General features: G+C 64.6%; 56 protein-coding genes (2 of these 56 running past the window's edge). 26 read left to right on the plus strand and 30 right to left on the minus strand.

What is annotated here, in order from left to right; translation table 11 throughout:
* The 3 genes from thrS to AB7532_RS22715 all read left to right on the plus strand — a co-directional run.
* A protein-coding gene (thrS, locus tag AB7532_RS22705) for a threonine--tRNA ligase (RefSeq protein ID WP_441236931.1) crosses the window boundary here: on the plus strand, positions 1-1377 show its 3' portion. The gene continues 666 nt to the left of window position 1, outside the view; the window shows 1377 of its 2043 coding nt (coding positions 667-2043); the start codon falls outside the window, past its left edge; its stop codon occupies positions 1375-1377.
* Between the two features lie 93 nt (positions 1378-1470).
* Positions 1471-2034, plus strand: coding sequence for a nitroreductase family protein (locus AB7532_RS22710; RefSeq protein WP_441236932.1), 564 nt, complete (start codon positions 1471-1473; stop codon positions 2032-2034).
* 63 nt (positions 2035-2097) lie between these two features.
* A complete protein-coding gene (locus AB7532_RS22715) occupies positions 2098-3366 on the plus strand; it encodes a serine hydrolase domain-containing protein (protein WP_441236933.1) in 1269 nt (422 codons plus the stop codon).
* Here the strand turns inward: AB7532_RS22715 and AB7532_RS22720 are convergent.
* Positions 3352-5814, minus strand: a complete 2463-nt coding sequence (locus AB7532_RS22720; protein ID WP_441236934.1) for a putative bifunctional diguanylate cyclase/phosphodiesterase — start codon at positions 5812-5814, stop codon at positions 3352-3354. The genes AB7532_RS22715 and AB7532_RS22720 overlap by 15 nt on opposite strands.
* Before the next feature lie 1189 nt (positions 5815-7003).
* Positions 7004-7864 carry a LysR family transcriptional regulator gene (locus AB7532_RS22725; protein ID WP_441236935.1) on the minus strand — a complete coding sequence of 287 codons (861 nt, stop codon included), beginning with the start codon at positions 7862-7864 and terminating at the stop codon, positions 7004-7006.
* Positions 7865-7968: 104 nt separating this feature from the next.
* On the opposite strand from AB7532_RS22725, the gene AB7532_RS22730 reads away from it, so the two are divergent.
* Positions 7969-8961, plus strand: a complete 993-nt coding sequence (locus AB7532_RS22730; RefSeq protein WP_441236936.1) for a zinc-dependent alcohol dehydrogenase family protein — start codon at positions 7969-7971, stop codon at positions 8959-8961.
* Positions 8962-9071: 110 nt separating this feature from the next.
* On the opposite strand, the gene AB7532_RS22735 is transcribed toward AB7532_RS22730, so the two are convergent.
* Both AB7532_RS22735 and AB7532_RS22740 read right to left on the minus strand, forming a co-directional pair.
* On the minus strand, positions 9072-9266 hold the full coding sequence (locus tag AB7532_RS22735) for a hypothetical protein (RefSeq protein ID WP_441236937.1): 195 nt from the start codon (positions 9264-9266) through the stop codon (positions 9072-9074).
* A gap of 304 nt (positions 9267-9570) precedes the next feature.
* Entirely contained in the window at positions 9571-10554 is a 984-nt protein-coding gene (locus AB7532_RS22740) for an aldo/keto reductase (protein WP_441236938.1), read from the minus strand.
* Between the two features lie 103 nt (positions 10555-10657).
* Here AB7532_RS22740 and AB7532_RS22745 point away from each other — a divergent pair, with 103 nt between their 5' ends.
* Positions 10658-11551 carry a LysR family transcriptional regulator gene (locus AB7532_RS22745; RefSeq protein ID WP_441236939.1) on the plus strand — a complete coding sequence of 298 codons (894 nt, stop codon included), beginning with the start codon at positions 10658-10660 and terminating at the stop codon, positions 11549-11551.
* Positions 11552-11736: 185 nt separating this feature from the next.
* On the opposite strand, the gene AB7532_RS22750 is transcribed toward AB7532_RS22745, so the two are convergent.
* Entirely contained in the window at positions 11737-12810 is a 1074-nt protein-coding gene (locus AB7532_RS22750) for a hypothetical protein (protein WP_441236940.1), read from the minus strand.
* 240 nt (positions 12811-13050) lie between these two features.
* Here AB7532_RS22750 and AB7532_RS22755 point away from each other — a divergent pair, with 240 nt between their 5' ends.
* The gene (locus AB7532_RS22755) at positions 13051-14121 is read left to right on the plus strand and encodes a patatin-like phospholipase family protein (protein ID WP_441236941.1); all 1071 of its coding nucleotides are present in this window, start codon (positions 13051-13053) and stop codon (positions 14119-14121) included.
* Between the two features lie 21 nt (positions 14122-14142).
* Here AB7532_RS22755 and AB7532_RS22760 read toward each other — a convergent pair whose 3' ends face one another.
* On the minus strand, positions 14143-14571 hold the full coding sequence (locus AB7532_RS22760) for a CBS domain-containing protein (protein ID WP_441236942.1): 429 nt from the start codon (positions 14569-14571) through the stop codon (positions 14143-14145).
* A 189-nt stretch (positions 14572-14760) separates the two neighbouring features.
* Positions 14761-15576 (minus strand): rhomboid family intramembrane serine protease, encoded by an 816-nt coding sequence (locus AB7532_RS22765; protein WP_441236943.1) that lies wholly within the window; start codon positions 15574-15576, stop codon positions 14761-14763.
* Positions 15577-16028: 452 nt separating this feature from the next.
* Between AB7532_RS22765 and AB7532_RS22770 the strand changes: the two genes are divergently transcribed.
* The gene (locus tag AB7532_RS22770; protein ID WP_441236944.1) at positions 16029-16583 is read left to right on the plus strand and encodes a PAS domain-containing protein; all 555 of its coding nucleotides are present in this window, start codon (positions 16029-16031) and stop codon (positions 16581-16583) included.
* A 180-nt stretch (positions 16584-16763) separates the two neighbouring features.
* Here the strand turns inward: AB7532_RS22770 and AB7532_RS22775 are convergent, their stop codons facing one another.
* Complete coding sequence (locus tag AB7532_RS22775; protein ID WP_441236945.1) at positions 16764-17150, minus strand: COG4315 family predicted lipoprotein; 387 nt, start codon at positions 17148-17150, stop codon at positions 16764-16766.
* A 143-nt stretch (positions 17151-17293) separates the two neighbouring features.
* On the opposite strand from AB7532_RS22775, the gene AB7532_RS22780 reads away from it, so the two are divergent.
* Together AB7532_RS22780 and AB7532_RS22785 are read left to right on the plus strand one after the other, a co-directional pair.
* Complete coding sequence (locus tag AB7532_RS22780; protein WP_441239337.1) at positions 17294-17800, plus strand: GNAT family N-acetyltransferase; 507 nt, start codon at positions 17294-17296, stop codon at positions 17798-17800.
* Positions 17801-17924: 124 nt separating this feature from the next.
* On the plus strand, positions 17925-18221 hold the full coding sequence (locus AB7532_RS22785; RefSeq protein WP_441236946.1) for a hypothetical protein: 297 nt from the start codon (positions 17925-17927) through the stop codon (positions 18219-18221).
* A 70-nt stretch (positions 18222-18291) separates the two neighbouring features.
* On the opposite strand, the gene AB7532_RS22790 is transcribed toward AB7532_RS22785, so the two are convergent.
* Positions 18292-20265 (minus strand): DEAD/DEAH box helicase, encoded by a 1974-nt coding sequence (locus AB7532_RS22790; protein ID WP_441236947.1) that lies wholly within the window; start codon positions 20263-20265, stop codon positions 18292-18294.
* A 336-nt stretch (positions 20266-20601) separates the two neighbouring features.
* On the opposite strand from AB7532_RS22790, the gene AB7532_RS22795 reads away from it, so the two are divergent.
* Positions 20602-20955 (plus strand): cupin domain-containing protein, encoded by a 354-nt coding sequence (locus AB7532_RS22795; protein ID WP_441236948.1) that lies wholly within the window; start codon positions 20602-20604, stop codon positions 20953-20955.
* Positions 20956-20972: 17 nt separating this feature from the next.
* On the opposite strand, the gene AB7532_RS22800 is transcribed toward AB7532_RS22795, so the two are convergent.
* The 4 genes from AB7532_RS22800 to AB7532_RS22815 all read right to left on the minus strand — a co-directional run bounded on the left by AB7532_RS22800 (position 20973) and on the right by AB7532_RS22815 (position 23760).
* Positions 20973-21488 carry a hypothetical protein gene (locus tag AB7532_RS22800; RefSeq protein ID WP_441236949.1) on the minus strand — a complete coding sequence of 172 codons (516 nt, stop codon included), beginning with the start codon at positions 21486-21488 and terminating at the stop codon, positions 20973-20975.
* 111 nt (positions 21489-21599) lie between these two features.
* On the minus strand, positions 21600-22016 hold the full coding sequence (locus AB7532_RS22805) for a VOC family protein (RefSeq protein WP_441236950.1): 417 nt from the start codon (positions 22014-22016) through the stop codon (positions 21600-21602).
* A gap of 109 nt (positions 22017-22125) precedes the next feature.
* Positions 22126-22605 (minus strand): DUF5680 domain-containing protein, encoded by a 480-nt coding sequence (locus tag AB7532_RS22810; protein WP_441236951.1) that lies wholly within the window; start codon positions 22603-22605, stop codon positions 22126-22128.
* Between the two features lie 3 nt (positions 22606-22608).
* Complete coding sequence (locus AB7532_RS22815; protein ID WP_441236952.1) at positions 22609-23760, minus strand: zinc-binding dehydrogenase; 1152 nt, start codon at positions 23758-23760, stop codon at positions 22609-22611.
* Positions 23761-23919: 159 nt separating this feature from the next.
* Here AB7532_RS22815 and AB7532_RS22820 point away from each other — a divergent pair, with 159 nt between their 5' ends.
* From AB7532_RS22820 to AB7532_RS22840, 5 genes are all read left to right on the plus strand, one after another.
* Complete coding sequence (locus AB7532_RS22820) at positions 23920-24441, plus strand: AAA family ATPase (RefSeq protein WP_441236953.1); 522 nt, start codon at positions 23920-23922, stop codon at positions 24439-24441.
* A 326-nt stretch (positions 24442-24767) separates the two neighbouring features.
* Positions 24768-25991, plus strand: a complete 1224-nt coding sequence (locus AB7532_RS22825) for an MFS transporter (RefSeq protein WP_441236954.1) — start codon at positions 24768-24770, stop codon at positions 25989-25991.
* A 51-nt stretch (positions 25992-26042) separates the two neighbouring features.
* Positions 26043-27206 (plus strand): MFS transporter, encoded by a 1164-nt coding sequence (locus AB7532_RS22830; protein WP_441236955.1) that lies wholly within the window; start codon positions 26043-26045, stop codon positions 27204-27206.
* Positions 27207-27274: 68 nt separating this feature from the next.
* Positions 27275-27886, plus strand: a complete 612-nt coding sequence (locus tag AB7532_RS22835; protein WP_247984434.1) for a PilZ domain-containing protein — start codon at positions 27275-27277, stop codon at positions 27884-27886.
* Between the two features lie 331 nt (positions 27887-28217).
* Entirely contained in the window at positions 28218-28841 is a 624-nt protein-coding gene (locus AB7532_RS22840) for a transglutaminase-like cysteine peptidase (RefSeq protein ID WP_441236956.1), read from the plus strand.
* Between the two features lie 121 nt (positions 28842-28962).
* Here AB7532_RS22840 and AB7532_RS22845 read toward each other — a convergent pair whose 3' ends face one another.
* Complete coding sequence (locus tag AB7532_RS22845; RefSeq protein WP_441236957.1) at positions 28963-30456, minus strand: CYTH and CHAD domain-containing protein; 1494 nt, start codon at positions 30454-30456, stop codon at positions 28963-28965.
* On the opposite strand from AB7532_RS22845, the gene AB7532_RS22850 reads away from it, so the two are divergent.
* Positions 30448-30660, plus strand: coding sequence for a hypothetical protein (locus AB7532_RS22850; RefSeq protein WP_441236958.1), 213 nt, complete (start codon positions 30448-30450; stop codon positions 30658-30660). The genes AB7532_RS22845 and AB7532_RS22850 overlap by 9 nt on opposite strands.
* A gap of 510 nt (positions 30661-31170) precedes the next feature.
* On the opposite strand, the gene AB7532_RS22855 is transcribed toward AB7532_RS22850, so the two are convergent.
* The 4 genes from AB7532_RS22855 to glsA form a co-directional block, all read right to left on the minus strand.
* The gene (locus AB7532_RS22855; RefSeq protein ID WP_441239338.1) at positions 31171-32487 is read right to left on the minus strand and encodes an amidohydrolase family protein; all 1317 of its coding nucleotides are present in this window, start codon (positions 32485-32487) and stop codon (positions 31171-31173) included.
* Positions 32488-32546: 59 nt separating this feature from the next.
* Positions 32547-33110 carry an HdeD family acid-resistance protein gene (locus tag AB7532_RS22860; RefSeq protein WP_441236959.1) on the minus strand — a complete coding sequence of 188 codons (564 nt, stop codon included), beginning with the start codon at positions 33108-33110 and terminating at the stop codon, positions 32547-32549.
* Positions 33111-33488: 378 nt separating this feature from the next.
* A complete protein-coding gene (locus AB7532_RS22865; protein ID WP_441236960.1) occupies positions 33489-35129 on the minus strand; it encodes an MFS transporter in 1641 nt (546 codons plus the stop codon).
* Between the two features lie 69 nt (positions 35130-35198).
* Positions 35199-36194 carry a glutaminase A gene (glsA, locus tag AB7532_RS22870; protein WP_441236961.1) on the minus strand — a complete coding sequence of 332 codons (996 nt, stop codon included), beginning with the start codon at positions 36192-36194 and terminating at the stop codon, positions 35199-35201.
* Between the two features lie 373 nt (positions 36195-36567).
* Here glsA and AB7532_RS22875 point away from each other — a divergent pair, with 373 nt between their 5' ends.
* Entirely contained in the window at positions 36568-36777 is a 210-nt protein-coding gene (locus tag AB7532_RS22875; protein ID WP_441236962.1) for a hypothetical protein, read from the plus strand.
* Positions 36778-36795: 18 nt separating this feature from the next.
* On the opposite strand, the gene AB7532_RS22880 is transcribed toward AB7532_RS22875, so the two are convergent.
* Positions 36796-37503 (minus strand): GntR family transcriptional regulator, encoded by a 708-nt coding sequence (locus tag AB7532_RS22880; protein ID WP_441236963.1) that lies wholly within the window; start codon positions 37501-37503, stop codon positions 36796-36798.
* A 270-nt stretch (positions 37504-37773) separates the two neighbouring features.
* Between AB7532_RS22880 and AB7532_RS22885 the strand changes: the two genes are divergently transcribed.
* The 6 genes from AB7532_RS22885 to AB7532_RS22910 all read left to right on the plus strand — a co-directional run bounded on the left by AB7532_RS22885 (position 37774) and on the right by AB7532_RS22910 (position 43337).
* Positions 37774-38760 (plus strand): ABC transporter ATP-binding protein, encoded by a 987-nt coding sequence (locus AB7532_RS22885; protein WP_441236964.1) that lies wholly within the window; start codon positions 37774-37776, stop codon positions 38758-38760.
* 42 nt (positions 38761-38802) lie between these two features.
* Positions 38803-40092, plus strand: coding sequence for an ABC transporter substrate-binding protein (locus AB7532_RS22890; RefSeq protein WP_441236965.1), 1290 nt, complete (start codon positions 38803-38805; stop codon positions 40090-40092).
* A 4-nt stretch (positions 40093-40096) separates the two neighbouring features.
* Positions 40097-41056, plus strand: coding sequence for an ABC transporter permease (locus AB7532_RS22895; protein WP_441236966.1), 960 nt, complete (start codon positions 40097-40099; stop codon positions 41054-41056).
* Positions 41057-41059: 3 nt separating this feature from the next.
* On the plus strand, positions 41060-41938 hold the full coding sequence (locus tag AB7532_RS22900; RefSeq protein WP_441236967.1) for an ABC transporter permease: 879 nt from the start codon (positions 41060-41062) through the stop codon (positions 41936-41938).
* A gap of 5 nt (positions 41939-41943) precedes the next feature.
* Positions 41944-42675 carry an aspartate/glutamate racemase family protein gene (locus AB7532_RS22905; RefSeq protein ID WP_441236968.1) on the plus strand — a complete coding sequence of 244 codons (732 nt, stop codon included), beginning with the start codon at positions 41944-41946 and terminating at the stop codon, positions 42673-42675.
* A gap of 170 nt (positions 42676-42845) precedes the next feature.
* Positions 42846-43337: a hypothetical protein gene (locus tag AB7532_RS22910; protein ID WP_441236969.1), complete on the plus strand. Its 492-nt coding sequence runs from the start codon at positions 42846-42848 to the stop codon at positions 43335-43337.
* 237 nt (positions 43338-43574) lie between these two features.
* Here AB7532_RS22910 and AB7532_RS22915 read toward each other — a convergent pair whose 3' ends face one another.
* Together AB7532_RS22915 and AB7532_RS22920 are read right to left on the minus strand one after the other, a co-directional pair.
* A complete protein-coding gene (locus AB7532_RS22915) occupies positions 43575-43955 on the minus strand; it encodes a hypothetical protein (protein ID WP_441236970.1) in 381 nt (126 codons plus the stop codon).
* A gap of 103 nt (positions 43956-44058) precedes the next feature.
* On the minus strand, positions 44059-44364 hold the full coding sequence (locus AB7532_RS22920) for a hypothetical protein (RefSeq protein WP_441236971.1): 306 nt from the start codon (positions 44362-44364) through the stop codon (positions 44059-44061).
* Positions 44365-44460: 96 nt separating this feature from the next.
* Between AB7532_RS22920 and AB7532_RS22925 the strand changes: the two genes are divergently transcribed.
* Together AB7532_RS22925 and AB7532_RS22930 are read left to right on the plus strand one after the other, a co-directional pair.
* Positions 44461-44691 (plus strand): hypothetical protein, encoded by a 231-nt coding sequence (locus AB7532_RS22925; protein WP_441236972.1) that lies wholly within the window; start codon positions 44461-44463, stop codon positions 44689-44691.
* The gene (locus AB7532_RS22930) at positions 44688-44852 is read left to right on the plus strand and encodes a hypothetical protein (protein ID WP_441236973.1); all 165 of its coding nucleotides are present in this window, start codon (positions 44688-44690) and stop codon (positions 44850-44852) included. Before AB7532_RS22925 ends, AB7532_RS22930 begins: the two co-directional genes overlap by 4 nt.
* Positions 44853-44874: 22 nt before the next feature.
* Here AB7532_RS22930 and AB7532_RS22935 read toward each other — a convergent pair whose 3' ends face one another.
* The 3 genes from AB7532_RS22935 to AB7532_RS22945 form a co-directional block, all read right to left on the minus strand.
* Positions 44875-46515 (minus strand): PAS-domain containing protein, encoded by a 1641-nt coding sequence (locus tag AB7532_RS22935; RefSeq protein ID WP_441236974.1) that lies wholly within the window; start codon positions 46513-46515, stop codon positions 44875-44877.
* A 178-nt stretch (positions 46516-46693) separates the two neighbouring features.
* Positions 46694-47224, minus strand: a complete 531-nt coding sequence (locus AB7532_RS22940; RefSeq protein WP_441236975.1) for a gamma carbonic anhydrase family protein — start codon at positions 47222-47224, stop codon at positions 46694-46696.
* 86 nt (positions 47225-47310) lie between these two features.
* Positions 47311-47640: a DUF6949 family protein gene (locus AB7532_RS22945; protein ID WP_441236976.1), complete on the minus strand. Its 330-nt coding sequence runs from the start codon at positions 47638-47640 to the stop codon at positions 47311-47313.
* A 222-nt stretch (positions 47641-47862) separates the two neighbouring features.
* On the opposite strand from AB7532_RS22945, the gene AB7532_RS22950 reads away from it, so the two are divergent.
* Entirely contained in the window at positions 47863-48570 is a 708-nt protein-coding gene (locus AB7532_RS22950; RefSeq protein WP_441236977.1) for a hypothetical protein, read from the plus strand.
* 189 nt (positions 48571-48759) lie between these two features.
* On the opposite strand, the gene AB7532_RS22955 is transcribed toward AB7532_RS22950, so the two are convergent.
* The 6 genes in view from AB7532_RS22955 to AB7532_RS22980 are tightly spaced (at most 55 nt apart) and all read right to left on the minus strand, a layout consistent with a single transcriptional unit that may run on beyond the window.
* Positions 48760-49929, minus strand: coding sequence for an aminotransferase class V-fold PLP-dependent enzyme (locus AB7532_RS22955; protein ID WP_441236978.1), 1170 nt, complete (start codon positions 49927-49929; stop codon positions 48760-48762).
* A 24-nt stretch (positions 49930-49953) separates the two neighbouring features.
* Complete coding sequence (gene glyA / locus AB7532_RS22960) at positions 49954-51255, minus strand: serine hydroxymethyltransferase (protein WP_441236979.1); 1302 nt, start codon at positions 51253-51255, stop codon at positions 49954-49956.
* A 55-nt stretch (positions 51256-51310) separates the two neighbouring features.
* Entirely contained in the window at positions 51311-52105 is a 795-nt protein-coding gene (locus AB7532_RS22965; protein WP_441236980.1) for an amino acid ABC transporter ATP-binding protein, read from the minus strand.
* Positions 52102-53235 carry an amino acid ABC transporter permease gene (locus AB7532_RS22970; RefSeq protein WP_441236981.1) on the minus strand — a complete coding sequence of 378 codons (1134 nt, stop codon included), beginning with the start codon at positions 53233-53235 and terminating at the stop codon, positions 52102-52104. The genes AB7532_RS22965 and AB7532_RS22970 overlap by 4 nt, the downstream gene beginning before the upstream one ends.
* Entirely contained in the window at positions 53232-54425 is a 1194-nt protein-coding gene (locus tag AB7532_RS22975; RefSeq protein WP_441236982.1) for an ABC transporter permease subunit, read from the minus strand. The genes AB7532_RS22970 and AB7532_RS22975 overlap by 4 nt, the downstream gene beginning before the upstream one ends.
* A gap of 49 nt (positions 54426-54474) precedes the next feature.
* Positions 54475-55382: the 3' portion of a transporter substrate-binding domain-containing protein gene (locus AB7532_RS22980; protein WP_441236983.1), read on the minus strand. Its footprint extends 121 nt past the window's final position; the window shows 908 of its 1029 coding nt (coding positions 122-1029); its start codon lies beyond the right edge, outside the window — the gene reads right to left on this strand; it ends in the stop codon at positions 54475-54477.

The raw sequence follows: 55382 nt of genomic DNA on the forward strand, positions 1-55382 counted from the left end.
CTGATGAAGGTGGCCGGCGCCTATTGGCGCGGCGACAGCAACAACCCGATGCTGACCCGCATCTACGGCACGGCGTTCGCCAAGCAGGATGACCTCGACGCTTATCTCAAGCAGATCGAGGAAGCCGAGAAGCGCGACCATCGCAAGCTCGGCCGCGAGCTCGACCTCTTCCATTTCCAGGAAGAAGGCCCGGGCGTCGTGTTCTGGCACCCCAAGGGCTGGACCATCTTCCAGCAGCTGATCGCCTATATGCGGCGACGCCTCGCCGGCGATTACAACGAGGTCAACGCCCCGCAGATCCTCGACAAGGCGCTGTGGGAGACCTCGGGCCATTGGGGCTGGTATCGCGAGAACATGTTCGCGGCGCAGTCCGCCGGCGACGAGGCCGAGGACAAGCGCTGGTTTGCGCTCAAGCCTATGAACTGCCCGGGTCACGTGCAGATCTTCAAGCACGGCCTGAAGAGCTATCGCGACCTGCCGTTGCGCCTCGCCGAGTTCGGCATTGTGCACCGCTACGAGCCGTCGGGCGCCATGCACGGCTTGATGCGCGTGCGCGGCTTCACCCAGGACGACGCGCACGTCTTCTGCATGGAGGACCAGCTCGCCGACGAGTGCCTGAAGATCAACGACCTGATCCTGTCGACCTATGCCGATTTCGGCTTCACCGGCGACCTCACGGTGAAGCTCTCGACCCGGCCGGAAAAGCGCGTCGGCACCGATGCGATGTGGGATCACGCCGAGCGCGTGATGGCGACCGTGCTGAGCCAGATCCAGGCGCAGAACAACCACATCAAGACCGAGATCAATCCGGGCGAAGGCGCCTTCTACGGGCCGAAGTTCGAGTACGTGCTGCGCGACGCCATCGGCCGCGACTGGCAGTGCGGCACCACGCAGGTCGACTTCAACCTGCCGGAGCGGTTCGGCGCGTTCTACATCGACCATGACAGCGGCAAGAAGGCGCCGGTGATGGTGCACCGTGCGATCTGCGGCTCGATGGAACGCTTCATCGGCATCCTGATCGAGCACTATGCCGGCAGCTTCCCGCTCTGGCTCTCGCCGGTGCAGGTGGTGGTCACCACCATCACCTCTGAAGCCGACGAATATGCCAAGCAGGTGCTGGCGCAAGTCCGCCGCGCCGGGCTTCGGGCCGAGATCGATCTTCGCAACGAGAAGATCAACTACAAGGTTCGCGAGCACTCGCTGGCCAAGATTCCAGCGCTGCTCGTCTGCGGCAAGAAGGAGGCCGAGACACAATCGGTCTCCATCCGCCGGCTCGGCAGCGACGGCCAGAAGGTGATGACGACGGCGGAGGCGATCGCCGCCCTCGTCGACGAAGCGACCCCGCCGGACGTCCGGCGGGCGCGCGACGCGGCCTGATCCCTGAAATCGATCTAAACTCGCTTTCGGTTGCGGGCGTGCATGCTTATCTCGGCATGGCACGCCCGACGACCAGCCGAAGAGGATATTCCGGTGCCCGATGCCATTGAACTCCTGAAGACCCGCCGCTCGGTCAAGCCGCGCGAGATGACCGGGCCCGGCCCCTCCGCGGCCGAGCTCGAGACCATCCTCACCATCGGCGCGCGCGTGCCCGACCACGGCAAGCTCGTGCCCTGGCGCTTCATCATTTTCGAGGGCGATGCTCGGAGCCGCGCCGGCGAGGTGATCGCCAAGGTGTTTGCGCGCAAGAATCCCGGCGCGCCTGCGGCCGACGTCGAGATCGAGCGCAAGCGACTCATGGACGCACCGCTGGTGATCGGCATCGTCAGCTTCACCAAGCCGCATCCGAAAGTGCCTGCCTCCGAGCAGGAATTGTCGGCCGGCGCCAGCGCCATGAACATCGTCACGGCTGCGACCGCGCTCGGCTACGGCGCCTGCTGGCTGACAAGCTGGTTCTCCTTCGATCGCGACGTGCTGGACGGCCTTGGTCTGAAGCCCGACGAAAAGCTCGCCGGCTTCATCCACATCGGCACCCCGACCAAGCCGAGCGAGGATCGCCCGCGGCCGTTCCTTTCGGAAATCGTGACGCGATTTTAATCGAAGTCTTGTTGACGCCCCTGACGTCTTGCGGCTTTGTTCCCGGCCAGGGAGGAAGCCCGGATGAAACGCCGCGAATTTCTGGTCGGGGCCGCGCTCTTGGCCGGCACGATGGCGCGAGGCCGCGCCGCCGACATCCCCGCCCCGTCGGCCGCCGGCCTCGATCGCATCACCGCGTATTTTGACAACGAGGTGAAGCTCGGCCGCCTGCCGGGCGCCGTGGTGCTGGTGCAGCAGCACGGCAAGCCGGTCTATCAGAAGGCCTTCGGCGTGCGCGACACCAGGACGGGTCTCACCATGGCGCCCGACACGATCTTCGCCATTCATTCCATGACCAAGCCGATCACGTGCCTTGGGGCGATGATGCTGATCGACGAGGGCAAGCTCGCGCTGACCGACCCCGTGTCGAAATACATCCCGCTGTTCGCCGACACCAAGGTCGGCATCGAGACCACCAAGCCCGGCGGCCCGACGACGATCGAACTCGAGCCGCCGGTGCGTCCGGTCAACATCGAGGATCTGCTGCGGCATACCTCGGGCATCAGCTACGACTATATCGGCGCTCCATGGGTCATGGAGGTCTATCTGGCCGCCAAGATTTTCGACGGCCCCTTCGACAACAGGCAATTCGCCGACCGTATCGCCGAGCTGCCGTTGACGCGTCAGCCCGGGACGCTGTGGCGCTATGGGCATTCGACCGACGTGCTCGGCAGCGTCATCGAGATCATCTCGGGACAAACGCTGTATGAATTCCTGAAAGCACGCATCTTCGATCCGCTCGGCATGAACAGCACCAAATTCGTGCTCAAGACTCCGGAGGAGCGCGCGCGGATGGCACGGCCGCTGCCGAGCGACACGGTCCTGCTCGCCGGCGAGCGCGATCGCCTCGACCATCCCGAATGGGAATCCGGCGGCGGCGGTCTGCTCTCGACCATCACCGACTATCAGCGCTTCTCGCAGATGCTGCTCAACGGCGGCGAGTTCGAGGGCAAGCGTTACCTCAGCCCTGCCGCCTTCAAGGCCATGACCACCGATCACATCGGTCCCGGCTCAGGCGTCGGCCGCGACTACTTCTATTTCCCGGGCGACGGCTTCGGCTATGGCTACGGCATCGGCGTGCGCACCGATCCCGGCAACGCCAAGCCGCCCCCGCCCGGCTCGATCGGCGAGCTGAAATGGGACTCAGGCAGCGGCACCTATTTCGGCGTCGATCCCAAGCTCGACATGGTCTACCTCCTGATGCAGCAGACCCAGAACGAGCGCAGCCGCATCACGCCCGCCTTCAAGGAACTTGTCTACGACTGCTACCCGGAAGGATTACGCCGCCCGTGAGGTGCGCTGGCCGAACTCGGCCAGCAGCTTTGCGATCTCCGCGGCGGGCCGTGCCGCGCTGAACAGAAAACCCTGGACCTCGTTGCAGCCTTCGGCGCGCAACCAGTCGAGTTGATCCTCGGTCTCGACGCCCTCCGCGGTCGTGGTGATGTTGAGGCTGCGGCCGAGGCCGGAGATCGCGCGCACGATCGCGCCGCAATCGGGCCGCTGCGCCAGATCCTTGACGAAGGAGCGATCGATCTTGATCTTGTCGAACGGGAAACTTCGAAGATAGCTCAGGCTGGAATAGCCGGTGCCGAAATCATCCATGGAGATGCTGACGCCGAGCTCGCGAAGCTGATGCAGGATCGCAAGGTTGGCATCGGTCTCGGCGAGGAAGATCGACTCGGTAATCTCCAGCTCGAGCCGCGTCGGCGACAGGCCGGATTGCGCCAGCGCCGAGATCACGACCTGGACCAGATTGCGGCTGCGGAATTGCGCCGGCGACAGATTGACCGCGACCTTGACGTCAACGGGCCATTTCACCGCTTCCGCGCAGGCCTCGCGCAACACCCACTCGCCAAGCTGGGTGATGAGGCCGATGTCTTCTGCGACCGGAATGAATTCCGCCGGTGAGACCATGCCCTTCTCGGGATGGTGCCAGCGCAGTAGCGATTCAAAGCCGGAGATGCGGTCGGAGGCGATCGATACCAGCGGCTGGTAATGCAGCTCGAACTCGCCATTGGCAAAGGCCCGACGCAAATCGAGCTCCATGTCGCGGCGCTTCTGCGCCTGAAGGTCCATCTCGCGCTCGAAGAAATGGTGCACGCTGCCGCCGTCGGCCTTCGCGCGGTACAGCGCCATGTCGGCATTGCGCATCAGTTCCTCTGGCGTCGTGCCGTCACCCGGCGACAGCGCGATGCCGATGCTGGCGCCGATCACCATCTTCTGGCCGTCGAGATCATAGGACGTCTTCAGCATGTCGATCAGCAGGGTCGCACACGCACTGGCCTCGTTCGGCGAGACGTCGGCTGCCAGGATCACCGCGAACTCGTCGCCACCAAGCCGGGCCGCGAGATTGGCGCCGCGGACTGCGGTCGTCAGACGTTCGGCAACTTGCTTCAGCAGGCGGTCGCCGACCGGATGGCCGAAGGAATCGTTGATATTCTTGAACAGGTCGAGGTCGATATAGAGCACGCCGACACGCTTGCCGCCGGCCTGGTCGAGCGCCTGTTTCAACTGCTCCTGGAAATATTCGCGGTTGGGCAGGTCGGTGAGGCCATCATGATGCGCCATGTGCGCGATCCGCGCCTCGGCCTTGCGCCGCTCGGTGATATCGACCACCGCGACGAGATAGCCGTCGCGATCGTCGAAGGCGACGCGGCGGCCGAAGGTGAGCACCTCGATCTCGCTGCCGTCGGCGCGCAGATGCCGCCAGTTGCGCGAGGAGTGATAGGTGTCGCCGATGCGATCGAGCGCCTCGGCGTGACTGTCCCATTCGTCCTCCGGCCAGATCTCGTGCAGCTTCATGCGCAGGAAGGTGGCGCGGCTGTAGCCGTAATGCTGGACCGCGGAATCGTTGACGCCCAGGAATTCCTTTGTCTCGGCATCGAACACCCACATCGGCATCGGATTGCTGTCGAACAGCAGGCGGAACGAGGCGTCGCGCCGCTTCAGCGCTGTGACGTCCGAGATCGTCAGCGAGACCACGTCGGCGAAGGCGGTGGCGCTGAACCGGAGATAGCGTCCGTCGCTCTCGATCTCGAGCTGCTCGCCGCGACCGCCCGAGACGGCCTTGAGCAGAAATTGCATGATTTCGGGCGAGCCCAGCAACGTGCGGCCCTCGCCGATCCGCCGCCACAACAGGACGGCGCCTTCGGCCTTCAGGAGTGCGCCGGCGCTGTTGTTGTGATGCACGATCTGGAGATCGAACGGCTTGCCTTCGGCGTCGCGCAGCGTTGCCAGCGAGACCACCGCGTCATCGGTCGCGGAGAAGATCGCGTCGAGCAGATTGTATTGCGCGCCGCGCTCATTGATGTATGCGCCGACCAGCGTGACGCCCCAGCGCGACGATGTCGGCAACGCCAGCACGTCATAGGTCCTGACCATGCCGTCGCGCACGCAGTGCGCAGTCGCCTGGTGCGGCCGTCCGTTTTCGAGTGCGCTTCCGACAGCTTCCGACAGCGCTGTGGCGCAATCGGGCGAGAGTTCGGCGACCGGAATGTCCCAGCGCTCCTCGCCGAGCCATTTCTGCACGTAGCGCCCGCTGCGCGAAAGCTCGAGCGCACCGTCGTTCTTCAGCAGCGCGATATGGTCGGCGAGCCGCCCAAGGCTGCCGAGCATCACGTCCTCATAGCGCGGCAGCCGGTCGCCCGGCTTCAGCGCGGCGCGCCATTTGCGCTGAAGCACCGGGATGTCGTCGAACATTTCGGTGGCCGGTTTTCCCGGCATCTTCTTTGCGGCACTCATTGCAGTCCCCAACGCACTTTCCCCGCGCATCCAATGCAGCTGCGCTTAATGCCGTGTAAAAGGGACGCGGGCGCAGGTTCCATTGGGCGATTATGACAGTTTTAAATCGGGAGTTGGTTAGTGCGTATTAGAGACTATGACGGTTGTGCAAAGGCGGCGCGGTCCGCATGCGATTGAAGTTCGTGCGCATGGCTGCATCAATCCGGTCATTGCGAACGCGGCGAAGCAATCCAGAGTCTTTCCGCGGATGCATTTCTGGATTGCTTCGCTGCGCTCGCAATGACGGAGGTAGAGTAGCGGCCACTCATCTCCCGTGTCCCGGACGCGCTGCAACGCGCAAGCGTTGCTGCGCAGAGCCGGGACCCAGCGGGCTCCGCACTCGCTGAAGCATGGGCCCCGGCTCTGCAGCGCATCACACCGGACGATGCTTCGCATCGCCGGGAGTGCTGCGCAGCGTCCGGGGCACGAGAGCGTTGGTGGATTGCTGACATGGGATCGCTGCCTCGCAGCGTGTTTCGCCCGAGCTTTGCTTCGTCGCTTCGCCCCCATTGAAAGAGGGCGCAGGGAAGACCGGGAGCCCGCTGGCACCCGAGGTCCACTGTGCGAAGTTGTGGTGAGAAATTTGCACAGCGGCATACAGGTGTAGCCAGGACATCCCGGCCTTCCCTGCGCAGTGGTTGGAACGGCGTATGTCGTGCTCTCCCCGGGGAGCGATGCACTATTGCCCCCGTCGCCTTGCGGATGATCGATGCGCGTGCCCGGTTGGGCCAGACACATCACCGCAAGACTTGGCGCACAGACCCCGGGCGCCAGGACGACACGATTTGGCCGTACGCGGATCACACCGGTCGTGCGTGCGACGCCATCGCTCACGGTTGCCCGCCCTGCGATCACCTTCGCACCAGTGTAACTCGCGTCCACCGCCGCCCGACCCGCGTTCGTGACGATCGCGATACGCCCCTCTTCCTCGGGCCGGGTTGCCGCGACGGATACGCCGTTTCCGAATTTCGGTAAAGTGGAATATTTTTCGCGGCGCGGGTTGACCGGCAGCCTGGGTGTTTTGCCCGACGGGCAACGCAAGGGATTGTAGGGTGGGCAAAGCGGGGCGTGCCACCACTGCCGATTGCCAAGAGATTGGTGGGCACGGCGCGCAAGGGTGCGCGCCTTTGCCCACCCTGCGAAGCCGTGCCTAGGGAGCTGTGCCCGCCAGCTTCTCGATCACCAGATCGAGCAGCGCGCGTAGCCGCGCCAGCCGCTTGAGGTCGCGGTGATAGCCGACATAGGTGTCGCGGCCAGGTGGGCTCACGCCGATGTCGAGCGCGACCAGCCGCCGATCGCGGTCACCGAGCGGACGCGGCAGCACGGCTAGCCCGCCGCCACTCGCACAGAGTTCGGCCTGCGCCTGCCGGTTGTTGCTGCGCGAGGCCACTTCGGCGTTCGGCAGTGTACGCTTCAGCCAGACGGCATCAGGCATGTCGGCGAATTCGGCATTCATGGTCACGACGCGGACGCCGCTGCCGTCTCCCGCACGCATCGGCTTGCTGCCCTTCTTGCCGTAAAGCGCATAGGGAATGTGCAGCAGTTTTCGCGAGATCACCTCGGGCTCGCTGAACGGCTTGATCCGGAAGACGAGATCGGCCTCGCGGCGTGGCAGGCTGTAGAGGCGCGCGTCGGTGAGAAGCTCGACCGTCACCTTGGGATGACGCTTTCCGAACGCGGCAATCACCGGCGACAGCATCACCGTGCCAAACCAGTCCGACGACGACAGGCGCAGCAGACCGTCGAGCTGCGTCTCTGCGCCCGAGGCGTGGCGTTGAAGCGCGAGCGCCTCCTCCTCGATCCGCTCGGCGTGGCGCAGCACCGCCGTGCCCTCGTCGGTCAGCACGAAGCCATCGGCGGTGCGCTGGAACAACGTCTGCCCAAGTGCTTGCTCGAGCGCACGCAACCGCCGCCCCATCGTCGGCTGGGTTTGCCCGATCTTGCGTGCGGCAGCGCCCAGCGTGCCCTCGCGCGCAATCGCCAGGAAGATGCGCAGATCGCTCCAGTCCATCGACCCACCCGTCATTCAAAAACGCACGACCATCGTACATCCTTGTTCCTTCTCATGCAAAAATTCATGGGCATATTGAAGACCGACAACGGAGCAGAACGATCATGACGGGAATATCGACGATGCGCGCGGCCGTGCTCGAAACGCACAATGCGCCGCTGCGGCTCTCAACCATCTCCACACCGCGGATCGGCCCTCGCGAAGTGCTCGTGCGGATCCGCGCCAGCGGGGTCAATCCGCTCGACACCAAGATCCATGCCGGTGCCGCCGCCCATGCGCGCCATCCGCTGCCGGCGATCCCGGGGATCGATCTCGCCGGCGTGGTCGAACAGACCGGGCGCGACGTCTCGCGGTTCAAACCGGGTGACGAGGTCTATGGCATGACCGGCGGCGTCGGCGGCGTGCAGGGATCGCTCGCCGAGTTCGCCGCTGTCGATGCCGACCTCCTGGCGTTGAAGCCCGGCAATCTCAGCATGCGGGAGGCGGCCGCCCTGCCTCTCATTTTCATTACGGCGTGGGAAGGCCTGGTCGACCGCGCATCGCTCAAAGCCGGGCAGAAGGTCTTGATCCATGGCGGCGCAGGCGGCGTCGGCCATGTCGCGGTCCAGATCGCGCGCGCCTTCGGTGCCGAGGTATTTTCAACCGGCTCGGCTGCGCAGCGCGCCACCATCGAGGGTTTTGGCGCTGTATTCATCGATCGGGATTCCACGGTTGAGGCTTATGTCGCTCAGCATACGGGCGGCCGCGGCTTCGACATCGTTTACGACACCGTCGGCGGAAAGGTGCTCGATGCGTCCTTCGAAAGCGTGCGGCGCTTCGGCCATGTCGTGAGTGCGCTCGGCTGGGGCACGCATGCGCTGGCGCCGCTCTCGTTCCGCGCCGCCAGCTATTCCGGCGTGTTCACGCTGCTCTCTCTGCTGTCGGGCGAGGGCCGCGCCCATCACGGAGAGATCATGGCGGAAGCAACGCGCCTCGTTGAGGCCGGCAAGCTCGTGCCGCTGATCGATGCCAGGCACTTCACGCTGGAGAGCGTCGGAGAAGCCTATGCGCTGATCCGGGATCGTGCGGCGAAGGGCAAGCTGGTGGTCGATACCTGAAATGGAGCCTGTAGCCCGGATGGAGCGAAGCACAATCCGGGGTTCTATCCGCGCAGATACAGCGCCCCGGATTTCGCTTTCGCTCCATCCGGGCTACGGAACGGGCGCGACTAATCCTCGCTGGACGCAGCGAACCGGTTGCGCAAATGAGCCTGGGACAACAGGAAGAACAGGGCGCGCTCGCCATGATATTTGGCGGACGGCCGCGTGCGCTCGAACCCGTCGGCAAAGATCTTGCCGGACTGGTCGCACACCTGCCATCGCCAGCCAAAGCGCTTTCGCCTGGTGAGGATCACTTCGTACATGCCGACAGGCTTGGTCCCCTGCTCCCGCCGGTCTCGCAAAGCGCATACGCGCGCCCTGCTCCGGCATCCCCCGTTAGACGGATGCCCGACATATAACCCAGCAGGACGGAAAGAGAATAAAATTGATTATCGGAAATGCGTGTCTTGCACCGGTTGTCGCGAACGCGCGAGGCTTGCGGAATAAGCTGGTGGGGCCGGTGTTGCTCGACGCCGCGAATGCTGCCTGATAGCGCTTACACAAGTATTCAAGCCAGAACACAAGATGCCCGGTAAGCGAATGCTCACCGGGCACTCATCACAAATGTCAGCGTCCGACTCGCGCCTGGAGATGGGCGGGATAGCGATCGCCCTGCACGGCCACTTTCGCCGGCGCCCCTGCAATGGCAGCAAGATCAGCTTCCGACAGCGTCATCGCGGCGGCGCCGAGATTTTCGGCGAGCCGGTGCAGCTTGGTGGTGCCGGGGATCGGCACGATCCACGGCTTCTGTGCGAGCAGCCAGGCCAGCGCGATCTGCGCCGGCGTCGCTTTCTTCGCTGCGGCGATCTCGCCAAGCAGATCGATCAGCGCTTGATTGGATTTTCGTGCGCTGGATGAGAAGCGCGGTACGATGTTGCGGAAATCGCTCGCATCGAACGCCGTGCTCTCATTGATCGCGCCGGTGAGAAAGCCCTTGCCGAGTGGACTGAACGGAACAAAACCGATGCCGAGCTCTTCCAGCGTCGGCAGGATCTCCTGCTCCGGCTCGCGCCACCACAGCGAATACTCGCTTTGCAATGCAGTAACAGGCTGCACCGCATGGGCGCGGCGGATGGTCGGAGCGCCCGCCTCGGACAGACCGAAATGCAGGACCTTGCCGGCCTCGATCAGCTCCTTCACCGCGCCCGCGGTGTCCTCGACCGGCACGTCGGGATCGACACGGTGCTGGTAGAACAGATCGATGCGATCCGTCTTGAGCCGCTTCAAGGCGGCCTCCGCGACCGCCTTGACGTTGGCGGGCCGGCTGTCCAGCCCGGCTTCGACCTTGCCGCCCTTGAAGCCGAACTTGGTGGCGATCACGACCTTGTCGCGGAACGGCGCGAGCGCCTCGCCCAACAATTCCTCGTTGACGAACGGGCCATAAGCCTCGGCGGCGTCGAACAACGTAACGCCGCGTTCGAATGCGGTCCTGATCAGTGTGATCGCCTGTGACGTCTCGGTCGCGGGACCATAGCCATAGCTCAATCCCATGCAGCCGAGGCCGAGGGCCGAGACCTCCAGACCACTCGTGCCAAGTTTGCGTGCCTGCATTTGCAGCTCTCCTTGAAAATCACGTTCGGCTGCGAATTTAAGCCGCATGCCACCCTGCGATTAGCTGATAAAACCGGCATGTACTCGTGATCTGGATTCATGAATGGCACGTGCCAACATCAACGACCTCCTCGCCTTTCTCGCGGTCGCCCGCGAGCGCAGCTTTACCCGCGCGGCCGCCCAGCTCGGCGTGTCGCAATCGGCGCTCAGCCATACCGTGCGTGGCCTCGAGGAGCGGCTCGGCCTGCGGCTGCTGACCCGCACCACCCGCAGCGTCGCCCCGACGGAGGCCGGCGAGCGCCTGCTGCGCAATATCGGGCCGCGCTTCGAAGAGATCGACGCTGAGCTATCGGCGCTGACTGCGCTGCGCGAGACGCCGGCCGGTACAGTCCGCATCACCACCGGCGAGCACGCCGCACAGACGGTGCTGTGGCCGACGCTCGCAAAGCTGCTGCCGCGCTACCCCGATATCAAGGTCGAGCTCGTCGTCGACTACGGTCTGACCGACATCGTCACCGAGCGCTACGACGCCGGCGTGCGCCTCGGCGAGCAGGTCGCCAAGGACATGATCGCGGTGCGGATCGGACCGGAGATGCGCATGGCCGTGGTTGGCACACCCGCTTATTTCGCGACGCGGATCAAGCCGAAGCAGCCGCAGGATCTCACTGAGCACAATTGCATCAACCTCCGCCTGCCGACCTATGGCGGGATCTATGCCTGGGAGTTCGAGAAGCGCGGCCGCGCCGTGAAGGTGCGGGTCGACGGCCAGCTCGTGTTCAACACCGGCCTGCTCAGGATGAATGCCGTGCTGGCGGGGTTGGGTCTTGCCTATATTCCCGAAGACCTCGTGAAGCGCGAAATCGCCGACGGCCGGCTGATCCGCGTGCTCGCCGACTGGTGTGCGCCGTTCGCGGGCTATCATCTGTATTACCCGAGCCGCCGGCAGCCGACGCCGGCGTTCGCCGTGCTGGTGGAGGCGCTGAGGTATCGGAAGTGAGAGGGTCCCTCCTCGTCATTGCGAGCGCAGCGAAGCAATCCAGAGTCCCTCCGCGGAAACAGTCTGGATTGCTTCGCTACGCTCGCAATGACGGTGTGGAGTCAGCTGTGCGTCGAAACTGCGCCTCTTGCCCCGGACGCAGCGGAGCGGCATTGCATGCCGCACCGCGTCCGGGACACACGAGACTACCGCGCGACCACTTCCACTTCGCCGTCGACGCCGTTCACGACATTAAAACCGCGCTCGTAGACCTTGCCCTCGTTCTTGGCGATGGCGCGGTATTCGCCTTCGGAGAGCACGACGCGCGGGAAGGCGCCGATGGATTCCTTGATGACGTCGCCGCCGGGGGTCAGCACCGACCAGGCGGTGTTGGCGAGCGCCTCGCCGCCCTTGTCGCTGACGAGCTTGAGCGTAATCACGGCGGCGCGGTGGGTGATGGTGACGTCGGTGAGCTTGCCGACCTGGACGCGGATGTCCGAGCGCACCACCGAGTTGGCGTCGCCATAGTTGGAGATGATATAGTAGGTGCCCTCCGGGATCAGCACGACGTCGCCGGCGGCGACGCTCGGCACCAGCGAGGCACGCTCGCCGGATTCGAACTGGCTGCCCTTGTAGATCGCGAACGAGATCTGGTTCTGCGGAATCCGGGTGGTGCCGACGCGGCCCTCGATGCGCAGGCCGCCGGCCGGCAGCACGAAGGATTCGCGGTCGGTCTCGGCCTTCAGGCTGACCGTGCGGACCGCGCTGACGAGGCCGAAGGCGACGTGCACGACGTAATTGCCGGGCGGCAGCACGATGTTCGGCGTGGCGCTGCGGTCTTCCTTGATCAGCCTGAAGGTGCCGTTCTCGTCGGGGCGATCGGCGAACACACGCCAGACCAGGCCGCTGTTGATCGGGGGCGTGTCCTTGCCGTATTTCGCGGTCAGCGACAGCACGCCCTGGCCCGGCACGGCCGCGTTGAGCGGCGCGGCCGGCGGTACGGTCGAGACCACGGGCGGCGGCATGCTGGGCGTGTTCGGCTGCATCAGCGTCGGTGGCAGGCTCGGAGGTCCAGCGCCCGGGCCGGAGGGCGGCGTAAGGCTGACGGCCCCGCCGGGGTCGGGCACCGATGCCGGCGGCACAGGCGGCGGACGATCGGAGAAGAGCTGCGCCTGCGCAGAATTTTGGCCGGAGGCAACGAGGCACGCAGCAAGGACCAGCGCCGGCAGCAGCCTGCCGCTGCGCCACCATCCGATGATGCCGTCACCCCCGCGTGTCATGCCCCTGCTTTTCACCGAAAACGCGGCAAATTCAAGCCTCCAGACCCCCAGGAAATACGGTCCCGACAAGTTCTATGGAACCCGGTTGACGCCTGCGTGATTAGAGACGAGGCAACCGGCTCTCGCCACACTGCTGCCCCCTGCTTCCCGAACGGTATAAACCATGCTTGGCCCTCGTTCTGGCGAAGCGGAAGGACGGTGCCTACTCTGGTGAGGGCTGGCCCGGGTAGGAGAGTTTCGGTGCTTGATATCTTGAAGGGTCGGGGCGCAAACGGATCGAATGGCGAGAAAGTCGGCGAGAAAGTTGGGCTCGGGACCACCCGCCGCCCCGTCATCGGCCTCGCCCTCGGCGGCGGCGCGGCGCGCGGTTTTGCCCATATTGGAATCCTGAGAACCCTGGCGGCCAACGGCATCGTGCCCGACGTCGTGGTCGGCACCTCGATCGGCGCGGTGGTCGGCGGCCTTCATGCGGCAGGCCGCCTCGATACGCTCGAAGAGTGGGGTCGCAGCCTGCAGGGCATGCGCAACATCCTCGGCTATCTCGACATCCGCCTCAACGGCTCCGGACTGCTCGGCGGCGAGAAGCTGGCCAACCGTCTCGAGGAGGCGGTCGGGCAGACCCTGATCGAGGATCTTCCGATCAAGTTCGCCTCCGTCGCGACCGAGGTCCGCACCGGCCACGAGATCTGGCTGACGCACGGCCGCGTGGTCGATGCGATGCGCGCCTCCTACGCCCTGCCCGGCATCTTCTCGCCGGTGCTGATCGGCGACCGCTGGCTGGTGGACGGCGCGCTGGTCAATCCGGTGCCGGTCTCGGCCGCCCGCGCGCTCGGCGCCGAAATCGTCATCGCCGCAAATCTTTCCAGCGACATCTTCACCCATTCCACGACGATCTATGCGCATGGCGCGATGCCCACGCCGATCGCGGCCGAGCCCGAGGAGCCGGCTGCCAAGCGGCGTTTCCCGCGGCTGTTCTCGGCGGAGAAGGCCATGAAGCGCGAGTTCTTCGGCAGCGCCGGACGGCCCGGCATCTCCTCGGTGATGGTCGATGCCTTCAACATCATGCAGGACCGCATCACCCGCGCGCGGCTTGCCGGCGATCCCCCGGACCTGCTGATCTCGCCGCGGGTCGGCCATTTCGGCTGGTTCGACTTCCACCGCTCCGAAGACCTGATCGCGCACGGAACCCGCGCGGCCGAACGCGCGCTGGAGTCGATCCAGGAGGCGATCGAGGTGCTCGCGCCCGCGCCGACCGGCAGCGCGCCGAAAGCCGACGGTTCCAGGGCAGACGAGTCCAGGGCAGACGATTGAGGGCGGACGCGTAAAGTCCGCTCAGGCCGTCTTGATGTAGTCGCGCAGGGCTTCCTGCTCGGACTCGTATTCCTGGACGCGGCGCTTGACGATGTCGCCGATCGAGATCAGGCCGACGACCTTGCCGCTATCGATCACCGGCAGATGGCGGAACTTGCCTGTCGTCATCATCTCCATGAGCTCGGCGACCGTGTCGGTCTCCTTGCAGGTCACGACCTTGCGGGTCATGACCTGAGACACCGGCTCTTCAAGCGCGGCGGCGCCGCGGTCGCCGATCACGCGCACGATGTCGCGCTCGGACAGGATGCCTTCGAGCCGGCTCTGGTTCATCACCAGCACCGCGCCGATCTTCTTCTCACCGAGCAGCTTGACCGCAACCGCCAGCTTGGCGTCGGGCTCGACGCTCATGATCTGGTGGCCCTTGGTATTGAGGATGGAACGTACCGTCATTGTCGCCTCCCTGAATCGGAGCCGTCCGCCTTTTGGCGGTCCGGACTTGTTCGCGAGTCTTCAACTAACAGTTTTGGCGCCGGTTTCACGCTCAGGCGCTTTAGGAAGCAAAGCCTCTACGGGCTTGTCGCTTCGGAACATTCTTCACGGGAATGATGGATGAATTCGGGCAGCACCGCAAGCGCCGCTTCAAATACGGTCTGAAACGTCCTGTGATGACGCATCCGCAGCATCGCTTCGCACGCGCGGCACGGGATCGAACAGCGCGAACAGCAGGAGCCCTGCGAAGAATCCGCCGATATGCGCCTGCCACGCGACGCTCGTGGTCTCGGAGTCGACGCCGATTGCGCCGACGCCGAAGATGATGTTGACGCCGAACCACACCGCGAGAAAGCCGACCACCCGCCCGTCACGCAGCGCGCGCGACAGCGGCAATGCCGGAACCCTTGCGGCGGTATCGGCGTCCGAACGGTTGAACGACAGGAAGCTGCCGCGCACGAAGGCAAAGCGGATCGCGGCTGCCATCGCACCCGACACCGAGGCCGAGGCGCCGATCATCGGTGCCACCGCATGCTCATGGGTGACGAGATGGGCGAGTGCGCCGGCGGCCGCCGTCACCGCGAGAAACAGCCAGAACCTGACCGCACCAAAGCGCCGCGCCAGCGCGCTGCCGAACGGCAGCAGCCACAGCACGTTGAAGCCGAGATGGGTCAAATTGGCGTGCAGCAGCGAATAGGTGACGAAGGTCCAGATCTTTGCGCCGGCACCGCCGGGGATCTCGAGGTTGAGCAGCGAGGAATCGTAGCGCTTCGGAATGAAGCCGAAGACGTCGATGGTCCAGTTCTCCAGCTCCGGCGGCAGCAGCACCCGCAGATGGATCGCCGCCAACAGGAGGATATAGGCGGTCAGCGCCACAGGCAGCGTCAGGATCGGCTCGCGCGGAGCTTCCTCGACGGCCGGCACGTCCGGCTCTGAATCCTGCGGAGAATTTGGCGGGGAATCCAAGGCAGCTCGCTTTCAGCGCAATCGCAGCGCACCGCTTGGAGATAGTCGCCTTTGCCGGCCTTGCGCAAGGGCACAAAAGGAAAAGGCAGGGCTCCTGGGAAAAGCCCTGCCTGTCCGTGTCGGCCTTCCGGTACCAGAAGAATGAAGGTGTATCCCCACCCCTCCCCGGCCCGTGACCAAACTGTTTGACGCCCTGTGTACAGGCCCCGCCGAGAACCTGGAGAAAAGCGGCGAGGCTTGCGACCGCGATCACCATAGCAGGCACGGGACGCACGCAAAGCGCATAGTTAATTTAACGTTAACGACGCAAAGACCGGCTTAAGGAAGCCGAAAACGCCTCCACGGCATGGACGCTGCAAATCCCCTCCTGCACAACAACAAAGGGATCGCGGGTGCACTGAAGCGGGACAGCTTTGTCCCGCAAGGTTGCGCCCCGGGGCGAGCGTTCAGTCATGAAACATCCGTCGAGCCGCGCGTTCTTCGCGTATTGGGACAAGAAGCGCGGCACCGCACGGGCCCCTGACCGGGCCGACATCGACCCGGCCGCCGTCCGCGGCCTGCTCGGCGATATTTTTGTGCTCTCCTGCGAGCCCAATCTCGGCTTCCCGTTCCGCGTCGCTGGCACGCGCGTCTGCGCGCTGGCCGGGCTCGACCTCAAGGACCAGAGCTTCATGGCGCTGTTCAACCAGGCCAGCCGCCGCGAGATCGAGGAGATCACGACCATCGTCGCCGACGAAACGCTGGGGGCGATCGCCGGCATCACCGCTGCGCGCGAGGATGGCAGCAAGGCGCATCTCGAGCTGCTGCTGCTGCCCTTCAATGCCCGCCCGCACACGCCGATCAGCGTCACCGGCGTGCTCGCGCCGTTCGACGACGAATGCGGCGCTCTGTCGGCCTTCACCCTCACCTCCTGGCGCTACCTGCACCAGCCGGAGAAGCTGCTGCCGCGCGCAATCCGCAAATTGCAGGTCGCACGCGGGCTGATGGTGTATGAGGGGCTGAGGTAGTCTCGTGTCCCGGACGCGCTGCAACGCGGAGCGTTGCTGCGCAGAGCCGGGATCCAGAAGGCCATAAATCTCATCGACAGAATGGGCCCCGGCTCTGCAGCGCACCACCGAAGAGGTGCTGCGCTGCGTCCGGGGCACGAGACCTTCTCACATGTCAAACATGAGATGTCCGACCTCCGCTTACGGCATCGCCAGATGCCAGGCGCCGTTCAGAAAGCCGTCGCCGGTGACGTCGCCGGGCTTGGTGTCCTTGGCGAAAGTGTACAGCGGCTTGCCCTTGTGCGCCCATTGCTTCGAGCCGTCGTCGCGGGTGATGACGGTGTAGCCGTCGGCGGCGGCATCGCTGGCTTCGGCTTTAAGTGCCGGCCAGTTGGTCGCACACGGACCGTTGCAGGCCGACTTGCCGTCCGCATCCTTGTCGAAGGTGTAGAGGCTCATGCCCTTGGCGTCGGTGAGCACGTTGCCCTTGTCGGTCTTGCCGGTCTTGGTCGGAGGTGCCGCGAAGGCTGCAGGAACAATCGCGAGCGAGATTGCGAGCGTGAGCGCGAGGCGGAGCGAGGACGTCATGGGTTCTCCTGTCATGCAATTGGCTTGCATGGGATAGGACGCCGGGCGGCGCTTCATATTCCTGCGACAGCGGCCAGGATATTTTTCGCTGCGCGCGGCTATGCAGCGGAATAAACTCGATGATCAGAGACGGAACGATCGACATGAGCAAGTCGCATTGGCGCCCCGCGCGCACCCCCGACCTCGTCGCGATCAACGCGATCGCGGCGCGCATTCATCCTGACCTGTCCGAGCGACCCGCGGTGTTCGCGGAGAAGATGCGGCTCTATCCCGATGGCTGCCGCGTGCTTGTCGTGAACGATGCGATCGCCGGCTACGGGCTCGCGCATCCCTGGAAGCAGCACCAGATTCCGCCACTCGACGGCTTCCTGCAAACATTGCCCGAGGATGCGGACTGCCTTTACGTGCACGACGTCGCCGTGCTGCCCGACTTCCGCGGCGGCATGGCGCGCGACTATGTTGACGCTATCGAAGCGCTGGCGCGCGCATCCGGCATCGTGACGCTTGCCCTGGTATCGGTCTACGCGACGCGGCCCTTATGGCAGGGCCTCGGCTTTCGGCCCGTCACTGAAGATGCGGAATTGCGCGCAAAGCTCGTATCTTATGGCGACAACGCGACGTATATGCTGCGCGAGCTCGCTGCGACGTAACGTCCCTGCCCGACCCATGGCTCACGCGAGCGTGAAGCTCCCCCTCGAACCGGTTTTGATCAGCTCCCGTCGAAGAACTGTGCGGACCGTTCTGGTCTCGCCGAAACGAGACTGGAGAATTTCCATGAAGCTCACATTGTCAAAGATTGCTTTGATTACAGTGGTTGCAGCGACCGCGTTCAGCGCAACGAGTGCCAACGCGAAGCAGTACCGGGCCTATGGCTGCGATACCGCCTTCTTCGAGGGCTGCGGCATTCTGATCGAGGGGCCGACCCCGCCTGCGAGAAGCCGCGTCAACCTCACGCACGACACCTCGCCCACCTACATGAAGCAGACCGACCCCCGCTACAGCTCCGCGATGCGTGATGCCGGCGGCGGTGGGGGTGGCGGCGGAGGTGGTGGCGGTGGCGGCGGCCGCTGAGCCCACCTGACGTTTCAGATGATGCCGCCGGCGCAATCCGGCGGCATCATTGCTGTCTCATGGCGGCGCTTCAGCCGCGATGCTTTTTCTTCTTCGGCTTCTTTCCGGGCGCGCCCTTCCCGGGCCACGGCGTGACCGAAGGCTCGGCATGGCCCGGCTTGTCCTTGTGCTTCTTTTTCTTGCCGAACGAAGGCGCATCCTCGAATTTCGGCTTGCGTCCGCCGTGCCCCTTGTCCCGCGGCTTGAATTCACTCTTGTCGCGCGGGCGGTCGTCGCGACGTTCACGATGATCGCCGTCGCGGCTCTCGCGCCGGGGCGCGTGTGAGCGATCTTCCGACGGCGCCTGCTGCTGCGGGGCGCCCGTCATCGGTTCGAGACGGATATTGTCTTCCTTGTCCGGACGCTTGATCTTGGCAGTGAAAGATTCCGCGACCCGCTCGGAAATTTCAAACTCGGTCGTCGTGTCCATGATCTTGATGGCGCCGATATCGCCCTTGTCGATGCCGCCGCGACGGCAGATCATCGGCAGGAGCCAGCGCGCTTCCGCGTTCTTTCGTCGTCCGATGTTGGCGCGGAACCAGACGGTGGCCTCTCCCATGCCGTGCTTCGGCGACGATTTCCCTGATTTGGGTCGGGGCCTTTCGGGACGATCATCGCCGCGCGAATTGCGGACATCGTCACGCGGCGCGCGGACGTCGTTTCGACCGCGATCGTCGCGCGGCCGGCTGGTGCGCTCACCGGGATCGATGATGTCCTCGGGTGACGGCAGCCGTGCGCGATAGAGCCGCGCGAGCGCGGCTGCGATATCCTCGGCCGAGCGCTCGGCCAGCAACGCCTGCGCCAGCACGAGATCGTCGGGGGTCATTTCTTCCGTGAACAGCACGTCCTTCATGCGGTCGTGATCGAGCTTGCGGATTTCCTCCGCCTGCGGCGCCGTCCCCCAGACCGCGTCGATCCCGGAGACATTCAGCAGCATTTCCGCACGTCGCCGTCGTATCGGCGGCACCAGCAGGACGCTGGTCCCCTTTCGGCCCGCGCGCCCCGTTCGGCCCGAGCGATGCTGCATGACCTCGGCGTCGTTGGGCAGGTCGGCATGAATGACGAGATCGAGGCTCGGCAAATCGATGCCGCGGGCGGCCACGTCGGTCGCGACGCAGACGCGGGCGCGTCCGTCGCGCAGCGACTGCAGCGCCATGGTGCGCTCGTTCTGCGTCAACTCGCCGGACAGCGCGACCACGGAGAAGCCGCGCTCCAGCAGCGCCGCCTGCAAATGCCTGACGTGATCGCGCGTGCTGCAGAACACCAGCGCGCTCGGCGCCTCGTAGAAGCGCAGCACGTTGACGACCGCATGCTCGGCGTCGGCGGGCGCGATCCGGATCGCGCGATACTCGATATCGGCATGACCGCCCTCGTCGCCGGCGACCTCGATCCGGAACGCCTGCTGCTGATACTGCTTGGTCAGCGCCACGATGCCGCGCGGAAACGTTGCCGAGAACATCAGCGTGCGGCGCGTCTCCGGCGTGGTCTTGAGGATGAATTCCATGTCCTCGCGAAAACCGAGATTGAGCATCTCGTCGGCCTCGTCGAGCACGACGACCTTCAATTCCGAGATGTCGAGGCGGTTACGGCGCAAATGATCGCACAAGCGGCCGGGCGTGCCGACCACGATGTGAGCGCCAATCGCAAGCTCGCGCTGCTCGCGCCGCGGATCCATGCCGCCGACGCAAGAGACCACGCGCCCGTCTGCGTGCTCATAAAGCCAGGCCAGTTCGCGATGAACCTGAAGTGCGAGTTCGCGGGTCGGCGCCACGATCAGCGCAAGCGGCGCGCCCGCCCGCTCGAACCGCTCGGCGTCGCCGAGCAGATCCCTGGCCATGGCCAGGCCATAGGCCAGCGTCTTGCCGGAGCCGGTCTGGGCCGAAACCAGCAGGTCGCGCTCGGCGGCCTCATCCGCGAGCACGGCAAGCTGAACGGGGGTCGGAGAATCATAGTTTCGCTCAGCCAACGCACGGGCGAGCGGCGGGGTCAGGGCCGGAAATGACACGGGATGGAAAACCTTGGTTAATTCAGGCGCGGAACGGTGAACCGAGGGGCCGGAAACGCCGCATTCGCGGCAGAAGGCCCAATCACACGCGTGACGATTTGATTTGGACGCTCTTTACGCCAAGAGCGGGCAAATCACCATGCCTATGATGCATGGCGCTGGCGACAGGGTGAACATGCCCGCAGGTGCTCGAATCCACGGTTTGGCGCCATTTTATTTCGTTCCGAGAGCTTTTGGAGCGGATCGGCAGATTTTGGCGGCCACCTGGCTTAACCTGCCGGCGATCGGACGTGCCGGGGATGCACGCACGACTTCTCAAGCCCGGACAGGTGAGACATGGCCGACAGCATATCGCTTGCCGACAAGCTGGCGACCTTCGAAGAGCTATGGTCTCCACGCACCGTCACGACCTTCAACGACTGCGACGTGATGGTGGTGAAGGTGAAGGGCGAATTCACCTGGCACAAGCACGACGACACCGACGACTTCTTCCTCGTCCTGAAGGGCCAACTGGACATCGAGCTGCGCGACCGCACGGTGACGCTCGGCCCGGGCGAACTCTATGTCGTCCCCAAGGGCGTCGAGCATCGCCCGGTGGCACGTGAGGAGGTTCACCTCATGCTGATCGAGCCGACCGGCACGCCGAACACCGGCGACAAGGCCACGGCTGCGGCGCGCAAGCTCGCATAACATGCAACGCGCTGATCTTAATCTCTTGCCGCAGTCACCAGCCTGCTGAAGCTGCCGACCAGCCGTGCTCTCGCCCACACAACGGTGTCCCTCACCGAGCGGCTCAGGGCGCGGACGGCGCGCCACGCTTCGGTTGCCTGGAGCCACGCCCGAACCGCGGCGAATTTGCCGTAAGCCCAGGCGAAGGCCGGAATCTTCATCAGCTTGTCGCGCGTGAGATGAAACAGGCGCTCGACCAGGACGAGCTTGAGCAGTTCACCGACAATCAAGGTCGCCGCACCGCTCACGACCTGACCGGTCGCGGCCAGGTATGCCGCAACGGGTTTGACCGGCTCCAGAATGATCACGGGCACGGAAAACAGGGCGAGCGAGGCATAAGGCGGCAGCGATCTGATCCAGGCGCGCACCCGCTTGAATTCGAGATACCGCCCGAGCCAGCGCGAAATCGGCGCAGCCACGGCCATGAAGATGGCATCCACCACGAAGTAGACGGCGGCCAGAATGTAAGTGACGGGTTCCAGGATTCGCTTCACGGTACCTCTCCCGCGAACTGAAAGCCTGAACTGGGGCCTAAGTTTCACCCCGGCATGAATAACTCACGGAATTGGGGTGGAACCTTTGGGGCATCGGCCGCCGCTACGCGCTCAAATCTCGGCGTAGACCTCGAGCAGATTGCCGTCGGGATCGCGGAAGAACAGCGTGCGATGTCCGAACGACTGGTCCGTTGGCGGCGACAGCAGCGCCACACCCTGCCGCATGAGTTCGTCGGCGCATGCATCGACCTCGGCCGCGGACACCTTGAAGGCCAGTTGCAGCGAAGCGCTGCCCGCCGGTGTCGGCGCGTCGCCGGCGGTCCGGCCGGGTCTTGCCAGCGCCAGCGTGTTGGGGCCGAGGCCATATTCGATCCAGTTCGGCGAGAGTTCGCGCAGCAGGGATAGCGCGAGCACGTCCTCGTAGAAGCGGCGCATCGCGACCATGTCGCGCACGAAGATGACGGTATAGTCGATCGCGCGGATGGCGTGGAAGGGAGAACGGGTGCGCGAGGTTGGTTCGGTTGTCATTTCGTCCTCATTCCAAACACTGCTTCGTAGCCCGCATGGAGCAAAGCGGAATGCGGGACCGGCGGCCCCGGATTGCGCTGCGCTCCATCCGGGCTACAAGACTGGAGGCTTATCGCAGCAGACCGCCACTGTAGCGCAGCTCGTAGAGCGGTGCGCCATCATGCCGCAAGATCGCCTCGACGCCATGAAAGCGTTCGAGCCCGCCTTCGACCTCGTTGCGATAGACCATGTCCGCCTGCTCGAACAGGCGCGGCCCGCGATAGGGCTCCGCGACGCTCACACCCAACAGCGCCTGGCGCAGGAATTTGTAGATCGCGAGAAAAGTGTCGCGATCCCCGATTTCCGTGCCGACGCCGCCGCTGTAGCTCATCGACCAGATGACGCGGTCATCGCGCGACACCGTCTCCTGCCCGACGAAAAAACCCATTCCGAAATAGATATCGCGGTAGGCATAGGGTGGAGCCCGGTGCTCAAGCTGCTTTGAGCCGGCGAGCAACGGCGTTGCCACCGTCGCGTCGTCGTCGAGGCCCGCATAAGTGCGCCGCTTGGCCTCGACCAGGAACGCCGCGAGATCGTTCGGAATGGACATTTTCTATTCCACCAATTCCGGCCACGGCACGATGGTCGACTTCACCGTCTTCATCGCCATCGCATCCCGCACCGCCTGCGCAACGCCTTCCTCCGTGAACGGATAGATCGTCTGCATCTTCAGCCACGGATATTTGTCCCGGGTGCGGTAGAGCATGTCGACGCCGAGCGGCAGGTCGTTGCCGGTGAAGCCCCAGGATCCCAGCACGTTGAGATCCTTGGTGCAGATGCGGTGCCAGGAGGTCTCGATCGAGCCGGCATCGGTGAACTGGCCCATCTCGACATAGGTGCCGCCGTCACGCAGCATCTCGATGCCTTCGGGGCCGGCGGTCGGATGGCCCGAGCAATCCATCACCAGATCGGCGCCGAAGCCGCCGACGATCTCGCGGACGCGCGCGATGCGCTCTTGCGGCGATTTGATCTCCTCGATGTTGACAGTCGCCTCCGCGCCGAACTCGCGCGCCAGCTTGAGCCGCGGCTCCTCCGGTGCACCGACGCAGATCACGCGCCCTGCCCCCATCTCAAGTGCGGCTGCGACCGCCAGAATGCCGATCGGGCCTGAGCCCTGGATCACCACCGTGTCGCCCCAGGAAAAACCGCCGGCGCGTGTCGCGCGGTTGAACGCGCGGATACAGGACGTCAACGGCTCCGACAGCGCGCCGAGACGCAGCGACATATCGTCGGGCAATTTGTAGATCTTGGTGCCCGGCAGCATCTCGAGATCGACATAGACATATTCCGCCCAGCCGCCCCACATGTGCGGCGCCTTGTCGAAGCCGAGATAGCGGCCGTAATAGACCGGCGTCAGGCACTTGTTCGCGGTCTGCGGATAATGAATGCAGTAGTAGCAATGGCCGCAGGGCATCAACGGCGGGATCATCACCTTCGAGCCGACCTTGAGCGGCTTGCTCATGAAGTCCTCGGTGAACTCCTCGCCGCATTCGACGATGACGCCGCCGATCTCGTGTCCGAGCGTGAACGGCCACGGCAGCGGCTTCGGCCAGTGACCTTTCAGGATATGCAGATCGGTGCCGCAGACACCGCAGGCGCCGACCTTGAGCAGCGCGGCCTTGCGGCCGACCTTCGGCCACGGCACGGTTTTAATGACGGGTTCGCTGCCCGGCCCTGCGTGGGTGCAGACGCGGATCTGGTCCATGGCTGTTTCCTCGATGCCCGTCTGTTGTGTTGATTGCTTGCGCGGGCTGTGGCGAAGCGTATGTGAGATGCGTGGGGATGCCAAGCCGCGGTATCTGCGCCGCGTGACCCCGTCGAAAATGCACGTTGCGAACCAGGGAACGTTGGCGGATCATGAGACATGACGAGCCTTCGACCACCAGCCTTGATCGTGTTTGGCGGCCTTCCCGGCACCGGGAAGACGACGCTGTCCCGCAAGCTGGCAATGCGGCTTGCAGCGACGTATCTTCGGATCGACGCCATTGAACAGAGCTTGCGGCATGCGGGCCTTCCGGTCGGAGCAATGGGCTACGCGGTGGCCCACGCACTCGCGGTCGAAAACCTCAGGCTCGGTCGGATCGTTGTTGCCGATTGCGTCAATCCTGTCCTTGCAAGCCGCACCGGCTGGCGACAGACCGCCTTGCAGAACTCGGCACAGATCGTTGAAATTGAGATCGTCTGCACCGACCTGGCACTGCACCGACAGCGCGTGGACAATCGATCTCCCGACATCAGCGGCCATGAATTGCCTCGCTGGGACGAAATAGTGAATCACCACTATGAAGGGTGGGATCGAGAGCATCTTGTGCTTGATACCGCCTTCGGCTCGCCCGATGATCTCGTCGAACAGGCGGAAGCCTATGTTCGCGGCAGGATCGGTTAGGCCGCTCGGGCGAGAGACCCGGATGTCGCGACGCAGATCCCGGGTACGGCGCGTGCCACAACCGCCGCCGTCATACCCGCGCAACCGCGAAGCGGTTGTCGCTGGAGGTGCGCGCTCTTGCGCGCCTCGAAGGATGGGCTAAACGCGCTCGCGGCCATCCTTCGAGGCTCGCTTCGCTCGCACCTCAGGATGACGGGCGAGTGTGTGGCGACAGTGCATGGCAGACACCCAAGAACACCCAAGTATCTTGAGCGCTCGCCAGCGAACGTGTAAGGCCGCAAGAGTCCCACCCTGGTGCCCTCTTGAACCCCATCCCGCAAAATCCCGTGGCCGCGTCCGGATCGTTCGCGGCGATGAAGTCCGTGCCGTACCGGCTCCAGTTCATCGCCTACGTGCTGGCGATGATGGCGGACAATATCGAGCATGTGATCAGCTATTGGGTGGTGTTTCAGAAATTCCACTCGCCGACGCTGGGAGGCTTTGCCGTGCTGTCGCACTGGCTGCCGTTCCTGTTGTTCTCGGTCGCGGTCGGCGGGCTTGCCGACCGGTTCGATCCGCGCCGCATCATCCAGTGCGGCATGCTGCTGTTCATCCTGGCCTCGGCGGGATGGGGCTTCTTCTTCATCACCGACACCATCGAGATGTGGCACGCGATGCTGCTGCTGGTGATCCATGGCTGCGCAGGCGTGCTGTGGCAGACGCCGAACCAGCTGCTGCTCTACGATCTCGTGGGCCCTGCCGATCTTCCGAGCGCGGTCCGGCTGAACGCGATGGCGCGCTATCTCGGCATTCTGGTCGGACCTGCGGTGGGCGGCGTCATCATGCTGACGCTCGGCACCTCGCACGGCATCATCTTCAACACGCTGTTCTACCTGCCGATGCTGCTGTGGCTGTTCTGGGCGCCGGTGCGCGACAAGAGCGTCGCCGTGCGGCGCTTCGCCGTGCGCGGCTTCGCCGACATCCTGCTGACGATCCGCGCCATCGGCACGCAGCCGGTGCTGACCGCGATGACATGGCTTGCCGGCCTCACCTCCTTCATGATCGGCAACGCCTATCATGCACAGATGCCGGGCTTTGCCGGCGATCTCGGCCATGGCGATCCCGGCGTGTCCTACAGCGTGCTGCTCGCGGCTGATGCTGGCGGCGCGCTGCTCGCCGGCATCGCGCTGGAATCCTGGGGGCGCCTGAAGGGCACGCCGCGCACCGCGATCCTGCTCGCGATGCTCTGGAGCGTGGCGCTGTTCGGCTTCGCCGCGGTCAAAATCTATCCGGTGGCGATCGTGCTGCTGTTCTTCGCCGGCTTCTTCGAGCTGTCGTTCAACACCATGGCGCAGGCGCTGGTGCAGCTGAACGCGCCCGCCGACATCCGCGGCCGCGTCGTCGGTCTCTACAACATGGCCGGGCTCGGCATGCGCGCCTTCAGCGGCATCACCGTCGGGGTAGCAGGCGCGGCGATCGGCATTCACTGGTCGCTCGGGCTCTCGGCCGCCGTATTGCTGGCGCTGCTGTGTCTGCTCTATCAGCGCGCGACGCAGAATCCAGCCGATTGACTCTCGTTTCTCCCCACCGCACCCTCGACTGAGGCATGGGGAGATGAGGCGTTGCGCAATCGCTGGGGCATTCTTGCGATCCTGTTCGTCGTGCGCCTCACCATTGCGTTCCAGTTCCAGAGCGTCGCCGCGGTCGCACCGCTGCTGCAACAGAGCTTTGGCGTTGGGCTCGCCGATATCGGCATCCTGATCGGGCTCTATTTCACGCCGGGCGTGGTGCTGGCGCTGCCGGGCGGCGCGATCGGCCGCACGCTCGGCGACAAGCCCACCACGATCGCAGCGCTGCTGCTGATGACAGCGGGCAGCCTCGTGATGGCCACAACCGACGTCTGGGGCTGGCAGATGGCGGGCCGGCTCGTCTCCGGCGCCGGCGGCGTGCTGCTGACGGTGCAGCTCACCAAGATGGGCACCGACTGGTTCGCGGGAAAGGAGATCGCAACCGCGATGGCGATCTTCGTCAACTCCTGGCCGGCGGGCGTTGCGATCTCGCTGCTGGTGCTGCCGGCCATCGGCACGACCTACGGTGCGGGCGCCGTGTTCCTGTCGACCGGTGCGCTGACTGCGATCGGCATTCTGTTGATCTTGTTCTACCAGCCGCCACCGGGAGCAACGGCCAGCACAGCCGGCTCGGGCCGGCTCGATCGCCTCGCGCTGCTGGCGGTGATCGTCGCGGGCCTGATCTGGGGCCTCTATAATGTCGGCTTCGCCATGATCTTTTCGTTCGGCCCCTCGCTGCTCGCCGAGCGCGGCTGGAGCATTGCCGCGGCGGGCTCGGCGATCAGCGTCGTGATGTGGCTGTCGGTGATCTCGGTGCCGGCGGGCGGGTATCTGGCCGATCGCGGCAAGCCCTTTGTCCTGACGATCGCGGCGAGCCTCGTCGTGGCGGCCCTGCTGGCCTGGCTGACCCGGTCCGACGCTGTGATCATCATCCTGGTGCTGATCGGCCTGGTCGGGGGCTTCCCGGCCGGCCCGATCGTGAGCCTCGCCGCACGCGTGCTCGCGCCTGAAACCAGGGCGATCGGGATGGGGTTGTTCTACACCCTCTTCTATGCCGCGATGATGCTGGGACCGGCGGTCGCGGGCCGGCTCGCCAAATCGGCAGGCACTGCCGCGGTCGCGCTCGACCTCGGCGCACTGACGGTATTGGCCTGCCCCCCGTTGATGTGGCTTTTCGAACGCATTGTGTCTGTCCGTCATCGACGCGCCCAATCCTAACGCGGCATTAACCCTGTGCACCTTAGGGTCGTCCCGGACTCCGCCAGGCGGGGGGTCGGGTTGTGAAAATGGCGTTGGCGAACAAAAAATTTCTTCCGGCCGCCGAGGAACGTCGGCGTTTCCAGCGGGTGAAGGTTCACCTGCTCGGCCGCTACATGCTGCCCGATCGCCGAGAATTCCCCTGCCAGGTGATCAACATGTCGCCGGGCGGACTTGCCCTGCTCGCCCCCGGCATCGGCAATGTCGGCGACCGCGTGGTCGCCTATCTCGACCATATCGGCCGCGTCGAGGGCAAGATCACCCGCATCATCGACAATGGCTTCGCCATGACGGTCGGTGCGACGCCGCGCAAGCGCGACAAGCTCGCGGCCCAGCTCACCTGGCTCGCCAACCGCGACATTCTCAACCTGCCGGAGGACCGCCGCCACGACCGTATCGTACCGCGCAACCCGATCGCGGTGCTGACGCTCGAAGACGGCACCAAGATGACCTGCCGCATCATCGATCTCTCGCTGTCCGGTGCTGCCATCGCCGCCGAGAACCGCCCGCCGCTGAAATCGACGGTTCTGCTCGGCCGGGTGCAGGGCCGCGTGGTCCGAAACCTCGAAGACGGCTTCGCGCTGGAGTTCATGCACTCGCAGCCGATCGAGACTCTCGAAGAGAGCGTTACCGCGCGGTAAAGCGCAAACGTCGCAAAACCACTGAATTTCCAGCCTCGAAGGCGGCCTCCGCGATGCGGACGCCGCCTTTTTCATGCGCTGGGACAGGCCCCGCGCGCGTTAACGCGGCGGGCCTTTACACGCGCAAACGGCGGTTCCGCCAGCGTTTCCGCGTTAATCCATAAAATTTGAATCAATTGAAGTATTCTCAAATTTTAGTCGAATTCGATTCAAGTATAGATCGAATTCGCCGCTAGTTTTACTTGCATTCGTCTCGACTTGACTTGGCTGATTTAGCGGCAACTCAAAAGCTCCATGCGAAATGTGGTCCCAACAAGAAACGGGGGCCGCAATGTTGGACTTCAGGGGACAGGGGAAGAAGCTGGCGGTCGTCGCCATGCTGTTCGGAATGAGCGCGGCAGCGCAGGCCGGCGAAAGCCGTCTGCTCTACGCAAGCCTCGGCGACACCACGCGTGCGCCGATCGGCTGGATCGAGTTCTGTGCGGATAACGCCGCTCAGTGCCAGGGCGCACCGACGCAGGCCCGCGACATCGTGATGTCGCAGGCTGCATGGCGCGACCTCGTCAAGGTCAATCGCTGGGTCAACGAGACCGTCAAGCCTTTGACCGACCAGGAGCACTGGGGCGTGATCGAGAAGTGGTCGCTGCCGACTGACGGTTACGGCGACTGCGAAGACTACGTGTTGCTGAAGCGCAAGATGCTGATCGATGCCGGATGGCCCCGCGAGGCCCTGCTCATCACCGTCGTGCGCGACAAGAAGGGCGAAGGACACGCGGTGCTGACGGTGAAGACCGACAAGGGCGAGTTCGTTCTCGACAATCAGAACGAGAACGTCGTTGCCTGGACGGAGACCGGCTACCGCTTCGTCAAGCGCCAGTCGCAGAGCGATCCCAATGTCTGGGTTTCGCTGGGCGATACCAGGCCGGCGGTCTCCACCGCCAGCGCAAGAGATTAACAGGAACGAGACAACAGGTTACGCGACCCGGTCACATCCCCACCCCTCCCCGTCCCAGACCGGTTCGCGCGCGGTCAGCCATCCCCCAATGGCTGGCCGCAACTTTTTTGGGACGACGCGATCAGCCTTGCGAGGTCGGTCGAGACCACGGCACGCGCGCGGCAGTGAAATCGCGCCACGTGCTGTGGAGAGCGGGCTGGACACCGATCGACGCGCGCGCCTGCCAGCCGGCGATGGCCGCAGCCGCGATCGCGCTGTCAGGCTCGGCAGCCAGCCCATCGAGCAGCGACGCCGTCACCGCCATGTCGTTGAAGGCGCCAAGCTCCTCCTGCAGGCCGGCGAGCCGGTGCGAGAATTTTCGCGCGGATTTGCGGTCAGCGAACAGCGGCAGCAGGAACTCGCCGAGATAGCGCAGCCGCTTGGTCGCGAGCCGCACCCGGTGCAGCTGGTCGGTGGACAGCGACTTGAAGTGGCGGCCGCGCTTGAGCACCTTGGCATATTGCTCCGACAAAATGCGCTGCGCGAAATTGACGGCGGGCTCGGCGAGCTGACCGAGATCTTCCGCCGCGACGTCGTTGCGCCAGCCGCGCGCCTCGATCCAGCCACCAAGGTCGATCAGGAACACGGCGCAGCGGCGATCGGCGAGCGCGCGATGCGCCTTGCGGTAAGCATCTGACTGGCATTCGGCGGCAGCCTTGCCCAGCGCGTCAAAGCCGGCAACCGAAGGACAGGCCCTTGCGATCGTCGGCAAGGTCTCGAGCTGGAACACGTCCCAGTCGCGCGCGGCGGAAAGATCCTGCGCCAGCCATTTGGCTTCCGACCGCAGGGCATCGAGATTGTCGAGCGCACCGACCGATGCCATCAGATCGAGCGCGGACCGCAGCCGGCGCAGCGAGACGCGCAGCTGGTGAACCCCTTCCGGATTGCGCCCGTCCTCGGCCGCCGGCAGCGACTGAAGCAGGTGTAGGAAGCAGGAGCGCAGGATCGTCGCGAAGGCTTCGTCCAGCGTGACCGATGCGTCGAGGCGGAGTTTTCGCGGGCGTCGCGCCGAGGGCGGCTGGTTCGCGGCAAGATCGAACCCGCGCGCCGACTTGGTCCGGATCGACGGTTTCACCGCGCCGTGCTCCGCAAGCCGCAACGCGATCTCGTAGATCGTGCTCGCACTGCCGTTCTTGAGCTCCAGTTCGATCTCGCTCACCGGCAGCGAACGGTCGCCGGCCGTCAGCTCGCCCTGGTCGAAGGCGATCTCGACCGTACCCGACGGCAGGTCGATCATCCGGGCATGACGATGAATGTCGGCGGTAAAGACGGGTTCGAGCGGCTGCTCTTCGAGACGGCCGCGAAGCTTCTCCGGAATGAAGGGCATCGCCAAAGCGAGATCGGGCGCAAGCGACGGCACGCTCGCCTCCCACTCGTCGCGTCGCAACGGATCATCCGTGGCGTCGGTCTTCACGGTCTGCACGAAGCGTGTGCCGCTCCGGCGGACGCGCAGGCTCAGGCCGTTGCGCCGAAGCAGGCGCTCGGGCGTGTCGTAATAGATCGACGTGAGATGTTTCCGAGAACCCTTGTTGCGCGCATGGGCCGCGATGACAGGCGCAGCGTTGAAATGCGCCATGCGACCGGCATCGACGACAAGCTTGAGCTCGATCTCCCCGGCTGGACGCGCGGCGGCGTTCGATGGGGGCGGTTCCTGCGCAGGCGTTACCGCTGGCGACGCCGCCTGATCAGAAATCGCGCCCTCGAAGGGCGTCGGTTCCGGGTTGAGCTCTCGTTGCCTGAGGAAGCCGGCAGCGACCTGCGTTCTCTTGTTGTCTTTTGAGACAGGATTCCCGTCCGGCGAACTCGCAGTTTTACGAGCCGGGGTAGCGTCTGATTTTAGCATTTCCGGTGACATGACAGTTCAATGACAGAGCGCCAGCATATAGCCGGTCGAGCCTGGGAGGAATAGTCACGTTACGTCGCAACGCATCATCTTTCCGGCTGTCATAATTCGGTGGGACGTTGCGAATTAAATTTCCTCGGAGATTCGCGGGTGGTCGGATTGCTAGCGAGTCCTGCCATTCTCGAAACCGAGATGAACGAGTCAGCGAGCTCACGCATGCTAGCCGAGAAATTCTTTCTGGTTTTGGAGACGCTTAGAAGTCACGCCGCCGATGACAGGCCCGAATTTGTGACAAGCAATATTGTGACAAGCAATATTGCGGCAAGCCCTGCGCGGCCTCCCCTCGATCCGGAGGCCGAGCCCGGTTCGCGGCGCAAAAGTCCGGTTCCGGGTGATCCGGACTAGAAGCGCTCCAATGTCGCAGGTTCTCGCCCGCGCGAAACCGCATCAGCGCGCGAGCGTGTTCTTGTAGATTTTGCCGTCCTTCATGATCACCAGAAAATTTTTGGCGGGATCTTCAATAAGCTTGATGTTGTCCAGCGGATTGCCGTCGACCAGCAGCAGATCGGCGAACGCGCCTTCCGCCACCACGCCGAGCTTGCCCGGATAGGGATTTCGCAGGCCTGACAAAGTCAGCAGTTCCGCATTGGTCGACGTCGCCATGGCCAGCGCTTCGGCCGGCGTATACCAGCGGGTCAGCGCGGCCAGCATCGACCCCTGCTTGTCCGCCAGCGCCTTCGAGAACAGCACGTCGGTCCCGAATGCGGTCTTGATGTTGTACTTTTTCGCCAGCGCATAGACGCGGTCGGTGCCGGCCACCACCTGCCGCATCTTGTCCTGCTCCGATGGCCCGAGTGTGGCGGCGCCCGAGAGATCGAGGAACGGCTGCGTGCTGAGCCAGACGCCCTTCTCGGCGATCAGCTTCGCGCTCGCCTCGTCCATGAGATGACCGTGCTCGATGCATCGAACGCCGGCCGCGATCGAGCGCTGGATCGCGACCGGCGTGTAGGCGTGCGTGGCGACATACGTGCCCCAATTGTCGGCGGCTTCGACCGCCGCGCGCAGCTCGGGCTCGGTGAAGGTGGAGACATCGAGCGGACTAAAAGGCGATGCGACGCCGCCGCCCGCCGTGAGCTTGACCTGCGAGGCGCCCTGCATCAATTGCTCGCGCGCACGCACGCGAACCTCGTCGGGACTATCAGCGACCATGCTGCCGCCGATCCGCTCCATGCGGCTCAGCATGCCGCCGATGGTGCGCGGCAGATCGGCGAGCTGCCGGAAGTCACCATGACCGCTGGTGACGGTGATGATGGCGCCCGAGGGATAGATGCGGGGGCCGGCGACGAGATCCTCGTCGATGGCCTGCTTGAGACCGAAGCTCGGCCCGCCCATGTCGCGTATCGTGGTGAAGCCGCGCATCAGCGTCGCCGTCGCTTCGCTTGCGGCCAGCAGATTGTTGTAGCCGATATCACCCGCGAGCGCGGCCATCGGTGACGGCCGCACCAGCATCGCGTGCCAATGCGCGTCGATCAGCCCCGGCATCAGCACACGGCCCCCACCGTCGATCACCTGCCCCGTCGCGGTCACGTCGCCGGCCGAGATCTTCTCGATGATCTTGTTGCGGACGAGGACGGTGGATGGCGCGGACAGCGAAGCGGTCTTGCCATCGAATATCCGGACATTGCGGAACAGAACAGCTGAATCCTGCTGCGCCGATGCCGGTGAAGAGAGACCGAAGACCGTTCCAACGAAGCCAAGCAACATGGCGGCTCGCACCAGCGCCAGCGGCGTATCCCAACTCGACATGTGAAATCTCCGCCGCGCTATGCGGGTTTGGCCACGGGCAGCCAGGCGAAAGTCAGCCACCCGATGCCATGTGACAGAAGGTCGATGCCAAGCAGCAGTCCCAGGACCCAGAGGCCGGTCATCGGGAAGCCCGTCAAGATCACGAGTCCCGCCACAACCCCGAACAGGCCGGATGCGACCATGATCCCGCCGCCCTGCTGCCAGCGGCCGAAGCCGATCAGCATCCGCACCACCCCGGACACCAGCAGCGCAATGCCGAGCACATAGGTGAGCAGGAGCGCTCCGGTCAGCGGCTGGCTGACCAGGATGACGCCGAAGGCGACATAGAGGATGCCGAGGATGATCTGCCAGACGAAGCCGCCCCATCCCTTGGTCCAGAACGCGTGGAAGATCTCGAACGCGCCGGCGGCGATCGCCATCCAGCCGATGAACAGCGCGCTGACCACGGTGAAGAAGGCGATATCGCCGAGCACCATCAGCCCCGCGAACACCATGAAGAGGCCCAGCAGCACGCACACCCAGCGCCGCGGTTGCGGCAGGCCGGTCGCGCCCATCGGCGCGCCATGGTCGTAAGTCGTCATGTCATCCTCCTCGGTTTATCTCCAGCGCCAGCCGCAATGACGGCGGCCACGGTGCCACCAGCACTCCCAACGCCGGCGCCGCCGATGCCAAGACGGCGGACGAGGCGGCGGGCGATGTGGCGGCCGATGCGGTGGGCGCGGCCGGTGCGCCGGTGGCGATGGACGACGATCTTGCGCGAGCATTTGGCCCGCAGGTTCACGCCGGCCTGAAGCGGCCTGATCGGTGGGCGACGTCTCGGGCAACGCCTCGGCATTCCGTGGCCACAGGGACACGCCCGCACCTGTCAGGATCACGCCTCCAAGCAGCAGGCCAAGCGCACCGCGCCGATTGATCTCATTCATAGGGCTCTCCTCCGAACTGTCCCGCCCGGTTTCAACTCACGTTTTTGCTGCGGCCTCATCGCTGGGAATCTCGCCCGGCAGATAGTTGGGAAGCCGTCCCGCCGGGATGATGGCGATCAGCGAGAGACCCGCCATGATGAGAAGCCCGATCTTGAGCGCCCGCAGCCGCGCCTCGGTGTTCACACGGACGGCCTCCGCGACCTGCTGCGGCGATCCGCTGGTGCCTTCCAGCACGCTGCGCAGGCGGTCGTTGCTGACGAAGGTGATGTTGTTGAGATCGACCTGGGCCTGAAGCTCCGGTGTGAGCACGGGGCTCGCCGTGATCTTGCCGAGCGCAATGGTGCTGAGCAGCCCGACCATCAGCGCGCCGGCCACGGCGGTTCCGACCGCAGCGGCGAGGTTCTGCGTCGTGCCGCGCAGCGATCCGACGTCGCCGGCCAGCGTCTTCGGCGACGACGTCACCAGGACGTTGAACAGCAGCGTCACCAGCGAGCCCTGGCCGATGCCGAACAGGACCAGCCCGAACAGCACGGGGATCTCGCTCCAATCGTTGCGCACGACGAAGGCGAGCCAGACCAGCGCGATGGTGCAGAGCGCGAAGCCGTAGCGCCCGATCTGACGCGGCGTCAGCCGCTCGTAGACATTGACGATCAGCATCGCCGAGAAGAAGACCGTGAGGTTGAATGGCATCATCGCGATTGCGGTCGCGATCGGCGAACGCCCCTGCACGATCTGAATGTAGAGCGGTACGGTGAAATTCAGCGCGGCCTCCAGCGCCACCACCGCGAACAGCGCAAAGACTGCGCTACGTTCCTGCGGCGAGTCGATCACCTCCAGCGCCAGCAGCGGCGTCTTGCCCGCGGCCTGCCGCCGGTGCGTCCATAGAAAAAATGCCTGGCCCAACACGATGCCGAGCACGATCATGATCGGCGCGGGCGAGGCTCCCAGCAGATTGAACGGCGCGTTCGGTGTCGCCACCGCAAGGCCCCAGCCGTTCAAATTGTTGAAGCCGAAACTGATCAGGATGATCGCACTGGCGGCGAGCACCACGCCGACGAGGTCGATCTGCACCTCCGGACGGCTGCGGTCAGGTTTGAGCCGGAAGCTCATCAGGAAGACGATCGCAGAGGCGGCGATCAAAATGCCGAAGGCCGGTCGCCAGCCGATATAGGTGCCGAGCACGCCGCCGACGACGAAGGCCAGAACGCCCGCGGCTGCGCGCGCGGAGCCGAGCGCGCCAAGCGCGGTTGCCTGCTGACGGCCCGCATAGTTCTCCGCAATCAGCGCAACGAGCGAAGGGACAATCACCGAGCCGGCGGCGCCGCACAGCGCCTGAGCCGAAATCATGACGGTGGCCGACGGGCTGAACGTCATCATGAGCTGAGAAATGAGGAAGAGCACCACCGCGCCGCGAAACACCTGCAGCGCACCAAAACGCTGGGCCAGCTTGGCGCCGAGCATCACGAAGCCCGCGACCAGCATGGAGTAAGCCACGATGCCCGTCGCAACGGTGGTCGGCGCCACGCCAAAGCTTTCCACCATGCCGCCCATCGCCACCGGCAGCGAGGCCACGTTGAACGACATGATCATCTGGCCAAGCGCGATTGAAATCATGGGAATCCACGAGACGCGCTCTTCCTGTTGAACGCCGCCGATCGAAATCGTTTGCGTGGCCATGGCACCCCTCCAACTTGATCAGCCTGCGACCGGTCGGGCCACGAGCCCGTCGGTCCCTCGTGCATTCGTTCACTCTTCCGGTTGCGACACGAACAGATCCATTCCCAGCCGCTGCGACAGGAACTTTGCGGCGAGCTGTCCCCGCACGCTGTTGCCGGCGGCATCGAGCGGCGGCGCGAACGTGCCGAAGCCGCCCTTGCCCGGCGACACCGCGACGATGCCGCCGCCGATCCCGCTCTTGCCGGGCAACCCGATATCGTAGAGCCAGTCGCCCGAGGTCTCGTAGAGGCCGGCGGTGATCATGACGGCGAGCGCGTAATGGCAGACCGAGGCATCGACCACGCGCTGCTTCGTGACCGGATTGACGCCGCCGTCGGCCAGTGTCGCCCCCATCACGGCGAGGTCGCGGGCGCTGACGTTGAGCGAGCACTGCCGCGTATAGAGATCGGTCGCTTCCTTTGCGTCGCAATAGATGCAGTCGTAGCTCTCCAGCAGCCGCGCGATGCTGCGGTTGCGGAAATTGGTCTCCGATGCCGAGGCGTAGACCTCTTCGTTGAGCGGCAGCTTGCGGCCGGCGAAGCGCGACAATCCGTCATGGATGAAAGCCCACCGCGCCGCGGCATCGGCACCGGGCGCGAGGCTGGTGGTCGCGATCGCGCCGGCATTCACCATCGGATTGGTGCGGCCGCTGCCCTGCTCGATCGCCGCGAGCGAGTTGAACGGCAATCCCGTCGCATTTGCGCCGAGCCTGGCGCGCGCCTCCTCCGGCCCGATGGTCTCGCAGACCAGCGCGAACAGGAATGGTTTCGACACGCTCATGATCGAGAATTCGTGGTCGACATCCCCGGCGCCGTAGACCTGACCGCTGGTTCCGACGACACACACGCCGAACAGCTCGCTCGGCACACGCGCGAGTGCGGGATAGACCTGCGAGTTGGTGCCGTCGCGATTTGACTGAAAGCGTCGCTGCGCCTCGGTGACCAGCGCCTGCACGGTCTCCGCACCGGGCAGATGGCCCGTTGAGACGTAAGCCGTATCTCGTTCGTCAGCCAGAGGTCGCGCCATGGCACCACTCCGCAGAACGGATTCAACGCATGTCGGCTCCGTTCTAGAACTCGACGCTTGTGAGCCAGTTGATTCCGCCGGCCGCGACGAGTCAATTTGCAACCGCAAGGCGATTTTGCAGTCCTGCCATACGGCCCCATGTGACAGCCTGCGAGACGCAATGACGCAGGAATTTTCGGCATATGCGTAAGCATTACTGCCACGCACGCATCGAACTCTAATCAAAAGCAGATCGCGAGCGGCGCATCCAATCAACGCCAGATTGCGCTTGGCGCGGACTGGAGTACGATCCAGCGCAGGCTATGCGACGGAAGATCATGGGCCGGGAGCAAGTCGCGAAGGCAGACCCGACATCGCGGGAACGAGGCACAACATGGTGGCACAGACGAGTGACGGACACGTTCTGCTGACCAAGAAGCTCGGCGGACTCATCGCAATCATCATCGGATGCCTGCTGACCGCGGTCGGCATGACATTCGAATCCACGGGCATGACGATCCTGGGCGTACTGTTCCTCGCGCTCGGCGCCGTCCTGCTCGTGCTCAAGATCATCAGGCGCAACCAGGGACCGCCGCTGACCTAACTAGCCGGCGCGGCGCGCTCACGCCCCGAGCACATCGGCGAGCCGCAACTCGTCGGCTGCAGGGTCCTTCAGGAACAGCTCGGCCTCGATCTCGTTCAGATGCGACAGCATCTGCGCGCGCGCGGCCTGCTTGTCGCGTTTGCGGATCGCGGCGACGATGCCAGCGTGATGATCGGTGCCGCAAGCCGGCGTGTCATGGCGGCGATAGAGCAGGATGATGAGCGAGGAGCGCGCGATCAGCTCCTTGAGGAAGCCGAGATAGATGCTGTGGCCACTCATCTCGGCGACGAGGCGGTGAAAGTCGCCGGAGAGACGGACCGAGGCGCGCGCGTCGCCGCGCAGCTCCGCCTCGCGTTCTTCAGTGAGATGTTGCTGAAGACGATCGATCCAGGCCGGCGACACCGCATCGACGGCATGGTCGACGATGGTTGGCTCGATCAGGCGGCGCGCCTCGAACACTTCACGGGCATCGGCAGGGGTCGGGCGCGCGACGAAGGCGCCGCGGTTCTTCTCGATCGTGACGATGCCCTCATGCGCAAGTTGCTGAAGCGCGGTGCGGACGAGCGTGCGGCTGGCGCCGTAGATCTCGCCGATCTCGTCCTCACCGAGTTTCGTGCCCGGAAGCAGGCGATGCTCGAGGATCGCCGCGGTCACGCCTTCCCTGATCAGGCTGACGCGATCGCTCGCATCTGGCGCATCGGATTTCGGGCGGGTCCTGGCAGCCATTCGTTCGAGGATTCGGGTTTGAGGTTTCGGTCGGCGACGTCAGTCTTGGAATGTTAGTCGACCAGCTGTATCCAATCACAGGCGAAACTTTATACAATCTGCGCCCGTTTTGTGTGCAGCCAGGCAGGCGGGCGATGAAACAGCCCACAGGCCCGGATTCGATCTAACGATCTGACTCTGCTGCACAGTTCTGAAATTCAACCGGCCAAGGGCGGTTGGCACGGACCTTGCGGAGAGACGGGGGAGCATCGCCCCTCCCTTGGACACGCCATGGCCACTCCCGCTGCCCTCGAACTGGTCGCCGTCACCAAGCGCTACGACACGACGCTGGCGGTCGACACCGTCAATTTGAAGATCCCGGCCGGCACCTATTGCTGCCTGCTCGGCCCCTCCGGCTGCGGCAAGACCTCGACCTTGCGGATGATCGCCGGCCACGAGGCCGTCAGCGAAGGCGACATCATCCTCGGTGCGCAGAACGTCACCGATCTGCCGCCGGCCGAACGCGGCACGGCGATGATGTTCCAGTCCTACGCGCTGTTTCCGCATCTGACCGTGCTCGACAACGTGGCGTTTGCCCTGAAAATGCGCGGGGTCGACAAGGCGACACGGCACAAGCGGGCCGGCGAACTCCTGGAGCTCGTGGCCATGAGCCCCTATGCGAGCCGCCTCCCCGCCCAGCTCTCCGGGGGCCAGCAGCAGCGCGTCGCGCTCGCACGCGCGCTGATCACCGAGCCGCAGATCCTGCTGCTCGACGAACCGCTCTCCGCGCTCGACCCGTTCCTGCGGGTGAGGATGCGCGGCGAGTTGAAGCGTCTTCAGCGCGAGCTCGGCATCAGCTTCATCCAGGTCACCCACGGCCAGGAAGAGGCGATGGCGCTCGCCGACCACATCGTGGTGATGAACCAGGGCCGGATCGAGCAGCAGGGCAGCGCCCGCGACATCTTCCACCATCCCCGCACCGAATTCGTGGCGCGCTTCATCGGCGGCCACAACGTCCTCAGCGACGCCGGCAAGCTCATCGCCGTGCGCGCCGATCAGCTCGGCATCGTGCCGTTCGTTGACGGCGCGTACGGTGCGCCAGCGCTGCTGACCCAGACCGAGTACCAGGGCGCCTACATCGCCGTCTCGCTCACGCTCGACGACGGCACCGCCCTGTTCTCCCACCTCCCCGAGGCCGCCTTCGACGTCCACCCGTTCCGTCCGGGCGATCGCGTGCTGGCCACCTGGGATCCCGCCAAGGCGCAACGCCTGCAATAGCGCCGATCAATCAGTGGAATGCGCAACAGAGGAGTGACTGATATGACCGAGACCATCAGGACGAAGGGCGTCAGCCGCCGGACGCTGCTCAAGGGCACCGCGGGTCTCGCGGGCCTTGCCGCCGGCTCCGGCGCCATCACCGGCTTTCCCTATGTGAAGTCGGCCGAGACGAAAGTGCTGCGCTATCTCGGCACCGCCGTGAACGAAGGCGACGACATCTCGAAGCAGTGCCTGAAGGACACCGGCATCAAGATCGAATACATCACCGCGACCACCGACGACGTCACCAAGCGCGTGATGACCCAGCCGAACTCCTTCGACGTGCTGGACACCGAATATTTCTCGCTGAAGAAGATCGTGCCGTCGGGCAACATCCTTGCCCTCGACGCCAGGAAGATCAAGGAATTCGACAACATCACGCCCGTCTTCACCAAGGGCGAGACGCCCGGCGGCAAGAAGATCGGCGGCCAGGGCACCGCACCCTGGAAGGTGCTCTATCTCGAAGGCAAGGACTCCAAGAAGTTCGCGACGTCGGCGACCGAATTCGTCACGCTGATCCCGACCGTCTACAACGCCGACACGCTCGGCATCCGCCCCGACATCATCAAGCGCCCGATCAGCTCCTGGGCCGAGCTGCTCAACCCCGAGTTCAAGGGCAAGGCCTCGATCCTCAACATTCCCTCGATCGGCATCATGGATGCCGCGATGGTCGTGGAAGCCTCCGGCAAGTACAAATATGCCGACAAGGGCAACATGACCAAGGAAGAAATCGATCTCACCATGAAGGTGATGACCGAGGCGAAGAAGGCCGGCCAGTTCCGCGCGTTCTGGAAAGACTTCAACGAGAGCGTAAACCTGATGGCATCAGGGGAAACCGTCATTCAGTCGATGTGGTCGCCGGCCGTGACGAAGGTGCGCTCGATGGGCATCCCCTGCACCTTCCAGCCGCTCAAGGAAGGCTATCGCTCCTGGGCCTCCGGCTTCTGCGTCTCCAAGGGCGTGTCGGGTGCGAAGCTCGAATGGGCCTACGAGTTCGTCAACTGGTTCCTGTCCGGCTATGCCGGCGCCTATCTCAATCGCCAGGGCTACTACTCCGCCGTGCTTTCGACCGCGAAGGCGCACATGCAGCCCTACGAATGGGCGTACTGGATGGAGGGCAAGGCGGCCGAGAAGGACATCAAGGCGCCCGACGGCTCGCTGCTGGAGAAGGCAGGCTCCGTGCGTGACGGCGGCTCCTACGAGGACCGCATGGGCGGCGTCGCTTGCTGGAACGCGGTGATGGACGAGAACGACTACATGGTCCGCAAGTGGAACGAGTTCATCGCGGCGTAAATCGATGGACACGTCAGAGGACATCCTGCAACAGGCATCCCCGGGATTGATCCCGGGGTCGGGCACAGCGCGCGCCGCAAAGCCGACGCGGCTGTCTCCGTCCTTCATCTCCTGGCTCCAGGCCGGGCCGATGATGCTGGTGTTCCTCGCCTTCTTCCTCATCCCGCTGGTGTTCGTCGTCATCGTCTCGTTCTGGGACTACAACGAATATCAATTGCTGCCGGCCTTCTCCGGCCGCGGCTATACCGACACGTTCGAGGGCTGCATCGCGCAGCTTCCCGATCTCTGCACCATCGCCAAGACCTATCTGAAGACGCTGAAGCTCTGCTTTCTGGTCTGGGTGATCACGCTGTTCATCGGCTTCTGGGTCGCCTACTTCCTCGCTTTCCACGTCAAGTCCAAGACCTGGCAGATGGGATTGTCGCTGCTCTGCACGATCCCGTTCTGGACCTCCAACGTCATCCGCATGATCGCCTGGATTCCGCTGCTCGGGCGCAACGGCCTCGTCAACTCGGGCCTGGTGAAGACGGGGCTGATCAACCACCCCGTTGAATGGCTGCTGTTCTCCGAATTCTCGGTGGTGCTGGCGCTGGTCCACCTCTTCACCTTCTTCATGGTGGTGCCGATCTTCAATTCGATGATACGCATCGACAAGTCGCTGATCGAGGCCGCCTATGACGCCGGCGCCACCGGTTTCCAGACGCTGGTCAACGTCATCATTCCGCTCGCCAAGCCCGGCATCGTGATCGGCTCGATCTTCGTCATCACCATCGTGATGGGCGATTTCATCACCATCGGCGTGATGGGCGGCCAGCAGATCGCGGCCGCCGGCAAGATCATCGAGACACGGGTGAATGCGTTGCAATTCCCTGCGGCTGCGGCCAACGCCGTGATCCTGCTCGTCATCACCTTTCTGATCATCACCATGATGTCGCGTATCGTCGACATCAAGAAGGAACTCTAGGGCATGAAGGAAGGACGTCCGCGCTCGTTCTACGTGCTCGCGATCTTCTTCGCGGCCTACACGCTGTTTCTCTACGGCCCGATGATCGCGATCTACGTGCTGTCGTTCCAGGGGCCGCAGGGCGGCCTCACCTTCCCGATGAACGGTGTGTCGACCTTCTGGATCGCAAAACTGTTCCAGGGCACCGGCATCGTCGATCTCGGCGCGGCCTTCCGCCGCTCGCTGTTGCTCGGCATCATCGTGATGATCGTCACCGTGGTGCTGTCGGTTGCCGCCGGCATGGCCTTCCGCCGAAAATTCAGGGCGCAAAGCATTTTGTTCTACTCGGCGATCGCAAGTCTCATCGTGCCCTCGATCATCACCTCGCTCGGTATCTCGCTCGAGTTTCGCATCATCGACGATTTGATCAAGGCGCACGTGAACGAGAATTTCGAGACGTCGATGGGCCTGCTCACCTCCGGCCTCGGCGCGCATCTGACCTGGACGCTGCCATTCGGCCTGCTCATCATGTTCGCGATCTTCAACCGCTTCGACCCGCGCCTCGAAGAAGCCGCACGCGATCTCGGCGCGACACCATGGCAAACGTTCCGTCATGTCGTGCTGCCGATCATCCTGCCCTCGGTGATCGGCATCGGCCTGTTCGGCTTCACGCTGTCCTGGGACGAGCTTGCCCGCTCCAGCCAGGCAATCGGCGCGGTGAATACGCTGCCGCTCGATCTGCAGGGCCTCACCACGACCGTGACGAACCCTGACATCTACGCGCTCGGCACCGTGATCTCGGCCGTCTCGTTCACGGTGATCGCGCTTGCGCTCGGCACCATCCACGTGCTCAACAAGCGGCAGGCGGCCAAGGGCTCGGACGCCGGCCAGGGACTCGTCTGATCGCGATGCGACTGCACGTCGTCAATCCCAACACCACCGCGTCGATGACGGCGAAGATCGCCGCTGCGGCGCGTCGCGTCGCGCTGCCCGATACGGTGATCGATGCGCGTCAGCCGACGATGGGCCCGGTCTCGATCGAGGGATTTTACGACGAGGCCTTCGCCGTCCCCGGCATGCTCGGCTGCATCCGCGAGGCCGATCGCGATGGCGCGGATGCGCACATCATCGCCTGTTTCGACGACACCGGCCTGGATGCCGCACGCGCCGCCGCGAAAGCGCCGGTGATCGGCATCGGCGAAGCCGGCTTTCACGTGGCGAGCCTGATCGCCGCGCGCTTTGCCGTGGTAACGACGCTCGGCGTCTCCATCGTACCGATCGAACATAATCTGAAGAAGTACGGCCTCGCCGAGCGCTGTGCCCGCGTCCGCGCGGCCGAAGTCCCGGTGCTCGCGCTCGAGGAGCGCAACGCTGACGCGCTCGCAAAAATCTCCGCGGAGATCACCGCCGCAATCCGCGACGACCGCGCCGAGGCCATCGTTCTCGGTTGCGCCGGCATGGCTGACCTCGCGGCCGAACTCGCCGCCACACACGGCCTGCCCGTGGTCGATGGCGTCGCCGCCGCGGTGACGCTGGCAGAATCAGTGGTGCGGCTGGGACTGACAACATCCCGGCTCGGGCCCTACGCAGCGCCGCGCCCGAAGACCTATTCCGGCCCGTTTGCGCAATTTCAGCTCTGAGTTCGGCCACTTGGCCAAGAAGCAAGGGGTAAAACCCGATTTTTTGAGGCTCAGCCTCTTTTTGGTCCCAATTGTTGCCGAACAGTAACACTTTCGGGACGTCCCGGCTGCCCAGAAGGGGTCGCCGTTCTTCGCCACTCACCAAGTTTCAATTTGGGCTTTGTCAGCGAATGATCGATCTCGCACAGGACTCACCGTCCAACCCTCTCCTTCGCCTCGGCGCCCAGCCTATCGCGCTGACCGCGGCGGCACTTCTGCTCCTCATCGCCGGCGTGACCTCAATCGCGATCTGGCGCGCCTATACCGGCGCAGCCCCCGAGCCCGACCGGGTGGTGGCATCGCGGCAGCTCCAGGCTCGTACCGCGCAAGCCTCCGAGCAACTGGTCGAGAAGACCAAGGGGATCGAGGCGACCCAGCAGGAATCGATCGACCAGCTCCAGGTCGTGCAGGACCAGCTCCAGACCATGAAGCGGTTGATGGCGGCACAGCAGGCCGACACCAAGCGCCTGTCCGAGCAGGTCACGTCGCTGAACGAGTCGATCGACAATCTCCGGCAGTCCTTTGCGAGCGCCAAGGCCACCGAGGTCGAGACGCCCTCGGTTACCCGCAGGAAACCGGTGCGGCATCGCGTTGCCAGCGCGCGCAAACGTTCGCGCGGCTGAACGGGTTACCGCCGCGCCCGGCTTTAATTTGTCGACTTGTGAACTGGATCACATTCGCCCGTATGATTCCGCGCGATGCTCGCCACTACCGGATGGCGTGAGCCGATTTCAATGTCCGGGGCTGGCAAGGTCGTTGACGGTATACTGCGTCAACGGCCTTGTTTTTTAGTGGGCTAACCAGAGCCCCGCTCCGATGAGATCGGCGCGGGGCTCTGGTTTTAGCAGGCGGTTGCGACGCTATTCGCAGACATCCACGCGGCGGTATCGCCAACCCGAAGGCGTCATCACGCGCTTCCGCACGACGTAGCAGCCGCCATATCCACCGTCATCGTAGCCGGTACCATAGTAATAGGGGCCGCCGTAACCATAGCCGTAGCCGTAGCCGCCGTAGTAGCCGGCACCGGCGAGACCTGCCCCGATCGCGACGCCGGGCCAGAAGCCTCCGCCATGCCAGTGGCCGCCATGACCCCAGCCACCACCACCATGACCCCAACCGCCACCACCGTGACCCCAACCGCCACCACCGTGACCACCGTGTCCGCCCGCCTGTGCCGCCTGCGGCACCGACAGGGCGACCGCCACAACGGCCAGCGCCGTCAACATCATCTTCCGTAACATCACTCGATCCTCCGCATGGACACGCTCCACGCTTCAAAGCAGGACCAAGCTAACCTCACACAGGCATTCCTGACAGTCTTCCTGCCTCACTTCCGCGCGAGCATCAGCAGCCGCGGCAGATGCTCTTGAGCTTCTTGTCGAGCATTCGGTTCTCGGCACTGACGGCGGCATCGCCGGACCCGCCTGTGCCAGTGCCGGTGGTTGCGCCAGAACCTCCGCCGGATGACTGCGCCGTGCCGAGGCTGTTGGTGCCGGGCGGCGACGATGGAGAGCCGGCGACGCCTCCGCTCGATCCGCCGGAGCCGGCCGTGCCGCCGGTCGCCTGTGCGAACGATACGGCCGGCATGGCCGCGAGACTGAGGATCACGATCAACGTCTTCGTCGAAATGGTTGCTGGCGATGTGGCCATCGGAAATGCTCCCTTTGGTGGTCAACGGTCCTGACCAGGACCCGTTCCGGAACAAATGCCGTCACATCAGCTTGAAGCAGGGAGGCAGCCACGATCATGCGCAAACTGATCGCGTTCGACGAGGACAGTTTCGACAAGCTGAAGCAATTAGGGCGCGACAGGATGGCGACGTTTCAGGAGCTTGCGGACGAAGCCTTCGCCGACCTCCTGAAGAAGCACGGCATCCCCATCGATCTCAGGGACGCGCTGCGCAAGAGCGCAAAGCTCGACCGAGAAACGAGCAAGGCGACCGCGCATCCCAAAACCAGAAAGGCAAAGTCACGATGACCGATCGCGATCCTTTTACAGAGGGCGAACGCGCCGCGCGCGACAACATCCCGGCCGGGGCTAATCCTTACCAGGACGGCAGCGACGAGCATGCGCTGTGGTCGGCGGGCCACGAGAAGGTCGCAGGCGCGATGGAAGCGCGCGAATCCGAGGGGAGCTGACGCCTCGATAAGACCGCCGGCGCTACGCCACCATCTTCTCGGTCCGGTCCTCGACCATGGTGACGAACATGTGGGACTCTTCGCCGGCGCCGCCGATCTGGACGCGGCGGGCGGAGATCACGCGGCGCCCGCGCGTGGGATTGTCGATGGTATCGATGATCGGTTCGAGCTGCTGCTCCTGCGCCAGAAGCTGCTGATCGCGCCGCTCGATCAATTCCGCCGCTTCCGGCGAGAACAGTTCCCGCGCCGTCTTGCCGATGATCTCGCCACGCGACATGCCGATCATCTTCTCCGCCGCCTTGTTGACGAAGACGTAGCGCTGGTTGCGCGCATCCTTGGCGATGATGCCTTCGGCGACGTTCTCGATGATGGTGGCGAGGAAGCGCTCCATCCGTTCCAGGATGCGTTCGCGCTGCCGCAGCTCGGTGACGTCCTCCTGCACCGACACCCAGCCGCCGCCGTCCATCGGACGCTCGTAGATCCTGATGATGCGACCGTCGTTCAAGGTCATTTCCGAGGTCGCCGGCTCGCGCCTGGCAATCCGGTCGAGCACCGCCGCGAGAAGTTTATCGATGTCGCCGCTGAACAAGCCACTCGCGACCCGGTGCCGAAAGATGTCCTCGAGCGTCGATCCGGCCTGAATCGTCTCGGGCAGATTGTAGATCTGCCGGTAGTGACCGTTCATCGCGACCACGTTGGCCTTGCCGTCGAGCATGATCAGGCCCTGCGGCATGCTGTTGATCGCCGCCGAGAGCTGCCACTTCTTGGCCTGGTACTTGTCGTTGAACTTGTCGCGCTCGGTCATCGCGGCGTCGCGCGCCTGCGCGGTGCCGAGTTCGAGCTCCTCCAGCTCGAAGATGCGCGCCACCGCGTCGCGGAAGTGCTGCACGGCGCGTGCCAGGTGCCCGATCTCGTCGTTGCGGCCGAGATGCGGCACCTTGCTCTTGACGTCGCCATCGGCGATCCGGTCGGTCGCCTGTGTGATCTCGGCCAGCGCTCCGACCACCGAACCGCGCATGACGACGACGTTGAGGCCTGCGAGAATGAGGGCCGCGAGGCCGAGCGCGAACAGATAGGCCGCGGCATAGCGGTTCTCGTTGGCGAGGTCATCGGCCTCGCGGGCGCGCTGCCTGTAGATCCGCTCGAGCGCTTCGAGATCGCTGTTGAGCTTGCTGCGCAGCGTGCGGTTGGCGTCGTTGTCGCCCCATTCGCGCGCCGCCGCCGAGCTGATCTCGACCCCTCGCCGCACCAGTTCCTGACGAAACTCGATGAACTGCGCAATGCGCTGGCGGAAGCTGGCGAACAGCACGGCGTCGTCGTCGCCGACGGTCTGCTCCATGCCCTTCACGACGTCGGCGAGCTCGCGATTGCGTCGCACCAGCCCGTCGGCGAATTGCTTCATCGCACCGCGCTCACCCGACATGTAGATGCCGCGCGATTCCATCACGATGGCATAGATCAGCGCATTGATGCGCCCGACATTGATCGCGGCCCCGGCGGAGGTGGCATGCATGTGGCGATAGGTCGTCTGCAACCGCACCGTCTGGATCGACATCACGAGCAGGAAGGTGGTGACGATCGCCAGGAAGCCGGCGATGCTGTAGACCTTCTCCGCAACGCTCAGCGTATCCGCACCGCGGAGAAAGCGGACGAGCTTCTTCAAGAATTGCGATCCTGCATCGAGCCGTGACCCGAGCGCCCCGGCGTCCATGGCGCCGCTCCTCCTGGTTGAAAACAACCGAGAATAGGCGCAACCGCGCTAGCGGAGGATTAAAGGACCCGCCGGTATTTGTACGGAACGGAACCCTGGCGCGCGGGCCGGAGACGGCCCGCAGCCGTTCTCAGCCGATCCTCTTCAGGCCCGTCCTGAAGCGCGGACCATTGGCCTGGTAGGACCTCGCCGCTCCCCCCATTTTCTGTACCTGGGCGTCGTCGAGCGTGCGGATCACGCGCGCGGGCGAGCCGATGATCAGCGAACGTTCGGGAAACTCCTTGCCCTCGGTGATGACCGAGCCGGCACCGACGATGCTGTTGCGGCCGATCTTGGCGCCATTCATCACGATCGAGCCCATGCCGATCAGCGCGCCTTCCCCGATCGTGCAGCCATGCAGGATGACGTTGTGGCCGACGGTGCAGTTCTTGCCGATGACCATGGGAAAGCCGGGGTCGGTATGGCAGGTCGAGCCGTCCTGCACATTGGCGCCCTCGCCGACCTCGATCCATTCGTTGTCGCCACGCAGCACCGCGCCGAACCAGACGCTGGCGCCCGGTTTCAGGCGCACGCGGCCGATCACGGTGGCGGTCTCAGCGATGAAGTAATTTCCGTCCGAGGGAAGATCGGGCCCCTGCCCGTCGAGCTCGTAGATCGCCATGGGGGTCTCCTGTCACGCCAAGACTGGCATAGCGAAACGGGAGCGACGTGGCAAAGGGCTGCCGCAACGGGCAGCCCTGCAAGGCGTCAGCCGATCACGCCGGTCGCGCGCAGCGTCATCAGGAAGAAGGTGCCGCTCATCATGCTCCAGAAGCCGGCGATGACGGTCGCCATCATCACGAATTCGAGGCGGCGGGCTTCCACCCGCACACCGCGCAGCGTGTTGCGCATGATGATGAAGGGCGCCGCGAACACCAGGAAGGGAACCGCGGCGAACGTCATCGGCGCCACGCCGTCCTGCAACAGACCGAACCCGGCCGGCCGCTGCGCGACCGCCTGGTATCCGCTGACGAGGGCGCCCGCGAGCGCGAAACCGAGGCAGATCGAGAAGAGAGAGTTGAAAGCTTCAGGTGACATCGGAACGGTCCGCCCTTACGCAACGCCGGAGCCTTCCTGTGACAAACAGGGCGGGTTAACGCTACATTATCCTTAAGGGAAGGTTAACGGCGGCAACCGGTCCGCGCAGGGCCCTCCCCCGTCCCGGCAGCCGGGAACGGCTGCGCGAATGCGCCGCCGCATGGCATATTCGCCGCTGATTCGTCGGCCACCGGCCGACCTCCGGTTCGACCAGCGCAACGCATGACGATGTTTTCGGCAACCTCCCCTCGTTCCTCCCGGACGCACCCACGGGCCCATGTCGTCCCGATGGTGCTCGGCGGCATTGCTGCGGTGGGCGCGGTCGTGCTGGTCGCCTATCTGCTGTGGCCGACCTGGGGCTCGGGTGGCGCGAATGCGCCGGACAGGCTGCCGGTGAGCGTCGGCGGCACGCTGTTCAACCTGCCGGTGACCGCGATCCGGATGAAGATCCAGCGGCATTCCGGGCCGCAGGAACGCATCGACCTCGACTTCCTCTATCCCTCGCTGGAGCCGCCGGGCGCACCGAAGCACGTCACGGCCGATGCGGTGGAGACGACGATGCAGCCGATCGACCGCATCTTCCTGTCGATCTCGGCACACCACGATGCGCTCGCGCCCGAGCAGCGAACGGCCACGATCTATCCGCGCTATCTCGACCAGGCCGCCGCCATGCCGCAGGACGGGCTGACGATGCGGATGTTCCGCGCCGAGACCCCTTACGGCAGCGAGGATCTCTATACGGCCGCAACGCCCGCGCTGACCGCGCGCTGCACGCGCGATGCGGCCACACCAGGCATGTGCCTCTCCGAACGCCGCGTCGGCGGCGCCGACCTCACCTTCCGCTTTCCGCGCAGCTGGCTGTCGCAATGGCGCGACGTGGCCGAGGCGCTGGACCGGCTGACGGCGCAGTTGCGCGGGCCGAAGGGCTGAGCGCAACCTGTTGCCCGGCTCTGAGGAACGGGCTTCCAACAAAACTTCGAAAACAACCCCATGCACAGTAGCCAGGCCCCGGCGCGACTTCGTATTTTTCGAAGTCGATTTGACCCGTCGGGCAAAACAGGGCTATGATGTGATCATGGGGAGTTCCTGAAGCCTTCCCACCACAGGCCGTCACGCCCTTCAGGCAGCCGCTCCCTTGCGTGCCGGCACGCTGCCCCGCTCGGCGATCACCTCTGCAAGCCGGTCGACATCCTCGGCCATGTTGAACAGGCCGAACGACACGCGGATGCCGTCGCGCTCCGGGGACACGCGGACGTTACGGCTGGCGAGATAGCCGGCCCAATCGTCCGCAGGCAGATCCAGCACGTAGATGTGCGGCGAGCGATCGGCGCGCGCACGCGGACCGACAAGGCGAATGCCGTGATCATCCATGCGCTCGATCAGGCGGTCGCCGAGATCGTAAAGATGCGCTTCGATGGCGGACAGGCCGACGCTCTCGATCAGCGTGAGCGAGGCGTCGAGCGCGTGGATGTCGGGAAGATTGAGGTTGCCGATCTCGAACCGCCCTGCATCCGCCTTCGGCATCATGTTGTCGGCGCGCGCGATGTAGTCGCCCGGAGGATGCGCGAGGCTCGACATCGCGAGATAGGCCGGCTGCAGTTCGTCGAGGCCCTGCCGGCAGTAGAGGATACCGAGGCCCTGCGGCACCAGCAGCCCCTTGTGACAGCCGGCCCCGATCAGGCTTGCGCCGCTCGCGACCGCATCGAGCGGGACCACACCGATCGACTGCATTGCGTCGATGACGAAATAGAGCCCGTTGTGCGCACAGAATGCGCCGATGCCGTCGATGTCGAAACGGTGTCCGGCATGAAAGGTGACATGGGAGAGCGAGATCGCGCGCGTGCGGGCATCGATGTGAGGCGCGAACATCTCGGCGCGCGCCGTCTCGCCGGTCAGCGGCACGAAGCGAACCTCGACGCCCTTGCGTCGAAGGTTGAGAAACGCATAGGCGTTGTTGGGATGGTCGCCTTCGACGAGAAGCACATTGTCGCCCGCCGTGAGCGGCAATGCATTGGCAGCAATGTTCATGCCCTCGGAGGTGTTCTTGGTGAAGGCGATCTCGGCCGGCGCGGCATTGAGCAGCTTCGCCGCGCGGGCCCGGACCCGTTCGACCCGATCGAGCCAGACCGGCTTGGGCCCGCCGAACTCGCTGCCTTCCCTGTAAAAGCCGAGCAGCGCCTCGCGAACGCTTGTGGCGAGCGGCGTCTGGTGAGCGGAATCGAGATAGAGCAAGCGCTCGGTCACGGGAAACTGGCTGCGGACCGCAGCAACGTCGTAGGGGCGGTTCATGATCAATGGCTCTCGCGTGCAGGATCAATCGACGAAGGACGGAATTGGGTGGGCGTCGGCCAGATCCTTCAGCCTGCGCAGCCGCGCGGCATCGACAGCAGCGCTTGGCCCCGCACGCAGGATCTCCGCAACCTCGCGGCCGAGTGTCCTCGCCTCGGCGAGGTCGAAGCCGCGGATCGTCAATGCGACGCTGCCGAACCGGAACGCGGTGCGTGGTTGGCCGTCTTGCCCCGGCGCGCGCATGGCGTTGCCGATCACACCATAAGCGCCGAGCACCGCGACCAATTCCGGCTGCGTCCAGCTCTCGCCGGTGTAGGCCATGATCATGTGCGAGTCCGTGCCGCCGGTGTAGAGCCCGATGCCGCCCTCCTCCAGGCCGGCACCGAACGCCTTTGCATTGGCGACGACGTCACGCATGAGCTGCGCAAAGGCCGGACGGGTGATCATCTCCATCTGCACGGCCCGCGCCGCGATCATGTTCGAGGCTGCGGGGCCTTGCAGGCCGGGATAGACGGCGGCGTCGATCGCGGCGCCGAAGCGCTCCTTCGCAAAGACGAAGGCGCCGTTGCGCGGTCCGCACAAAGTCTTCTGCGTCGAACTGGTGGACACGTCGGAGAATGGGACCGGATTGGCATGGAGGCCGGCCGCGATGAGACCGGCGACATGGGCAATGTCGGTGAAGAGCAGCGCATCGACCTCGTCGGCGATGGTCTTCAATCCCGCGAAGTCGATCTCGCGCGGATACGAGGACGGGCCCGCGAGCAGAACATGCGGCCGCGTCTTGCGTGCGAGGTCGCGGGCCTGGTCCAGGTCCACCGCACCGGTGCGGGTGACGCCAAACGAAACCACCTCGCGGTTGGCGCCCGTGATGTGGCGCATCGCACCATGGCTGACATGACCGCCGGCGAGTTCGTCGAGTGTCAGCAGCCGCGCGCCATCAGGCGGCAGGATCGCGCGCAGGACGGCGACGTTGGCGATGGTCGAGGACAGCGCCTGCACGTTGACGTATTCGGCGCCGAAGATCGACTTGGCCCTGTCAATCGCGAGGTTCTCGATCGCGTCGAGCTCCTCGCAATTGGCGACGCTGCGGCGGCCGGGCAGCCCCATCGGCGCGCGGTTGACCAGATGTGTCCCCTCGATCTGGCGCAGGCCGAGCGGCGCATAGGAGGCGGACGCGATCATGTTGAGGGACAGCGCCTCCCTCTTGCGATCCTGATCGATCAGCGCGACGACGTCAGCGCCAACCTGATGGGCATCGGCACCGAAGAAGCTGTGCCAGTTGATTTCGGTCGAATGGGTTTGGGCGGCGCCCGTTGAAACTGACATGTGTCATCCTCTTTCCAGGTGATCGGAGTTCTGCGTTGGCGTTGACTGCGGCTCGTCAGTGACGAAGCACGCGCGAGAGAAAGGTTCTGGTTCGTTCGTGCGTCGGCCGGTCGAAAATCTCCGCCGGCGTGCCGATCTCCAGGATGCGGCCGTGATCGATGTAGACGACGCGGTCGGCGACCTCGCGGGCGAAACCCATCTCGTGAGTCACGATCATCATGGTCATGCCTTCGCGTGCGAGCTCGCGCATGACGTCGAGCACCTCGCCGACCATCTCGGGATCGAGCGCCGAGGTCGGCTCGTCGAACAGCATGATATGCGGCTCCATCGCCAGCGACCGGGCAATGGCGACGCGCTGCTGCTGACCGCCGGAGAGCTGGGCCGGAAGCTTGTGGGCATGGTCTCGCAAGCCCACCCGATCGAGCAGCCGCAACGCGTTCGCCCTCGCCTCGTCAGGCTTGCGGCCGCGCACGCGGATCGGCGCGATCGCGACATTGTCGATCGCACTCATATGCGGAAACAGGTTGAACTGCTGGAACACCATGCCGACGCCCTTGCGGATCCTCGCCAGCTCCTTCTCGCCGCCGATGGCACGGTCGGCCTCCGTCGGCATGCTGAAGCCGTCCACGCTCAGCCGTCCGCTCTGGTACATCTCCAGACCGTTGACACAGCGGATCAGGGTCGACTTCCCCGAGCCGCTGGCACCGATGATGACGACGACTTCGCCGCGCCCGACGTCGAGATCGACATCCTTCAGGACATGGAATGCACCGAAGGACTTGTTGAGGTGGCCGATGCTGACGATGGCGTCGCGCGAGATCGTGGCTGCCGCATTCTGGATGGCGTTCATCGTGATCCCCTTGCGAGATGGGCTTCGAGGCGGCGCGAGGCGTAGGTGATGGCACCACCGATGGCGAGATAGACGGCGAACAGGAAGACGTAGATTTCGTAGGTCCGGCCGCTGGTCTGGGGATCAGCGAGGATCATCTGTCCGGCGCGCAGGAAATCGGTCAGCCCGATGATGAAGACCAGCGTCGCACCGTTGAAGATGTCGAGGATCTGTCCGACCAGCGAGGGAACGACGACCCGCAGCGCCTGCGGCAGGACGATGTCGACATTGAGCGTCCAGCTGCTCATCGCGAGCGACTTCGCCGCCTCGATCTGCCCCTTCGGGACCGCCTGAAGTCCGCTGCGGACATATTCGGCGACATAGGCCGCGAAGAACAGCGCAAAGCCGGCCATGCCGCGCAGCAGGCCCGGCACGGACGTATCCGGCGCCAGCAGCGGCACGATGATCCAGATCCAGTAGACGACGAGGATCAGCGGCACTGACCGCATCGTCTCGATATAGGCGGTCGAAATCACGCGCAGGCTGGTGATGCGGCTTTGCCGGCCGAGTGCGAGCAGGATGCCGAAAGGCAGGGTCAGGATCGAGACCGCTATCGTCAGGACGATACTGAGCAACAGACCGCCCCAGACCTCGAAGCCCGGCGGCGAGAGCACGACGAAGATTGCGATCACGCCGGCAAGAAGTCCTGACAGCACGATGCGCTGGTTCAAGGCCGAACGATCGACGCCGATCCATGCCGCGATGCCGAGCGCGGCACTGGCGGCAGCGAGCACGCCGGAATGCACGTCGATCGCGGCTGCGAGCGCTGCCGCAATCAGGATGACGACCAAAGCGACCGCTGTCAGCACCGCCCGGTTCGGGGGGAGCGAGAGGCCGAGCCCCGCGCCGAACATCGCGCAGAGCGTCGCGACGGCGAACCATGCTCGCCACAACTGGTCGGCGGGATAGATGCCGGTCATCAGCACCTTGAAACTGCCGCCGACGACCTGCCAATGCGCCTCGACCAGCGCCCAGTAGCCAAAGGCATAGACCGCCCAGATCAGCATCGGAATGACGACAAGGGACAACGCGACATCGAACGGCTTGGCGAAGAGATTGCGATGGACCCACCGCAGTGCGACCGCGCTCATCGCGTCCTCCGTCCATTGACGCGCGCGTTGACGCCGTTGACGCAGGCGCTGATGATCCAGCTCAGCGCCAGGTAAGTCAGCATCACGATCACGACGCCTTCGAGATTGCGCCCGGTCTGGTTCGAGACTGTGCCGTAGACGTTGAACAGGTCGGGAAAGCCGATCGCGATCCCGAGCGAGGTGTCCTTGGTCAGGCTGATGTAGCGGTTCGCGAGCGACGGCAGGACGATCCGGAAGACCTGGGGAAGGATAATGTCGCGCAGCGTGTGCGAGCGCGACAGGCCGAGCGAGGCAGAGGCCTCCCATTGTCCCTTCGGCAGCGCCTCGATCGCGCCGCGGACGATCTCGGCGACATAGGCGGAGCTGTTGACGACGATTGCGATGAGAAGCGCCGTCATCTCAGGTGAGATGGCAAAGCCTCCGCGCGCGCCGAACCGCGTCGCGACCGGCAGGTCGAGGCCGAGGGGGAAGCCGATGATTGCTGTCGCGATCAACGCCGAGAGCGCTGCCGCCAAGAGGACCAGGCGCCGTCGCGATCCGCGCAGAACCACGCAGGCGACGACCAGGGCGAAGGCCGCAGCGAGCAAACCCCAGGACGCAGCGCCGGCGCGCTCGGAAATCACAACACCGGGAAAGAACACGCCCGAGCGACTGGCAAGGAGGCCGCCAAACCAGTTCGAAGCGGCATTGGCGGGCGGAAATCGCAGGACCACTGCAAAATACCAGAACACGATCTGGATCAGCAGCGGCGTGTTGCGGATGGCTTCGACCCATCCAAAGCAGAGATTGCGCACCAGCCAGTTGGTCGAGAGCCGCCCGATGCCGATCAGCGTCCCGAATATGGTGCAGAGGACGATCGCCGAGAGCGCGACCTTCAGTGAATTCCACAGACCTGCCAGCAGCGCCTGAAGATTGCTGTGTGTGGGAGAGAAGAGCTCCAGAACCGGCCAGCCGCCCGCGAACGAAGGCACGAAGCCTTCACTGAGAGAGAAGTTCGCGATATTGCCGAGATAGCCGAACGAGAACTGGATGCCCTTGCGGGCGAGTGCTTCACGAACAGCAAAGCCAAGCCAAACGACCAGCCCCGCCACCACCATCACGATCGCGGCCTGCAACAGCCATTTGGACACGATCAGCAGGCCGCGCCGCGCCGGCGGGATGCTGTGATATTCGGCGATCTCTGTGCTCACGACGCCCTCGCGTGATCGAGGCGAGCCCCTCAGGCTCGCCTCATACGACTCAGTTCCACGGAGGCGAGTACTCGGCGCCGCCCTTGGTCCACATCGCGTTGGGCGTGCCGGCACGATCGATGAAGTAAGGTGTCTTGGGTCCGAGATTGCGGTCATAGATCTCGCCGTAATTGCCGACCGACCTGATCATGCTGGCGACGAAATCGTCGGCGACACCGAAATCCTTGCCGAAGCCGTCCTTCACGCCGAGGAATTTCTGCACGAAGGCGCTTTCGTCCTTCATCCTGTCGGCGAGGTTGGCTGTGGTGATGTCCCACTCCTCCGCCTGGAATAGCGCGAAGGTCGCCCAGCGCAGGAGATTGCGCCATTTGGAATCGTTGGCGATGACGAAGCCGGCGAATGGGGACTTGTTCAGCGTCTCGGGCAGGATCGTGTAGTCGTCCGGCTTGGGCGAGTTGCCGCGCCAGGAAGCCAGCGCGGATTTGTCGGTCGACATCGCGTTGCAGCGATCGCTCTGGAGCGCACCAAACAGCTTCTCGAGGTTCTCGAAGGTGAGGACCTTGGTGGTCTTGAAACCGCGCACGCGCACGAAGGCGGCGAGCGTGGCTTCGGTGCCGGAGCCCTGCGTCGTACAGATCGTCGCGCCGTCCAATTCCGCGACGGATTTCACGCCGGACGCCGCCTTCACCATCATGCCGGTGCCATCGTAGAAATTGATCGGCAGGAAATCGATGCCGATCGCGGATTCGCGCACCGGCTTGACGGTCGTGTGCGCGAAGACGACGTCGGCCTGTCCGGTCTGCAAGGCGTTGAAGCGGCTCTTGTCGGTGACGATGACGAAGTTGACCTTGCTGGCGTCGCCGAGAACCGCCGCCGCCATGGCGCGGCAGAAATCCGCATCGAGTCCTTCGATCTTGCCGGTCTTGGTGTTGAGGTAGCCGAAGCCAGGGGCCGTGT

This window comes from Bradyrhizobium sp. 930_D9_N1_4, from assembly GCF_052076015.1.
Classification (GTDB): Bacteria; Pseudomonadota; Alphaproteobacteria; order Rhizobiales; family Xanthobacteraceae; genus Bradyrhizobium.

Bases quoted from the DNA above. Each gene is read 5' to 3' on its own strand.
- AB7532_RS22715 (WP_441236933.1), top strand. From the start codon at position 2,098: ATGAAACGCCGCGAATTTCTGGTCGGGGCCGCGCTCTTGGCCGGCACG.
- AB7532_RS22720 (WP_441236934.1), bottom strand. From the start codon at position 5,814: ATGAGTGCCGCAAAGAAGATGCCGGGAAAACCGGCCACCGAAATGTTC.
- AB7532_RS22725 (WP_441236935.1), bottom strand. From the start codon at position 7,864: ATGGACTGGAGCGATCTGCGCATCTTCCTGGCGATTGCGCGCGAGGGC.
- AB7532_RS22730 (WP_441236936.1), top strand. From the start codon at position 7,969: ATGACGGGAATATCGACGATGCGCGCGGCCGTGCTCGAAACGCACAAT.
- AB7532_RS22735 (WP_441236937.1), bottom strand. From the start codon at position 9,266: ATGTACGAAGTGATCCTCACCAGGCGAAAGCGCTTTGGCTGGCGATGG.
- AB7532_RS22740 (WP_441236938.1), bottom strand. From the start codon at position 10,554: ATGCAGGCACGCAAACTTGGCACGAGTGGTCTGGAGGTCTCGGCCCTC.
- AB7532_RS22745 (WP_441236939.1), top strand. From the start codon at position 10,658: ATGGCACGTGCCAACATCAACGACCTCCTCGCCTTTCTCGCGGTCGCC.
- AB7532_RS22750 (WP_441236940.1), bottom strand. From the start codon at position 12,810: ATGACACGCGGGGGTGACGGCATCATCGGATGGTGGCGCAGCGGCAGG.
- AB7532_RS22760 (WP_441236942.1), bottom strand. From the start codon at position 14,571: ATGACGGTACGTTCCATCCTCAATACCAAGGGCCACCAGATCATGAGC.
- AB7532_RS22770 (WP_441236944.1), top strand. From the start codon at position 16,029: ATGAAACATCCGTCGAGCCGCGCGTTCTTCGCGTATTGGGACAAGAAG.
- AB7532_RS22775 (WP_441236945.1), bottom strand. From the start codon at position 17,150: ATGACGTCCTCGCTCCGCCTCGCGCTCACGCTCGCAATCTCGCTCGCG.
- AB7532_RS22780 (WP_441239337.1), top strand. From the start codon at position 17,294: ATGAGCAAGTCGCATTGGCGCCCCGCGCGCACCCCCGACCTCGTCGCG.
- AB7532_RS22785 (WP_441236946.1), top strand. From the start codon at position 17,925: ATGAAGCTCACATTGTCAAAGATTGCTTTGATTACAGTGGTTGCAGCG.
- AB7532_RS22795 (WP_441236948.1), top strand. From the start codon at position 20,602: ATGGCCGACAGCATATCGCTTGCCGACAAGCTGGCGACCTTCGAAGAG.
- AB7532_RS22805 (WP_441236950.1), bottom strand. From the start codon at position 22,016: ATGACAACCGAACCAACCTCGCGCACCCGTTCTCCCTTCCACGCCATC.
- AB7532_RS22810 (WP_441236951.1), bottom strand. From the start codon at position 22,605: ATGTCCATTCCGAACGATCTCGCGGCGTTCCTGGTCGAGGCCAAGCGG.
- AB7532_RS22815 (WP_441236952.1), bottom strand. From the start codon at position 23,760: ATGGACCAGATCCGCGTCTGCACCCACGCAGGGCCGGGCAGCGAACCC.
- AB7532_RS22820 (WP_441236953.1), top strand. From the start codon at position 23,920: ATGACGAGCCTTCGACCACCAGCCTTGATCGTGTTTGGCGGCCTTCCC.
- AB7532_RS22835 (WP_247984434.1), top strand. From the start codon at position 27,275: ATGGCGTTGGCGAACAAAAAATTTCTTCCGGCCGCCGAGGAACGTCGG.
- AB7532_RS22840 (WP_441236956.1), top strand. From the start codon at position 28,218: ATGTTGGACTTCAGGGGACAGGGGAAGAAGCTGGCGGTCGTCGCCATG.
- AB7532_RS22850 (WP_441236958.1), top strand. From the start codon at position 30,448: ATGCGCCATGCGACCGGCATCGACGACAAGCTTGAGCTCGATCTCCCC.
- AB7532_RS22845 (WP_441236957.1), bottom strand. From the start codon at position 30,456: ATGGCGCATTTCAACGCTGCGCCTGTCATCGCGGCCCATGCGCGCAAC.
- AB7532_RS22855 (WP_441239338.1), bottom strand. From the start codon at position 32,487: ATGTTGCTTGGCTTCGTTGGAACGGTCTTCGGTCTCTCTTCACCGGCA.
- AB7532_RS22860 (WP_441236959.1), bottom strand. From the start codon at position 33,110: ATGACGACTTACGACCATGGCGCGCCGATGGGCGCGACCGGCCTGCCG.
- AB7532_RS22865 (WP_441236960.1), bottom strand. From the start codon at position 35,129: ATGGCCACGCAAACGATTTCGATCGGCGGCGTTCAACAGGAAGAGCGC.
- glsA (WP_441236961.1), bottom strand. From the start codon at position 36,194: ATGGCGCGACCTCTGGCTGACGAACGAGATACGGCTTACGTCTCAACG.
- AB7532_RS22875 (WP_441236962.1), top strand. From the start codon at position 36,568: ATGGTGGCACAGACGAGTGACGGACACGTTCTGCTGACCAAGAAGCTC.
- AB7532_RS22880 (WP_441236963.1), bottom strand. From the start codon at position 37,503: ATGGCTGCCAGGACCCGCCCGAAATCCGATGCGCCAGATGCGAGCGAT.
- AB7532_RS22885 (WP_441236964.1), top strand. From the start codon at position 37,774: ATGGCCACTCCCGCTGCCCTCGAACTGGTCGCCGTCACCAAGCGCTAC.
- AB7532_RS22890 (WP_441236965.1), top strand. From the start codon at position 38,803: ATGACCGAGACCATCAGGACGAAGGGCGTCAGCCGCCGGACGCTGCTC.
- AB7532_RS22895 (WP_441236966.1), top strand. From the start codon at position 40,097: ATGGACACGTCAGAGGACATCCTGCAACAGGCATCCCCGGGATTGATC.
- AB7532_RS22900 (WP_441236967.1), top strand. From the start codon at position 41,060: ATGAAGGAAGGACGTCCGCGCTCGTTCTACGTGCTCGCGATCTTCTTC.
- AB7532_RS22905 (WP_441236968.1), top strand. From the start codon at position 41,944: ATGCGACTGCACGTCGTCAATCCCAACACCACCGCGTCGATGACGGCG.
- AB7532_RS22910 (WP_441236969.1), top strand. From the start codon at position 42,846: ATGATCGATCTCGCACAGGACTCACCGTCCAACCCTCTCCTTCGCCTC.
- AB7532_RS22915 (WP_441236970.1), bottom strand. From the start codon at position 43,955: ATGTTACGGAAGATGATGTTGACGGCGCTGGCCGTTGTGGCGGTCGCC.
- AB7532_RS22920 (WP_441236971.1), bottom strand. From the start codon at position 44,364: ATGGCCACATCGCCAGCAACCATTTCGACGAAGACGTTGATCGTGATC.
- AB7532_RS22925 (WP_441236972.1), top strand. From the start codon at position 44,461: ATGCGCAAACTGATCGCGTTCGACGAGGACAGTTTCGACAAGCTGAAG.
- AB7532_RS22930 (WP_441236973.1), top strand. From the start codon at position 44,688: ATGACCGATCGCGATCCTTTTACAGAGGGCGAACGCGCCGCGCGCGAC.
- AB7532_RS22940 (WP_441236975.1), bottom strand. From the start codon at position 47,224: ATGGCGATCTACGAGCTCGACGGGCAGGGGCCCGATCTTCCCTCGGAC.
- AB7532_RS22945 (WP_441236976.1), bottom strand. From the start codon at position 47,640: ATGTCACCTGAAGCTTTCAACTCTCTCTTCTCGATCTGCCTCGGTTTC.
- AB7532_RS22950 (WP_441236977.1), top strand. From the start codon at position 47,863: ATGACGATGTTTTCGGCAACCTCCCCTCGTTCCTCCCGGACGCACCCA.
- AB7532_RS22955 (WP_441236978.1), bottom strand. From the start codon at position 49,929: ATGAACCGCCCCTACGACGTTGCTGCGGTCCGCAGCCAGTTTCCCGTG.
- glyA (WP_441236979.1), bottom strand. From the start codon at position 51,255: ATGTCAGTTTCAACGGGCGCCGCCCAAACCCATTCGACCGAAATCAAC.
- AB7532_RS22965 (WP_441236980.1), bottom strand. From the start codon at position 52,105: ATGAACGCCATCCAGAATGCGGCAGCCACGATCTCGCGCGACGCCATC.
- AB7532_RS22970 (WP_441236981.1), bottom strand. From the start codon at position 53,235: ATGAGCGCGGTCGCACTGCGGTGGGTCCATCGCAATCTCTTCGCCAAG.